General features: G+C 48.3%; 31 protein-coding genes and 2 tRNA genes. 23 read left to right on the plus strand and 10 right to left on the minus strand.

What is annotated here, in order from left to right:
- The 9 genes from IDZ20_RS06665 to IDZ20_RS06705 form a co-directional block, all read left to right on the plus strand.
- On the plus strand, positions 1-3,394 hold a 3,394-nt coding region (locus IDZ20_RS06665; RefSeq protein ID WP_188150651.1), incomplete at its 5' end, for a cadherin-like domain-containing protein.
- Between the two features lie 330 nt (positions 3,395-3,724).
- Positions 3,725-4,603 (plus strand): M23 family metallopeptidase, encoded by an 879-nt coding sequence (locus tag IDZ20_RS06670; RefSeq protein WP_245792167.1) that lies wholly within the window; start codon positions 3,725-3,727, stop codon positions 4,601-4,603.
- Positions 4,604-4,725: 122 nt separating this feature from the next.
- On the plus strand, positions 4,726-4,926 hold the full coding sequence (locus IDZ20_RS06675; RefSeq protein WP_188150652.1) for a Trm112 family protein: 201 nt from the start codon (positions 4,726-4,728) through the stop codon (positions 4,924-4,926).
- Positions 4,927-5,061: 135 nt separating this feature from the next.
- On the plus strand, positions 5,062-5,415 hold the full coding sequence (locus tag IDZ20_RS06680) for a histidine triad nucleotide-binding protein (protein ID WP_188150653.1): 354 nt from the start codon (positions 5,062-5,064) through the stop codon (positions 5,413-5,415).
- A gap of 57 nt (positions 5,416-5,472) precedes the next feature.
- The gene (alaS, locus tag IDZ20_RS06685; protein ID WP_188150654.1) at positions 5,473-8,079 is read left to right on the plus strand and encodes an alanine--tRNA ligase; all 2,607 of its coding nucleotides are present in this window, start codon (positions 5,473-5,475) and stop codon (positions 8,077-8,079) included.
- 130 nt (positions 8,080-8,209) lie between these two features.
- Positions 8,210-9,430, plus strand: coding sequence for an aspartate kinase (locus IDZ20_RS06690; protein ID WP_188150655.1), 1,221 nt, complete (start codon positions 8,210-8,212; stop codon positions 9,428-9,430).
- Positions 9,431-9,685: 255 nt separating this feature from the next.
- The gene (csrA, locus tag IDZ20_RS06695; RefSeq protein WP_188150656.1) at positions 9,686-9,880 is read left to right on the plus strand and encodes a carbon storage regulator CsrA; all 195 of its coding nucleotides are present in this window, start codon (positions 9,686-9,688) and stop codon (positions 9,878-9,880) included.
- A gap of 214 nt (positions 9,881-10,094) precedes the next feature.
- Positions 10,095-10,185: transfer RNA gene (locus tag IDZ20_RS06700), tRNA-Ser, on the plus strand.
- Between the two features lie 288 nt (positions 10,186-10,473).
- Complete coding sequence (locus IDZ20_RS06705) at positions 10,474-11,274, plus strand: helix-turn-helix domain-containing protein (protein WP_245792168.1); 801 nt, start codon at positions 10,474-10,476, stop codon at positions 11,272-11,274.
- Positions 11,275-11,312: 38 nt separating this feature from the next.
- On the opposite strand, the gene IDZ20_RS06710 is transcribed toward IDZ20_RS06705, so the two are convergent.
- The 5 genes from IDZ20_RS06710 to IDZ20_RS06730 all read right to left on the minus strand — a co-directional run bounded on the left by IDZ20_RS06710 (position 11,313) and on the right by IDZ20_RS06730 (position 18,678).
- On the minus strand, positions 11,313-12,461 hold the full coding sequence (locus IDZ20_RS06710; protein ID WP_245792169.1) for a Wadjet anti-phage system protein JetD domain-containing protein: 1,149 nt from the start codon (positions 12,459-12,461) through the stop codon (positions 11,313-11,315).
- A gap of 135 nt (positions 12,462-12,596) precedes the next feature.
- On the minus strand, positions 12,597-16,241 hold the full coding sequence (locus IDZ20_RS06715) for an ATP-binding protein (protein WP_188150658.1): 3,645 nt from the start codon (positions 16,239-16,241) through the stop codon (positions 12,597-12,599).
- Positions 16,241-16,984: a DUF4194 domain-containing protein gene (locus IDZ20_RS06720; RefSeq protein WP_188150659.1), complete on the minus strand. Its 744-nt coding sequence runs from the start codon at positions 16,982-16,984 to the stop codon at positions 16,241-16,243. Before IDZ20_RS06720 ends, IDZ20_RS06715 begins: the two co-directional genes overlap by 1 nt.
- Positions 16,981-18,471, minus strand: coding sequence for a Wadjet anti-phage system protein JetA family protein (locus tag IDZ20_RS06725; protein ID WP_188150660.1), 1,491 nt, complete (start codon positions 18,469-18,471; stop codon positions 16,981-16,983). The genes IDZ20_RS06720 and IDZ20_RS06725 overlap by 4 nt, the downstream gene beginning before the upstream one ends.
- Before the next feature lie 130 nt (positions 18,472-18,601).
- Positions 18,602-18,678 (minus strand) — tRNA-Arg (locus IDZ20_RS06730).
- A 257-nt stretch (positions 18,679-18,935) separates the two neighbouring features.
- Between IDZ20_RS06730 and IDZ20_RS06735 the strand changes: the two genes are divergently transcribed.
- Positions 18,936-19,394: a methylglyoxal synthase gene (locus IDZ20_RS06735; protein WP_188150661.1), complete on the plus strand. Its 459-nt coding sequence runs from the start codon at positions 18,936-18,938 to the stop codon at positions 19,392-19,394.
- Between the two features lie 193 nt (positions 19,395-19,587).
- On the plus strand, positions 19,588-21,387 hold the full coding sequence (ggt, locus tag IDZ20_RS06740; RefSeq protein ID WP_245792170.1) for a gamma-glutamyltransferase: 1,800 nt from the start codon (positions 19,588-19,590) through the stop codon (positions 21,385-21,387).
- Positions 21,388-21,449: 62 nt separating this feature from the next.
- Here ggt and IDZ20_RS06745 read toward each other — a convergent pair whose 3' ends face one another.
- Entirely contained in the window at positions 21,450-22,382 is a 933-nt protein-coding gene (locus tag IDZ20_RS06745) for a tRNA dihydrouridine synthase (protein WP_188150662.1), read from the minus strand.
- Positions 22,383-22,787: 405 nt separating this feature from the next.
- Between IDZ20_RS06745 and IDZ20_RS06750 the strand changes: the two genes are divergently transcribed.
- The 4 genes from IDZ20_RS06750 (at position 22,788) to pyk (ending at position 27,932) form a co-directional block, all read left to right on the plus strand.
- Complete coding sequence (locus IDZ20_RS06750; protein WP_188150663.1) at positions 22,788-23,042, plus strand: OadG family protein; 255 nt, start codon at positions 22,788-22,790, stop codon at positions 23,040-23,042.
- 79 nt (positions 23,043-23,121) lie between these two features.
- The gene (gene oadA / locus IDZ20_RS06755) at positions 23,122-24,900 is read left to right on the plus strand and encodes a sodium-extruding oxaloacetate decarboxylase subunit alpha (protein WP_188150664.1); all 1,779 of its coding nucleotides are present in this window, start codon (positions 23,122-23,124) and stop codon (positions 24,898-24,900) included.
- Positions 24,901-24,915: 15 nt separating this feature from the next.
- Positions 24,916-26,229 carry a sodium ion-translocating decarboxylase subunit beta gene (locus IDZ20_RS06760; RefSeq protein WP_188150665.1) on the plus strand — a complete coding sequence of 438 codons (1,314 nt, stop codon included), beginning with the start codon at positions 24,916-24,918 and terminating at the stop codon, positions 26,227-26,229.
- A 254-nt stretch (positions 26,230-26,483) separates the two neighbouring features.
- A complete protein-coding gene (gene pyk / locus IDZ20_RS06765) occupies positions 26,484-27,932 on the plus strand; it encodes a pyruvate kinase (protein ID WP_188150666.1) in 1,449 nt (482 codons plus the stop codon).
- A gap of 90 nt (positions 27,933-28,022) precedes the next feature.
- On the opposite strand, the gene IDZ20_RS06770 is transcribed toward pyk, so the two are convergent.
- Both IDZ20_RS06770 and IDZ20_RS06775 read right to left on the minus strand, forming a co-directional pair.
- Entirely contained in the window at positions 28,023-28,649 is a 627-nt protein-coding gene (locus tag IDZ20_RS06770; protein ID WP_188150667.1) for a response regulator, read from the minus strand.
- A 206-nt stretch (positions 28,650-28,855) separates the two neighbouring features.
- Complete coding sequence (locus IDZ20_RS06775) at positions 28,856-29,080, minus strand: hypothetical protein (protein ID WP_188150681.1); 225 nt, start codon at positions 29,078-29,080, stop codon at positions 28,856-28,858.
- A gap of 266 nt (positions 29,081-29,346) precedes the next feature.
- On the opposite strand from IDZ20_RS06775, the gene IDZ20_RS06780 reads away from it, so the two are divergent.
- The 4 genes from IDZ20_RS06780 (at position 29,347) to IDZ20_RS06795 (ending at position 35,340) form a co-directional block, all read left to right on the plus strand.
- Positions 29,347-29,664 carry a BolA family protein gene (locus tag IDZ20_RS06780; protein ID WP_188150668.1) on the plus strand — a complete coding sequence of 106 codons (318 nt, stop codon included), beginning with the start codon at positions 29,347-29,349 and terminating at the stop codon, positions 29,662-29,664.
- A gap of 161 nt (positions 29,665-29,825) precedes the next feature.
- Positions 29,826-30,824, plus strand: a complete 999-nt coding sequence (trhO, locus tag IDZ20_RS06785) for an oxygen-dependent tRNA uridine(34) hydroxylase TrhO (protein WP_188150669.1) — start codon at positions 29,826-29,828, stop codon at positions 30,822-30,824.
- A gap of 106 nt (positions 30,825-30,930) precedes the next feature.
- Positions 30,931-32,724, plus strand: coding sequence for a sodium:solute symporter family protein (locus tag IDZ20_RS06790; RefSeq protein WP_188150670.1), 1,794 nt, complete (start codon positions 30,931-30,933; stop codon positions 32,722-32,724).
- Between the two features lie 3 nt (positions 32,725-32,727).
- On the plus strand, positions 32,728-35,340 hold the full coding sequence (locus tag IDZ20_RS06795) for a beta-mannosidase (RefSeq protein WP_188150671.1): 2,613 nt from the start codon (positions 32,728-32,730) through the stop codon (positions 35,338-35,340).
- Positions 35,341-35,437: 97 nt separating this feature from the next.
- Here IDZ20_RS06795 and IDZ20_RS06800 read toward each other — a convergent pair whose 3' ends face one another.
- Positions 35,438-36,838 carry a 3-deoxy-D-manno-octulosonic acid transferase gene (locus tag IDZ20_RS06800; RefSeq protein ID WP_188150672.1) on the minus strand — a complete coding sequence of 467 codons (1,401 nt, stop codon included), beginning with the start codon at positions 36,836-36,838 and terminating at the stop codon, positions 35,438-35,440.
- A gap of 117 nt (positions 36,839-36,955) precedes the next feature.
- On the opposite strand from IDZ20_RS06800, the gene IDZ20_RS06805 reads away from it, so the two are divergent.
- From IDZ20_RS06805 to IDZ20_RS06815, 3 genes are all read left to right on the plus strand, one after another.
- A complete protein-coding gene (locus tag IDZ20_RS06805) occupies positions 36,956-38,041 on the plus strand; it encodes a glycosyltransferase family 9 protein (RefSeq protein WP_245792172.1) in 1,086 nt (361 codons plus the stop codon).
- Positions 38,022-39,128 (plus strand): glycosyltransferase, encoded by a 1,107-nt coding sequence (locus IDZ20_RS06810; RefSeq protein WP_188150673.1) that lies wholly within the window; start codon positions 38,022-38,024, stop codon positions 39,126-39,128. The genes IDZ20_RS06805 and IDZ20_RS06810 overlap by 20 nt, the downstream gene beginning before the upstream one ends.
- Positions 39,129-39,965: 837 nt before the next feature.
- On the plus strand, positions 39,966-42,164 hold the full coding sequence (locus tag IDZ20_RS06815) for a cellulase family glycosylhydrolase (RefSeq protein WP_188150674.1): 2,199 nt from the start codon (positions 39,966-39,968) through the stop codon (positions 42,162-42,164).
- Positions 42,165-42,470: 306 nt separating this feature from the next.
- Here the strand turns inward: IDZ20_RS06815 and IDZ20_RS06820 are convergent, their stop codons facing one another.
- Positions 42,471-44,864, minus strand: coding sequence for a glycoside hydrolase family 94 protein (locus IDZ20_RS06820; RefSeq protein ID WP_188150675.1), 2,394 nt, complete (start codon positions 44,862-44,864; stop codon positions 42,471-42,473).
- 202 nt (positions 44,865-45,066) lie between these two features.
- Here IDZ20_RS06820 and IDZ20_RS06825 point away from each other — a divergent pair.
- On the plus strand, positions 45,067-46,119 hold a 1,053-nt coding region (locus IDZ20_RS06825; protein ID WP_188150676.1), incomplete at its 3' end, for a S1C family serine protease.

Here is a 46,119-nt window from a genome sequence, read left to right on the forward strand (position 1 = left end):
CGCCACCATTAGTTCGACCGCCGATTGGAACGGTTCCGAGACGATTACTTTTACCGCCGAAGACGAAGGTGGTTTAACGGTTGATGCCAGTGCGGACTTTATTGTCGGTGCCGATAATGATGCGCCAACAGTATCGAGTCCAGTGTCGGCTACTGAAAGCGAAGACGGAAGTAGCTTTAGTCTTAACTTATTAGCGAATGCTAGCGACAAAGATGTAGGCGATACACTTCTCGTTACTGGTTTGGTTCTTGTGAGTGGTGATGCGTCTGGTATCACTAGCAGTGCGAACGCGCTGAATGTGGATCCAAGTGCGTATAACGCTCTTGCTTCCGGTGAATCCGAAGTTATTACCTACAGCTATCAAATTTCAGACGGCAATGGTGGGCTTGTTGATCAGACGGCAACGATTACTATTGTTGGTGAAAATGATGGCCCTACAGTATCTGGGGATGTTGTACTCGCGTCGATTAATGAAGATCAATCAATAAGAATTACCGCGGAAGACCTGCTTGCCAATGTAAGTGATGCAGACGGTGACGCTTTGACGGTTACTGATTTATTGGTTAACAGCGGCGACGGGATAATTTTGCAAGATTCCGGAGACTGGATTTTCACACCTGAGGAAAATTGGAGCGGCCAAGTTCAGCTGTCATATTCGGTTAGTGATGGTAATGATGTAGTGAGTACGGCGGCTTCGTTAGCGGTATTACCAGTGCCTGATGGTGTCGTTCTAAATGATATGCAAGTAACGGCTACATCTAACACCTATACCCCAGTTACCTTTAGCGATGAAATTTTGGCTTTGTCTACAGAGCCACTGTTTAGCTTAGTAGCCAGTAATGTTCCTACAGATATTCAGTTTAATCGCGGTACCGACTTAGGCGGTGGTGAGTGGTCTTTTTCCGTTGATGATATTGAAAATTTGTACGTCGTTGCCGATGGAATACCCGTTACGTCCGCGATAGAATTTTCCGCTTCGGCGATGAATAACTATGAAGTTGCAGAAGAATATAACTTTGATGGTTCCACCCAAGGTTTTACTTATTCCGAAAGCCAAACGGCCTCTAGTGATCGTGGCGGCGTGTCGGGTACTCGGGCCGACATAAACGGCGGCAATCAGGGGATTTCGATTCAATTTAATGGTCCGAATGGGAACGGCAATCGCTACGACGACTTAATCGGTGAGTGGAGCAATAGCTTTTATAATTCTGGCGATGGAAATACTGTCGCCATTGCGTTTGATTTTGATGTTAATTCTGCCGGATTAGATTGGGGGGAGAATTTATATGTGTCGGTATCCCTCGGTGACCAGACGCAGTTGATGTATTCCTTCGAGCCTTGGATTGGCACATCTACACAGGATCCTTTCGTTGCTGTATTTGAGAATGTGAGCGGCGGAGCGCAAACGCTTACAATTACGGCAGAGATGACCAGTATTTCCCAGTCGTCTGAGTATGCAAGGGTCTATGTTGATAACCTGAGTGTAGTCGAACTGGGATACACCGTCGTTAATCAATCGGTAGATTTAGGTCCTGCGTACGTCGATGTTGGTTTTACCTACGCGCAAGTTGACACGAGCGAAACGGTCTCCCTTATAACTATTTCTAGTCTCCCAGACGGTTCGATTTTAACTGATGGGGTTAACTCCGTTACGGTTGATAGCAGTGGATTGGTTGATATTACTGGTTGGAATACTGCGTTACTTGAGCTGGCTGTAGCCGCAGGAGTAGATAGTACATTTGATGCAATTATTACAGTTGAATCTTTGGAATCGGATGGCGAGGCAATTGTAAATACCGCAACACTTACTGTAGATGTCGCAACCTTCGCGCCGGAGATTTCAACAACAGACGTTAGCCTAGTCGAAGTGGCTGAATCGGTAACTGTGTTGTTTTCTGGTGAAGAATACTCTGACGCGCAAGGGCAGTCTCCCGACAATGCTAATGGTATAGCCGCTGATAATTTCGTGTTATCAGCGCGTAGTGATGTGACGGTCACCTTCCTGCAGGAGGATGCTGGTTATTTAAATACATTGGGTTATTACGTGGTAGATGCCGATGGCTTTTTGTCTGGCTCGACGATTATTTGGGGCGAGGGCGAAGATGATGGCCCTGGTGCTCCATTGAGTGCCGGTGTGTCTGCAAGCTTTACCGATTTACCTGAAGGTCAGCTAGGGTTTTTCATGGCCCAGAATGCGTATGATTATTTCGCGACCGAAATTGATGCGGCTGCTGCGGGGAACGGCTTTATCCGTTTTGAAAATACAGCTGGTGATCTAGCCCACATCGATGATACTGGTGTTCAGCTTGTTTATTATTCTGCAGGTACTGAGGCTAACCCGAGTGGCGATCGTGTAGTGTTTGTTAATCCAACTGCAGACGCGGGAGGAGCGCTAGTCAATACATTTCATAGCCTAGCAGCAGGGTTAAATACCGACGGTATTTTACATGTTCGCTCTGGTATTGAGCCTGGCGATCCAACCACATTGCGTGTCGGTTTTGAAGACCTAGCTGCGAACGGTTTTTACAACCCCTACGGGCATACCAATCCCGACTGGGATTTCAACGACTTTGAGATTAACGTAAATATTGTTAATCATTATTCTAGTGCGGCGAGTGTAGCGGATGACTTAACCTTGTCCGACAATGGCGACAGCTTGCAGAGTGCGTTAGTGCAATTAGATGTTGGGCGTGCGGGGGATGTTCTTATTCTGGACGACGCCGCTATGTCACTAGCCGATAGCTACGGAATTAGTTATAGCTACGACTCTGCGACCAAAGCGTTAAGTTTTACGGGGGAGGCGTCGGTTACTGAATACCAGACAATTCTTCGCGAGATTAAAATCGCCAACGGCGATGAACTTGGCGATGCACCTCGCAGTGTTGATTTTATGGTCACGGATATCGACGGCCTTATCAGTGATACAGCCCGAGTTAACCTCAACCCTGATTCGACCTATGATTATAGCGGCGATGATTTCCTTGCTGGCGACTCAGGTGACAATATTTTGTTTGGTGGAGAAGGTGCAGACATTTTATTTGGGGCCGCTGGGAATGATCAGCTCGAAGGTGGCGGCGGTAGCGATCGATTCCTGTGGAATTCTGACAGCGTAGGCGATACCGACACGTTGCTCGATTTCGAAATGGGTATTGGCGGAGATATACTAGACCTTGCCGATTTACTTGATGGCGAGTCTGCTGATGCGTCTAGTCTCGACGCCTATTTCGACTTTAGTTCGGATGGCACCGATACCACAATTCGTATTGACTCTAGCGGTACTGGGGATGGCACTGATCTTACTCTTGTATTAACTGGCGTTGACTTAGCGCTACTTGGAGATGATCAAGCGATCTTGCAACAGCTACTCAACAATGGAAATATCTATACGGACTAGTTTCTGTGTGCGGTGATAAGGCGTTGGGTTTTTCGGCCTAGCGCCTTCGTCTCTCTACAAGGGGGAGGGCGACTAGGATTATATTCCGTTGCTAACCTCAAAATTCTCTCGTTGATAAATCACGCTTTTCTGTTGCGCCTCCAAATTTGCTACACTTCTCGCTCTACACAAACTTAAACTTTGTTCGATGTTGATTGTCCGAAATTGATAATCGACTAACGCTTAGTGGAAAGTGGAAAGTGGAAAGTGGAAAGTGGAAAGTGGAAAGTGGAAAGTGGAAAGTGGAAAGTGTTAGCCGAATACTGACTGTTAATAATCGAGAATACCCTTTTGAATTATAAATCGACTTTACAATATTTTGTCTGGCTACTCGTGTGTCTTTCGGGCAACTTTGTCGTTGCAGACGAAACGACTAAAACAAGCAGCCGCAGTCAGCCGCAAGATGAAATCGCCGATGTTAGCATCCAGGGGCGCTGGCTACCGGGGGCGCTACTTCGAGGGCAAACAGTGCCCGGTGCTAGTGTCGTTATGGGCAAGCAGAAAATATCGGTCGACCAGCAGGGTAAGTTTGTCTTTGGTCTTGGCCGCGATGTGACAGGAGTGGTTACTTTAGATATCAGCGCCGAGGGCTCAAAAACACAAAGTTTTAGTTTCCCCATCGAATCACGCCAGTACGATGTACAGCACATTGAAGGTGTTGCGCAAAAATATGTTAGCCCTGCAGAATCTGTTTTATCGCGAATAAAGAATGAAAACAGTCAGGTGTATCTCGCTCGGCAAGTCCACAGCGCACTCGATTACTATCAAGGTGAATTCATTTGGCCAGCTGCGGGCCCAGTTACAGGAGTCTATGGGAGTCAGCGGGTATTTAACGGCGTACCTAAACGGCCACACTATGGGTTAGATATTGGTGCACCTGTAGGTGAGCCCGTCGTTGCTCCGCTCGCCGGAAGGGTGAGCTTAGTTCATGCCGACATGTATTATTCTGGCGGTACATTGATAATTGACCATGGTGCAGGAGTTTCATCTACGTTTATTCACCTGAGTGAAATCCTCGTTAATGAGGGTGAGTTGGTTGAACAAGGGCAGGTGATCGCAAAAATTGGAGCGACTGGTCGTGCCACGGGTCCTCATTTAGATTGGCGAGTGAATTGGTTTCAAACTCGGCTAGACCCGCTACTTCTACTTCCCGCCAGACAGGTCAAATAGCGACCAGCCGTGAGTCAAGCTAGAGACACAATGACTGCTTAAGGTGTAACATTCGCACTTTTATGAAGATCGTATGTCGAGCTCTAAAACGCTCGGCGTCGCAAACCGAGATGTTTACAGTCATGATTGATCAAAAGCTACTTAGTATATTGGTGTGCCCCGTTAGCAAAGCTCCGCTGCAATATCATGAGCAGGGACAGGAATTGATCTGCGTTGCTAGTGCCTTGGCATATCCTATTCGCGACGGCATTCCCGTTATGTTGGAGTCTCAAGCGCGCAGTTTAACGCCAGACGAAAAAGAAGTATTTCGCAGCAAGCACTAGTCTTTAGCTAGATTAATCGGTCGCGAGGCGTGAGAAGGACGTACTTCGACTACTGCGCATTGTGAATATCGACCAACCGTCTAACGCCGTTAGATACAGATTAGTCTTTAGGGTTTTACCTAAAACGGGGGAAATATGCCAGAAGCGACAATTTTCAGTAAAATAATCGATGGCAGTATTCAAGCTGACATTCTCTATCAGGATGACCTCTGTATCTGTATAAAAGATATACAGCCTAAGGCGCCCACACACGTATTAGTTATTCCTCGTAAGCCAATTCCTCGTCTTGTGGATGCGAGCGTAGAAGACCAAGCGTTGCTCGGCCATCTAATGCTAAAAATTGGTGATATAGCGCGGACGCTTGGTATCGACGAAGCTTTTCGCGTTGTAATCAATAACGGCGCTAATGCTGGTCAAACGGTCTTTCATTTGCACCTTCATATATTGGGCAACAAAACCTTTAGCGAAGATGCACTCGGCATGAGCTAATAATCTTATGCGCAGTCCCCTGATTAAAATTTAAACCTAGAGTAAGTACAAATAGATATGAAGAGCGCTGAAATTCGAGAAGCTTTTTTAAAGTATTTCGCTAGCAAGGAGCATGAAATTGTTCCGAGCAGTTCACTCATTCCCGGTAACGATCCAACTCTGCTTTTTACCAATGCGGGTATGGTGCAGTTCAAAGACGTATTCTTGGGCTCCGATAAGCGCAGTTACTCGCGGGCGACAAGCTCCCAGCGCTGTGTGCGTGCCGGCGGTAAACACAACGATTTAGAAAACGTTGGCTATACCGCGAGACACCACACTTTTTTCGAAATGCTCGGGAATTTTAGCTTTGGCGATTATTTCAAACGTGATGCGATTGCATTTGCTTGGCAATTCTTAACTGAAGTTATGGGGTTGCCACCAGAGCGGCTTTGGGTGACGGTACATATTAGTGATGACGAAGCGGCCGATATTTGGTTAAAGGAAGTGGGCGTTAGTGCCGATCGGTTTTCTCGTTTAGATGAAGACAACTTTTGGCAAATGGGTGACACGGGGCCGTGTGGGCCCAGCTCTGAAATATTCTACGATCATGGCGCTGATGTTCCCGGTGGCCCACCCGGCAGCGAGAATGATGATTTAGATCGCTATATCGAAATTTGGAACTTGGTGTTTATGCAGTATGAACGCCAAGTGGACGGTACTCTTGTGCCTCTGCCTAAGCCTTCGGTCGATACCGGTATGGGATTAGAGCGCATCGCTGCGGTAATGCAGGGCGTGCACAGTAATTATGAAATTGATTTGTTCCAGGCGCTACTTGCAGCAGCCGCCAAGGCGACCCGTTGTAATGATCTCGAGCATAAATCGTTACGTGTTATTGCGGATCATATTCGCTCCTGCGCATTTTTAGTTTGTGATGGTGTGCTGCCTTCAAACGAAGGGCGAGGCTATGTATTACGCCGGATTATTCGTCGAGCCATCCGTCATGGACACAAGCTCGGTCAAACTAATAGCTTCTTTCATACGCTTGTTGCAGCATTAGCTGCGCAGATGGGAGACGCTTACCCAGAACTTAGGCAACTCCAGCCGCAAATTGTGAAAGTGTTATTAGCGGAAGAAGAACAGTTTGCAAAAACACTCGACAAAGGTATGTCGGTATTGGAAGAGCAGCTCGCGGGTTTAACGACGCGAGTCATTCCTGCGGAAGTGGTGTTTACCCTTTACGACACCTTCGGTTTTCCCGTTGATCTCACCAACGATATCGCCCGTGAGCGAGAGTTGAGCTTGGACATAGACGGCTACCAAGCGTTAATGGAAAAGCAAAAGCAACGAGCGCGTGCATCTGGCGCCTTTAAAGTGGATTACACCGCGAGCTTAAATCTCGAGGGCGCTACTGAATTCCAAGGTTATCAGTCATTGCTACACAAGGGCATCGTTACCGCGTTAGTAAAAGGGGAGGCGCCGGTTGATGTTCTTTCCGAGGGTGACGAGGGCGTATTAGTTTTGAACTCCACACCTTTTTATGCAGAGTCTGGTGGTCAAGCGGGTGATACTGGTTTTATCACCACTGAAACGGCAAAGTTTGAGGTTCGCGACTGTCAAAAGTCGGGCAATAACCATCTTCACATTGGCGTGATGCTACAGGGCTCAATTCGCCAGAGTGATACTGTGTCGGCACAAGTTGATGCCAGTGTTCGTGGCGCAACTGCACTGAATCACTCGGCTACGCATCTTATGCATGCGGCATTGCGGAAAGTACTTGGTGATCATGTAACCCAGAAAGGGTCATTGGTGGATTCGCACCGGCTGCGTTTTGACTTCTCACATTTTGAAGCTGTTACAGCAGAAGAATTAACTGAAATCGAACGCTTAGTTAATCAGGAAATTCGCCGTAATACCTCTGTGAGCACTGAACTGTGCGATATGGAATCCGCCAAAACGAAAGGCGCGATGATGCTGTTCGGCGAAAAATATGGCGACGAAGTTCGGGTATTGTCGATGGGCGACGGATTTTCCGTCGAACTTTGTGGTGGCACTCACGTCACGCGTACGGGTGATATTGGTTTGATGCGCATCGTTTCAGAATCTGGAGTTGCTGCTGGTGTTCGTCGTATCGAAGCGGTAACGGGTGAGCGAGCATTAGCTTTGATCGCGACCCAAGAGCAGGCTCTGATTGGTGCAGCTCGGTTATTAAAAGCGAGCCCTGACGGCTTAGTCGACAAACTAGAGCAGCTACTCGCGAATAATCGACAGCTGGAAAAAGACCTCGCCGCGCTCAAGTCAAAACTTGCAGCTGCCTCAGCCGGCGACTGGTTGCAAGAAGCCGAAGAAATTGCCGGTATAAAGTTATTGGTTAAGGTTCTTGATGGCGTCGATGCCAAATCATTGCGTGACACACTCGACCAGTTAAAAAATAAGCTCGGCACCTCCGCGATACTTTTAGCGACGGTGAGCGAAGGCAAGATATCGCTCGCGGCTGGGGTGAGTTCCGATGCGACTAAGCGGATTCGTGCCGGTGACATCGTTCAGTTTGTCGCGCCTTTAATCGGCGGCAAGGGTGGTGGGCGACCAGATATGGCTCAAGGTGGTGGCTCTGATGTGGATGCATTACCTGATGCAATGGTGAGTGTTAGTGCTTGGGTGAAAGAAAAGCTTGTAAGCACGAGCTAAAATTATTGAAATGCTAATAATTCCCACTAAAAAGTTATTTACATAGTTAACATTTGGGTTGATTTAGTGTTTAATTGGCGCCCCTAAATTGTGGGGCGTTTTTGCTATTTGCGAGGGTAAATTCAGCCAAATGAGCTTGTTCGTACAAAAATTCGGCGGCACTTCCGTAGGAACCACCGACAGAATCAAAGCAGTTGCCGAAAAGGTCGCTGGCTTTCGAGATAATGGCCACGACATTGTGGTTGTGGTGTCCGCTATGAGTGGCGAAACGAATCGCCTAATCGACTTAGCTAAGTCGATTCAAGATAGCCCAGACCCTAGAGAAATGGATGTCTTAGTCTCGACGGGTGAGCAGGTCACTATTGCCTTGTTGTGTATGGCGTTGAAAGAAAAAGGCTACGATGCGCGTTCGTATACCGGTGGTCAAGTACGAATTTTGACCGACGGCTCGCATATGAAAGCACGAATTCAAGAAATAGATGTCGACAATATGCGTGCAGATTTATCTGCTGGTCGTGTTGTCGTCGTTGCAGGTTTTCAGGGCGTTGATGATACTGGCAATATAACGACGCTAGGTCGTGGCGGCTCTGATACTACCGGTGTTGCTTTGGCCGCAGCCCTAAAAGCCGATGAGTGTCAGATTTACACAGATGTGGATGGTGTATATACCACTGACCCACGTGTTGTAGCAAAAGCAAAACGACTAGAGCGCATTACCTTCGAGGAAATGCTCGAGATGGCTAGCTTAGGATCGAAAGTCCTTCAGATTCGGTCGGTAGAGTTCGCAGGTAAATACAATGTTCCGCTGCGGGTTTTATCCAGCTTTGCTGATGGCCCTGGCACACTCATTACTCTTGACGAGGAAAACCAATCAATGGAACAGCCAGTTGTTTCAGGTATTGCATTTAATCGCGATGAAGCGAAAATTTCTATTCTAGGTGTGCCGGACGCGCCTGGTGTTGCGTCTAAAATATTGGCCCCAATCGGCGATGCAAACGTAGAAATAGATGTAATCGTACAGAATGTTGCGGCCGATAAAACGAATGATTTGACGTTTACCGTAAATCGTTCGGACGTCGCCAAGGCAAGGGCGGTGCTTGAAGTTGTTGCAAAAGAATTAGGCGCGCGCGAAGTTATTACCGACGCTAAGATTGTAAAGGTTTCAATCGTGGGCGTTGGCATGCGATCACATGCTGGCGTGGCTTCAACTATGTTTAAAGCGCTTGCCGCGGAAAATATTAATATCCAAATGATCACAACGTCAGAGATAAAGATATCGGTAATTATTGATGAGAGGTATCTCGAGCTGGCCGTGAGGGCTCTTCACACCGCCTTTGGTCTAGATGCGTAAGCGTTATACATCGAACAGCAAAAAGGGTACAATTGAGGAGTTCGGTGCCAAAGCGTGGGTTCGAGCTCACAAGTGGTAGTCAGTTGTACACAATGTAAAAAGTTGGCTGGTTTAAATCCTACTTCCGTGCTAAAACTGTATTCAGTTAGTATTGGAAGGTAATCTGGATTGGTTAAGATAACCGGCTGCGGAAGGTACCTATAACAGATTAAATTCCGCTGCAGTAAGCAGGATGAATTTAAGGAGATAAGTTAGATGTTGATTTTGACCCGCCGTATTGGTGAGACATTAATGGTTGGTGACGAAGTTACCGTTACCGTTCTTGGTGTTAAGGGGAATCAGGTTCGAATTGGTGTTAATGCGCCAAAAGAGATTGCTGTACACAGAGAAGAGATTTATCAGCGTATTCAACGCGAGAAACAAGAGCAGTCTGAACCAGGCAACAGCTAGCTACTGCGGGCTTCGTCAGCCTCAAAACCAAAGTGATTCGACATACTTTGGTTTTTTTTAATAAATTTTCGCTCTAACCCTTTGATTTTTTTTGATGTATTGCTATTATCGCGTCCCCCGAGCAGAGAGCTGCAAAGGGAGATCAAAGAGCTGGTTGAATAAGTGATTGATCGTTAGGTTGCCAATTGTAGTAACGGTAACTTACAAGTTTTTCGGAGAGGTGGCCGAGTGGCCGAAGGCGCTCCCCTGCTAAGGGAGTATACCCTAAACCGGTATCGAGGGTTCAAATCCCTCCCTCTCCGCCATATTCAAAAAAACCCCGCCTAGAGCGGGGTTTTTTTGTTTCTGCTGTTTTTTCTGTTTAGTATGGATACTCAGCCGATTTCGTCGGATGGGACATATAAAACGGGATATACGCTTAAAGCTACTCTTCCAAAGACGCTAAACTGAATTATCAGCACTTAAACATCTGATTTTAAAAGGATGTCAGGTATTTGTCGGGTGCATGTCTGGTTAATGTCGTAGTAATGACGTGGTTCGTCCAGCAATTTCATCTTCTAATTAGTCGGGAAAGCACAGCAATGGCAAAAAGCATGATAAGGGAACTTAGGTTGGAGCGAGCTTGGTCTCAGGAGCAGTTGGCTGAGGTTGCAGGGGTCAGTATTCGCACCGTTCAGCGTGCAGAAAATGGCACAGTTCCAGGGCTAGAAACCTTAAAAGCTTTAGCTGCAGTGTTTGAAATGGACGTTGAGTCGTTGCGGAAAGTAGCTTTTGCTACAAGCGCGCAAGAGGCCTCAGCTGACAACGACAATCAGCAAGCTGAAACAGAGGAATTCTCTATGAATACGGAACAGGCAGAATCTATATCGAACGGTGCTCTAGATTCAGAATACCTTCGCCCAAACACTCCTGCAGCAAAAGCCGAGTTCTTGCGCTTTAGCGCTCACCTACTCTTGGTGTTGGTAACGCTGGTCATTATCAATTGGGCGTCGACCCCTGATTTTTGGTGGGCTAAGTGGCCTGCATTGGGTATTGCTTTGGCAATCTTGTGGCGTGCGGGCGATGCATTTGGCATAACGCCTAGAGAGCCATCACATGAATACCGAGGAACACGCTCTCCTATAGATACGCTACAGACCATAGGCGATGCTTTTGACGGCAGTTGCTCTGATAAGATTAAAGCGGCTCAGAACGCCGACCAGAGCGCAGAAGATGTGAAGCGTGAGTTCTATAGGTTTGCGATACAGATGGGCTTAACCCTAGTAACCTTGGTCGTGATCAATGTTGCGTCGTCGCCTGAGTATCTGTGGGTGAAATGGCCCGCGATTGGAATTGTTCTTGCTGTGGCCTGGCGCGCTGCTGACACCTTTGGGTTAAATCAACCTCGACGCTAGCTCGACAGCGCGCAGCTAGCGCGCCAATAGTCTGAGCGTTAAAGGATGACGCGCAGTTCAGACATCAAAATCGCTTCCTGATCCAAGAACTGCCGTGAGCGGCGAATTTCGGGGAGCAGCTCTAGGTCGGCGAAATCACAGCCGACCTCGTCTGGATCCTTCTGGCGCTCTTTCCCCGCCGCAGTATAGTTGTGGCCCTTGCCGTCGCGAATCCTGTCTAGCATCGGCAGGTATCCCGCCTTCCAAGCTTCTGTATGAGGGAAGACCTCACGTAAGGCTTTAAGAATACTGAAGCCAGCAAAATCCATATCTCCCCAGAACCGAGGTTTGATGTGGGACTCCAAATCAGGGTTGAACCACCAGTCCTCAAAGGTTTCTAGTGCCTCAGTTTCATGGGAGTCGCTGTGATAGCTAAAGGCTACGTTGCCGGCGTTGCGGATACGGCTCGCGCTGCCTCGAAAGCCGCCGCTGTATACGAGAGTAAGGCCGGGAACATCGCGTTTTATAAGTGCTAAGAAGGTGTCTTGGTTTTCAACAAACAGTACCCGTTCGATTCGATCGGAAAGATGCACTGCCATCAAAATAGGCCGTGGGGCTAGGTTGTAGCTGGAGCTTGGGAATATTGCTCGGACCAGGTCTTCTCGGTGATCGAGAAACTTGGAGTCTCCCCAAAAGCAGCGTGCCGAGAGTTGTCTAAGGCTTATAGGTCGCTGCAGCTCATCGCCAATGCGGGAAAAGCCCTTTACGATAACTTCCGCGCCTATGTCGCCAGCACGAAACAGCGTTTCACTTAAGGTTTGGCCGCCATCTTCAAATTTACTGGCTAATTTGGCTACGGTGTTCTGCCAGACTAGCGCATAGGGGTCGATAGCGGGGCGGTTGAGCCAATCGCGCACCAGATCCTCTTTGTCTGGATTAAAGTAAACTTGGGCGTTTTCGTAGGGTTCTTGGCCGGGTCGGTCGCGAGTGAGGCGAATCGAGATGATGTGGAATTCTTTGTCAAGCGCCTTTACCAGTGCCCAGAGATACTTAACATCTTCGGTTTGAAAATTGAACAGTTCGGGGACAGTCTTCTTGGTTAGCTTCAGGGAAGGCTTGGTGCCATTTTCTGCCTTAGTAATGAACGTATCGAGGAGTTGCATGATCATCGGCTCCTCGTCCAGCCAGCGCGGTCTGGTTTCACTCATTGGGGGTTTCTCCATGCCTCGGGGTGAATTAGCCATTTTGGCCTATGCTACAACCCGAACTCCCTTCCTGTATAGCCAAGGCTAAGACTATTTTTCTATCCCCGAGATGTTTTAAGCCCAATCGCTAAGCGCGCCTCAGGTGTCGATGGCATCCATAAAATCGAGCATGCCTTGGTGTCGTACAAGTTTGCGATGATTCGCCCAGAGCGCTTTTATTTTCTCCTGATTGCATGCTTTTCGATCAACGAGTACCCGAGTTTTCAGCTCGCCAATGGCCGTCGCTGTTGGGCATTTACTGAATACAAACTGATTGCTAATTAAATCCATAAATGGGCCAGACTTACTTGTCGGCATAATGAATACCAATTGCAAACCAAGTGTTTCAGTTAGGTAGTTAATAACTTCGCGGGAACGCGTTTCGTCCATTTTAGAAAAGGCTTCATCGACAAGAACCATGCGTAGGTGTGCGCTGCCCTCGTTAAACCTAAAGGCTGATGTTACCGCGGCCGAGCGAATAATATAGGCGGGCGTCTCTAATTGGCCGCCCGAGCCCGTGCCGTATTGGCTTAGGGCAATCGGGGCTTTGCCTTCGGGCTCTTTATAGATTTCGTAGTGGCGGTAATGACGGTAGTCACTAATGCGGCCGAGTTCGCGCAACGCGACTTGCTCGTCTTTATCAAGCAGCATGGCCAACATTTTATCGCGTACATTGCAGGCGCTGTCGGACAGTTCGGCATCGAATAAGCTTGCTCCGTCACCCAGATTGGGTAAGTCGATAACCTCTTTAAAAAATCGCCAATACTCTCGGTATTCTGGCACCCATTCGTAACCAAAATAAAATCGTTCGCGATCGGCGCCGAAGCGATGACTTTCCAGTTCGCGATTAAGATCGTCGAGGATGCGCTTGCCGTCGCTAATCGCCTGATAAATGGAGTGGCATAAATTGGTTACGAAGGCGGTGTTAAAGCTATCTTTTAGGGCTAATAGTTTGTCGTATTTACTGATCAGAACGTTATTTTTTAAGCGGTTGTGAATTAAATCAGCCTCAGACGTTAATTTAACAATACGCTGAAAAAAGTCTTCGCCGTGGCGCTCACCAAAACCGGTATCGTAGACGATAGCATCGTGTTGATTGCAGTGTTGGTTGTGCGCGAGGATGGTTTGGTAGAGTTCTCGTTCGATTTTTTCTAAGCGGCCGCTGAGGGTTTGTACTTCGTCTTCGAAATTAAAATCGCTGGCATTGGCGGCGCGAGTGTCGGCCGTTTGCAAGGCTTGACTGCTGTCAAAGTCGAGATGGATATTGGCGATATTTTCAATATTGCGCTCTTCGGCTTCCTGACTTTGTTGGAACACCTCCACAGCATCGGCTAGTTCTTTGACTTTGCGGCTGTACTGACGTTCTCGCTCCTGTAAGCGACCTACTTCTTTGCCTAGCTCACGGTTTTGTTCTTCTTGTTCTTTATAGGAAGACTTTAGCTGCTGAAGCTGTTGCTCTAGTTGTTCGAAATCACTTAGGTCAATACGGGCCAGCGCGGATTCTGCCGCTTGAGATTCGCGGTGTAAGCGCAGCATGGCTTGAATAACGTCACTGCATACAACAGGTTTAATCGATTCGATTAGTTCGAATGCGCGAGCGACGTATTGGTAATCTTGTTCGACGTTATTGGCTTCAATAGTGAGCTGTTCGCATTCGCGCTGCTTTGCCTTGAGAGCGCGTTCGCGGGCGTTTTGGCCGAACACAAGTTCACTGTCGTCGAGGTCGCAACGCCACATACTATAGTTGCCAGAGGCTAAGCCTTCGGGGGTTAAACCACGAGCGGTGTTGCGCAATACTTCGGCGCTTTCGACTCGCAACACGCTACCGTAGGATGCACGTAAATAAAACTCGGCGGTTTTGTGGCTGAATTCCATTACGCCGAGGATCGATTCGCGCGCGAGGCTAAGGCGGTCGGAGTCGCGGCTAGCCTTACCGCCTTGAATTACGCGGGCGCGGCTGCGGCGTGCGTCGGGCAGGTTGCGAACAATGCGAATGGCTTCCGCTTCGTACTCGGGCTCGACCATTATGGAAAAGCGTGCACCGCCAATATAGCCTTCGATAGCCATCTGCCAGCGTTCATCGATAACTTCTATATAATCACACAGCACACGCGGGTCGGCTTCGGGGCAGGATTTGTTAATGGCCTGTAGCGCAGTTTCTACATAGGCTGGATAGCTGACTTTGCGGCTTTCTAGCAGGGTAATTTCACGCTGTTTTTGTTGCAGCTTTTGTAGGCCGTCTTGGCGTTTGCGCAAATGGTTGTTTAACTGCTGAGCGACTTGATCTCGAATTGATGCATTACTATTGGTCTGATTTGCTGCGTGAAAAAATTCTGCCCAGCGGCGGTGCTGAATTTCTGAACTCAACACTTGATCAAGATAGTTTTCCAGAGGGGCGATATCGATCCAATCGGTCCCGAGTAATTGTGTTAAATCGATGCCGCCATCGTTAACCGAAGCCGCAACGGTTTTAGCCAGCGTGCGAAACTCTTTTGCGTCTAGCGCTGGAATGCTCGCGCCGAGTGAACACTGCGCTAATACTTTGACTAGCGCTTGGCTGTTTTGTGCATTGCGACTCAGCTGTTGATCCTGCTCTAGTAGTGGCCGAGCTTTCTCGACTAGCTCACGATTGTTTTTGGCAATCAAGCTTTCGAGCTGATCTTTATCTTGTAAGGCTTGAATACCTTGGCGCTGCGCTTCTAGGGCAATGCGTTGTTCGTGAATTTGACTGCGACGTTGCTCACAAATATCAATTCGATTTTCCGTTTCAGCTATCGCTTCTAAGGTCGCTTTTTGCTCCGTTTTGGCCGATATGTAATTTTTTTGGTTCAACTGTACGCGACGTGAAGCTTCCGTGTAGCGCGCCACACTGCGTTCTATCCAAGTATCAATGTAGGTCTGCGAGCCCTCTTTGGCGCGAGCGAGGATGGTAATAGAGTCGCGGATCGCTCGGGTGTCAGATTCCATTTGATGAATAGTTTTCATCAAATCGGAGACGTTGCGAATGGCATCGCCGAGATCTTTTGGCTCCATAATTTCGCGTGCGACGAACTCATTAATACTTTTAACGGGCTTGTACGCCATAAAGTTGGAGAAGGTGCGCGCTGCATGCTTGGCTTCGCGATCGGATACTGCATCGCGGCGACCGCGCAATGCGCCGTAAAGACGCCGTAAGTAAGCGCCTTTTTTATCGTAAACTTCAACGTTTTTTGAACCGAACTCTTTTTTTAATAGTGTGCTAATCGAGTCGAGTGGAACAATATGCTTGCCGTCGGGATAGCTGCGTACAAAGTGAGATAAGCTCAACTGCTCGCCCGGCAAAATAATAAACGTTAATTCATCGAGTCGCGCTTGTTTCTGGTTGCCTGCGGTGTCGACGTGCGCGCGCATGCACATTACCGCCGTAAAAGCCTCTGCGCTTTCGCCTTGGGTTGGATGAAATATACCGGCGACATAACCGTCGCTTGGTTGCGGGCGCGCATAGCTACCATCATCGCAACCAAGTACATAGGAGGCGAGGGTGCGGACTTGTTTTCCGCCTCGACCTTTCTGAGTCGTTTCGTCTTGGCCGGGGTTATAGTTAAATAAATTTTCGTAAGCGGCAGTCATTAAACTTTGAATGGCGTCGGCAGCAGTCGTTTTTCCTGAGCCATTACCGCCGGAAAATAAATTGATTGGGCCGAATTCGAATTCGAGGTGGGGGATATTTCCCCAGTTCACAAATATGCCTTTTTTTAGCAGCATTATTCTTTCCCTCGGTTAAATAAGCTCGCGGCCGAGTCAAGTTGGGATGCGTCCTTATCAAGATCTAAATCGTTGTTGTTATCTTGCAGTGAATCTTCCGCTGCAGAGTGTAATGGCTGGTCACCGAGTAGGGCGTTGAGTACGTCGTCGCTTACGAAGCTGGTGATTGCCGGTTGAATGCTAATCCAGCTTTCTTGGCTGTCGAAATCGTCGTCGATGTTCAGTTGTATGAGGCGCAGTTGTCGCAACCGGCGAAATAAATTTTTGCGCTCTATCTGGCCTTCTGGAAGGCTGCGTTTTAGCAGGTGGTTCATAGCGATGGCTAAGGCTTCTAGGGATAACATCACTCGGCCTTTGTCGTCTACTTGACCTTCGCGCAGTGCTTTTTCGTATTCTGCGCGCAACACCAAAATAACGGCGACTTCCTGTTGGCTGGGGCGAGCGCGAAAGCCGCTATTAAAAGGCGAGTGCTGCTCGTCGATTAATCCGGGCACTGTGGCACCGGGCGGGTAGATTCGCACGAAAGCAAATTGACGGTCGTGTTGTATGCGTACACCAATAACGGAAAGATAGGATTCGATGGCTTCTTGGCAGAGCAAGTAACGGTCGTAGAGGCCCGCTTCAATTTGGCTTTCGTCTCGACTGATTACGCCGTAATCCAAGAGGCGTACCAGTATGTCTGAATACTCGTCACGACTGACCCCGGTAGGCTCTAATATTTTTTCAATAAAACTGTCTATCATTTATCGGCTTCTGTGCTTACAGCAATTGTTTGCGGTACAGGCGTTCCGGTTTGCGGAGCGTCTGAAATAAGTTCAATGGTAAATTCGTCGGGCGAGGTGAAGTAATCTGACGAAAGTTCACGCTCGCTGTACTCAACCTTAAAGTAAAAACCGTCGCGATTAATATTACTGGAGCCAACCTCAATAGCGTGGGCCATGGCGAGCAAATCTTGGGCGCTGTCGATGGGGAGTTGGCTAGTAGAAATTCGTTGGCCGTCGCGTAGCGATTTTACGACGTAGTTGCGCAAGCTTTGATTGTTAATGTTAAACGCTTGGTCGAGGAGTTGTTGGATGATAATTTCACGCTGAGCGCTGCTGTCTAGCGCTTGCGCTTCTTGTACTGCAGTGTTTACGGCTTGTGCGGTTTTTCGCTCTTGCAGGCGAATATGGCCAGGGTCTACCAATTGTAAGCGCATACTTGCCATGATATCGGCTGCCGCGTTTAGCCGTAGCTTGTAGTCTTTGTCATCGAGGTTTTGCAAGTTGTTGCACACTTGCAATAGGTCAGTATTTTTTTGGCTGGTAAGATAACTTAACTGGCGAATAATAATGTCGGCACGTTTAGTAAAGCTATGCAGTGCGCGGCGCAGCGCGGGTAACATAATGTCAGCGGCATTACCCATACGCCGTTCGATGGTATCCAGAATTAACCAAAGTACAGATTGGCCTGGCGTAACAAGCTCGGGAAATCGACGGCGTAAGTCTTGTTCAATCTCGCGTTTACTTTCGGTTTTTTTATGGCGAATTTTAGCAATGGCTTTTTGAATTCTATTGCGATGTTTTTCTACGCTATCGGCGGACAGGCGCACCGAAACATCGGGCTGGAAACGTTTTTCCATGAATTCAAAAAATTGATCGCTAGCCTGTTGTACAAGCTGCTGAGATTCAACTTCGCGCACTAGTTCGCGCTTGCGTTCTTCCAACTCGGCAATGATGTCGGTGAAGTCGGTGATGATGCGCTCGGAACAATCGAAGGCGTCGATCAAATCGTAAGTATCGCCGCGATTAATAAAGGCTTCGAGTGCGTTCAAGGTATTGCGTGTGTTGCGATGGCGGGTTCGAATTTGAGTACTGTCGGATTCCACCAGCGGCTGAGTGAAAAGCCGTCCCATGCGGGTAAACGGATAGGTGGTTTGCAGTGTGGCGCCATCGACTTGTTTTTCGAGCCAGCCATAGTCGAGCAACTGTTTCAGTATCCAGTTGGCTTGCTCACGGTTGTTTTTGAAGCGAGTTTGGTCTTCATCACCGTCTTCCAGCTCTAATACCGGCGCGCGTACTAGCGCCTCTTCCAGTATTTCGATTGCCTGATCACGGGAAAGCGAATGGCCGTAGTCGGCGTTGGAGCTGTAGAGCCGCTCGTATAGGAGGCACAGGCACTGCACCACCTGCTCACGATACTTACTGGTGAGCGGTTTGAAAAAGTGCTGACGTTCGCTGTTGAAGAACATGGCGCTCGGCTGTGGAGGATGGGGGGAGTATGGTAGTGGGTTTGATTAAGAGGGGGAAGGGGAGTTGCCGCGCATTGCGAGCAAATTTTAGATATAAAAAAACCCCGACCTAAGTCGAGGTTTTCTAGTATGGCGCACTCGGGAGGATTCGAACCTCCGACCGCTCGGTTCGTAGCCGAGTACTCTATCCAGCTGAGCTACGAGTGCGAAAAGCCGGCTTAATTGCTGCCGTCTTGAGGGCGCGTATATTATTCAGTTGGACAGGGTGAGTCAAGAGGGAATTTCAGCAATAGGCAGATTATTTTCGATCGCAGGGTATCGAGAACCTTGTCTGTTTAAATTTGAGTTAAACTTATCCTTTGACACGATTTGGATTTGCGGCTTTGTGCGCCCCCACATTCTAGGTGGCGGCAATAGGAGCCTGGACTTAAACATCAAATGTTTACGGAAAATGAGGTAGCAACTTGAAATCAAAAATATTGGAATCGTCACCGCGCAAGAGTATTGCGCTTATTGCTCACGATAATATGAAAGGCGATTTGGGTCGCTGGGCCTCCAAACATAAAGACCGACTAGCTAAGCACAACCTTTATGCCACAGGAACTACGGGCTACAAGTTGGAAACATCGACGGGTTTACCGATCACTAAATGTGCTAGCGGCCCTCTGGGTGGCGATCAGCAGATTGGGGCAAAGATTTCGGAGGGGGAGATCGATATGCTGATCTTCTTCTGGGATCCGTTTGAACCAATGCCCCATGATCCAGACGTTAAGGCGTTATTGCGTATTGCTGCCGTGTGGAATATTCCCGTGGCCTGTAATCAGGCTTCTGCGGACTTTTTGATAACGTCTTCATTTTTCGACACAACCTATTCCCGTCAAGTACCCGATTACGAATCTTATATTCGCGAGCGTACAGTCTAAATAGAAAATACTTGCGGGCTTTGGCCTGCAAGGTTGTCGCGTACCTCTCACCCCTAGTTACTGTAGGTTTGATGATCTAGCTGATTATTTAGCTTTACTGTCGAGTGGGTGGCGGTGGCCGCCTTAATTCCGGCCGCAATAGTTGTTAGACTGCCTCCAATGATTGACTAAATAAATATTGGGGAGTGGGTTTATGGGATGTTTTGGGGTTACTGCCGGTTCGATTCGATTTGCAGCGGCGGCGACACGAATCGCGCTAACCGCTGCTGCGCTGTCTATCAGCACACTGCTTAGTGGCTGCACTGGCCCCTCATCTGAGCCCCCTTCACCCGAAGCTACGTTAGGTGTCTACTCTTCCCCGCCAGTTAATGATCTTGCTAACAATGCCATGCTTACCCCCGACGGTCGTGGGGCTATAGCATCGGTGAATTCCATCGCCACCGAAGCGGGTTTGGCGGCTTTTGCCAAGGGGGGCAACGCCATTGACGCCGCTTTGGCGGTTGCCTTTACGCTAGGCGTTGTGGATGGTTTCAACTCTGGCTTGGGTGGCGGTTGTTTTATTGTAGCGCGTACCGCAGCGGGTGAATTACTTGCTATAGATGGCCGTGAAATGGCGCCTGCGCTCGCTCACGCCAATATGTTTAATCCCTCAGGCGCTACAGACCTTCAGCTAAGTCGAACCGGGGCCTTGGCTATAGGTGTGCCAGGTTCTGTTGCCGCGCTCGAACTATTGCATCAAAAGGGCGGGAAGCTAAATTGGTCCGACAGCCTTTTGCCCGCGGCACGCCTAGCCGAGCAGGGGTTTGTTATCGATGAGCTGTACGCGAAACGTTTGGCGGGAAAGGCGAGTGATTTAGCGCGGTTTGACGCAAGTGCTGAAATATTTCTCGATGACGGTCAGCCATTGCCGCAAGGGTCTGTACTACGGCAGCTAGATCTTGCTAAAACTTATCGAGCACTCGCTCAAGCTGGCAGCGATTATTTTTACCAAGGTGAGTTTGCTGCGGCTATAGATGCTTGGATGAAAGCAAATGGCGGTCTAGTGCGTGCCTCCGATTTCAAGGGTTATAAAGTACTTCTGCGTGAGCCTGTTGTGTCTGAATATAACGGCTTTGAAGTTGTTGGTTTCCCCCCGCCCAGTTCTGGTGGCACAGCCGTTAGTCAGCTGTTAAATGTACTGCAGGCGTTTGACCTTAAGACGATGAGTGAAGTCGATCGCTATCATGTAATCATTGAAGCGATGAAGTTGGTTTTTGCCGATCGCGCTTACTGGATGGGCGACCCAGATTTTGTCGATGTGCCAAAAGGTTTGTTAGACAAACACTACGCGGACTCACTGGCGGCAAAGATCGATCCACAGCAAGCGGCTAAGGATGTTCGTGCCGGTACTCCACCGAACGCGAAAACTGATCTATTTAATCGTCATACAACCCATATTACTGTTGCCGATGCCGAGGGTAATTGGGTGACGATAACGACGACCTTGAATACCCCATTTGGCAGTAAGGTCGCTATCCCGGGGACGGGCGTGGTAATGAATAATCAAATGGATGATTTTAATACGCGTCCTAATACGGGCAATGCATTTGATCTTATCACCTACGATGCGAATCGCGTCGAACCCTTCAAGCGGCCACTTTCTAGCATGAGTCCAACCTTGGTGTTCAAAAAGGGCGAGCCGGTGATGGCGCTTGGCGCTGCCGGAGGGCCAACGATCATTACTCAGGTCGCGCAGGTATTGGTCAACAGTTTGGCGTTGGGTATGGATTTGCCCGCAGCAATGGCGGCGCCGCGCGTGCACCATCAGTGGCGCCCCGATCGAACCTTGATTGACCCTTTTACATCGCCGGATTTGCGCGCGGGTCTAGACAAAAAGGGGCATAACTTAGTTGATTGGCCGCCGTTTGGTGCGACTCAAGCCATCGAAAAAACGGCGACGGGGTTTGTCGCTGTAAGTGAACCACGGCTGGTGTGGCGTATAGAGGCTAACTAGTAGTCATTTCGACCTAAAGGCGCAAGAAACTGAGCCAATATTCGATCTAGAACAAGAAGCGGTTAGGACAATGCCTTTAGTATTTCTTCACGGTCACGCAGTTTTTTGATCTTTTCAAATAGCGCGTCAGCTTCGGGGAAATTGCGCTTTAGGTAAAACAGCCATTGTTTAAGTCGATTGCCCGTGTGCTTCGCGGGGTAACTAAGGCTGGTGCCACTGAAAAACATGCGTACATGTATGAGAAGTTCCGCCCACGGCATGAGTTCATAATTTAGTCCGGCTTCATATTGCTTTATGGCGTAGGCGAGGTCGGGGCGAGCTAGTAGCCCTCGACCAAGCATGATATCGCCGCGCCCGCATTGCTCGATGCAGTTCTGGTAGTCTTCGAGGCTCCAAATTTCGCCATTGGCAACAACTGGAATCGAGAGCTGCTGACGGATTTCTCCAATGTAATGCCAGTGTGCTGGCGGTTTGTAGCCATCTGCTTTTGAGCGCGCGTGGACGACCAGCTCGTTAGCACCGGCGAGCTCTATGGCTTCCGCATTGCGTAGGTAGCTCGCGCGATCGTCGTAGCCAAGTCGAATTTTGGCGGTTACTGGAATTTCAGTTGGAACAGCTTCACGCACAGCCGCAACTATGTCATGGATCAGGGAGGTGTCATCCAGTAGGCAAGCGCCACCTTTGTGATTGTTGACGGTCTTTGATGGGCAGCCAAAGTTTAGGTCGATTGCTGGGGCACCCATGGCGGCGGCTTTGGCGGCATTTTCGGCTAGTGTTTCGGGGACGCTGCCGAGCAGTTGCAGGCGCAGCGGATAATTCGCGTGTTGCTCGAGTTCGGGTGCCGCCTTTAAGAAAACTTTGTTGGGCAATAAATGACTGGTGACGCGAACGAATTCGGTAACGCAAATATCGATGCCGCTTGGTTTTATTGCGGTAAGTGTCTGGCGCATGTGGTGGTCAACGACGCCTTCCATAGGGGCTAAGAATATTCGCATTTAGTCTGTCGGCAGTGGCTAAGGGGAAGTCGCGGCAAGTCTAGCAGAACGCTGTATCTATGACAGTCGAAAAACAAGTGCGCACTTGGTTCTAATTCAGTGTAATTTAGGGCCTTCATCTCTAGTTTGGAGCCCCGTGTCAAGGGTGTTCGTGTTGATGAGTTTGTCTGTTGTTGAGTGCTAAAATAACACTAACTGCTCTTTTTTTGCCCTTTGTGCTCAAACTGCGACCAAAGAGTGGTCGATTTTCGGTGCCAGCACTTGCCCTAGGGGGGCGATTTTCTTTATCTTATGCGGCCGCGCGCGGCCAACACTGAATTTTTGCATCGAAAACATTGGTCTAGGTGCGTGTGTAGGTTGGGTCATAGCAACGAACTTTAGTGATATAGGGGCAGGATAAAAACAATGCAAACACATCTATGGAACGAAGGTTTTGATCTCCTGCTTTATGGCATGGGCACGGTTTTTGTGTTCCTGACGCTTTTGGTGCTAGCCACGACTCTGATGTCAAAGATCGTGACTCGATTCTTTCCTGAAGCGCCTATTGTTCTACCCGAACCGGCGGTAATGAATGCCCACGCAGAATCGGTAGATAGCCGTACTCTGGCGATAATTAAGTCTGCCATACAGGTGCACAGAGCCAAGCAAGGTAAAGCATAGGGTAGGCGGTAAGAAACCGAGCTTTCGCGTCACTATTTCGCGTTAATAATTTAGCAAATCACAACAGAGGCGGTTGTAAATGAGTAACACAAAGAAACCATTGGGTGTCACTGAGGTGGTGCTGCGAGACGCGCATCAGTCTCTGTTTGCAACCCGTATGCGTATCGATGACATGCTACCGATCGCTGAAGATCTCGATAATGTAGGTTATTGGTCTCTTGAAACTTGGGGTGGGGCGACGTTCGACGCCTGTATCCGCTTTCTCGGTGAGGATCCCTGGGATCGTATTCGCGAGCTTAAAAAAGCAATGCCGAAAACGCCGCAACAGATGTTATTTCGAGGCCAAAATATTCTTGGTTATCGGCACTATGCCGATGACGTAGTTATTAAGTTTGTTGAGCGTGCAGCCAAGAATGGCGTTGATGTGTTTCGCGTGTTTGATGCCATGAATGATATGCGTAATATCGCTACGGCTTTAAAAGCGGTTAAAGATGTCGGCAAGCATGCTCAAGGCACCATTTCTTATACCTCTAGCCCAGTCCACACGATCGACAAGTGGGTAGCTCAAGGTAAAGAAATTGAAGATATGGGCGCCGACTCGATCGTTATTAAGGATATGGCCGGACTTCTCAAGCCCTATGAGGGTTTTGAGTTAGTTAGCCGCTTGAAAGCGTCCTGTGATATTCCAATTCATTTCCACTGCCATGCTACTACCGGCCTTGCGCACTCCACTATTATAAAAGTTGCTGAAGCGGGTATCGATAATGTCGACACCGCTATTTCCTCCATGTCGACTACCTATGGTCACAGCCCAACCGAAACCTTAGTGGCCGCACTTGAGGGCACTGAACGCGATACCGGTTTAGATTTGGCTAGGTTGGAAAAAATCGCACTTTACTTCCGTGAAGTTCGAAAAAAATATGCGAAATTCGAGGGCTCCTTGAAGGGAGTGGATGCACGTATTCTTATCGCTCAAGTTCCCGGTGGAATGCTTACCAACATGGAAGGACAGTTGAAAGAGCAGGGCGCTAGCGACCGTATGGACGAGGTGTTAGAAGAAATACCACGCGTGCGCAAAGATTTGGGATATATCCCGCTGGTGACTCCAACATCTCAGATTGTTGGCACTCAAGCGGTGTTGAATGTGTTGAGTGGTGAGCGTTATAAGAATATCTCTAAAGAAACCCGCGGTATTCTGCGCGGTGAATATGGTTTACCGCCAGCTCCTATGAATGCTGAACTGCAGGCTAAAGTGCTAGAAGAAGGCGAAACGCCCATTACTTGTCGCCCTGCTGATTTGATCGAGCCAGAACTGGCTGCGTTGGCCAAAGAGTTAAAAGAAAAGGCGGAAGCGACGTCAGTAGAGCTGCGAGCTGGGGATCAAGAAATTGATGACGTTCTTACTTACGCACTATTCCCGCAAGTCGGCTTGAAGTTTCTGACTAATCGCGGCAACCCTGAAGCGTTCGAGCCAGTTCCAACAGGTAAAGAAACGACCGGTGTTAAGAATGATGCCGGTGATTCCGTATACACCGTTAACGTTGAAGGCAAAGACTACACGGTCACGGTAAATGATGGTGGCGACTTGTCCGGCATTGTAGCAATTGGTACTTCAGCAGAGGTATCTGGTGCCGCGGCTGCTGGAGGAGAGCCTGTAAATGCGCCACTGGCAGGTAATATTTTCCGTGTAATGGTTCGTCCGGGCCAAAATATAGAAGAGGGTGCAACACTGCTTGTACTTGAGGCTATGAAGATGGAAACGCAAATATGCGCGCCGCGCTCGGGAATCATCGGTGTCGTGAACGTTAAAGAAGGTGATGTGGTTGCTGTTGGCGATCCGTTACTGACTATCGCCTAATCATCGAGGTTTTTCATGGGTAATTTGTTACAGCTTTGGCAGGCGACTGGTCTATATCATCTGCAATTGGGGCAATTAGCGATGCTTGCTATTTGTTTGCTGTTGTTGTTTTTAGCCATTAAAAAAGGCTTCGAGCCACTACTGCTAGTGCCCATAGGTTTTGGCGGTATTCTGGCGAACATTCCTTGGGCTGGGATGGCGTTACCTGCGGTTGATAACGCGATTGTTGCCGCAGATCCATCGCTGATGATTGAGTTGGCGCGGATTTTAGGGGTGGCGAGTTGGGATAGTCTAAAAGAGTTGTCGACGGCTTATGGGTCGGCTGCGCCTGTCGTGCAGCATGCCGCTGCAGAGTTGGCACTGACGGCTGGCTACTCCAACGGTATGCTCTATAACTTTTACACAGTCTCGATCGCTAGCGGCGCGGCGCCGCTGATTATCTTTATGGGCGTGGGTGCGATGACGGATTTCGGTCCGTTGCTGGCTAATCCGAAAACCCTATTTCTTGGCGCTGCGGCGCAGTTTGGTATCTTCGCTACCATTATTGGTGCGGTTACACTGTCCTCTTTTGGCATTATTGATTTTAGTATTGCTGACGCTGCCGCTATTGGCATTATTGGTGGTGCCGATGGCCCTACCGCCATTTACGTGGCCAGTAAGCTGGCCCCTGACCTGTTAGGTGCGATTGCCGTTGCTGCCTATTCCTATATGGCATTGGTTCCGTTGATCCAGCCTCCAATTATGCGTTTGCTTACCACCAAGGCTGAGCGTCAGATTGTGATGACCCAACTGCGAACGGTTAGTCGCCGGGAAAAAATTGTCTTTCCTATCGTGCTATTGGTGTTGGTTGCCTTAATTCTTCCCGATGCGGCGCCGTTACTGGGTATGTTCTGTTTTGGTAATCTTATGCGTGAGAGCGGTGTAGTTGACCGTTTGTCCGAGACCACTCAGCACGCCTTAATTAATATCACTACCATCTTCCTCGGTCTTTCGGTGGGTTCCAAGCTGGCTGCAGATAAGTTTCTCGACCCGAAAACCCTCGGTATTCTACTGCTTGGTATGGTTGCCTTTGCTATCGGTACTGCAATGGGTGTGTTGATGGCGAAGTTGATGAATTTGGTGAGCCGACAAAAAATCAATCCTTTGATCGGATCTGCCGGTGTTTCAGCGGTTCCTATGGCGGCACGGGTATCCAATAAGATTGGTCAAGAAGCCAACCCCCACAACTTCTTGTTGATGCACGCGATGGGCCCAAATGTTGCCGGTGTTATTGGGTCCGCTGTTGCTGCTGGTGTTATGATCACCATGGTAACGGCAATGGGCGCATAGTTTGCCCTCACAAGAGACCGCATCGCCAATTTTGCTTAATTAGCTGAGTTGGCGATGCAGTTGTTTTTCCGGTGGCGTAAGTACATCAGATACTTAGCCGAGATAGTGTATCGGGGCGGTTATAATTTGCTCGCTTTGTACTCAAATCATGCTTTACTCAAGTAATTAATTTACATCTATTTCCATATCGCGCCACCTATATAGTAGAATGCGCGCATTTTTTCATGCACTTAAAATTCCTCACGGAGAATTCTATGTATAGACGTACAAAAATTGTCGCCACGCTAGGTCCCGCTACAGATGAACCAGGTATTCTGGAAAAGCTGATAATTGCGGGGGTGAATGTGGTGCGTATGAATTTCTCCCACGGCAGCCCCGAAGACCATCTGGGGCGAGCTAAGCAGGTCCGTGAGATTTCCGCACGCCATAAAACCTACGTTGCGATTTTAGGTGATTTACAAGGCCCCAAGATTCGTGTCGCTCGCTTTGCGGATGGTCCGATTCAGTTGAACATCGGCGACAAATTTGCGTTAGATTCAACGCTTGAGCGCGACGCTGGCAACCAGAAAGAAGTGGGCATCGATTATAAAGAGCTGCCGCGAGACGTTAACCCAGACGACATGCTGTTGTTGGATGATGGTCGTGTAGTGCTAAAAGTTGTGTCAGTTGAAGGCGAGCGTATTCACACAGAAGTGGTTGTAGGTGGAAAACTCTCCAATAACAAGGGTATTAATCGTCAGGGCGGCGGTTTGACTGCTCCGGCGTTGACTGACAAGGATCGCGCTGATATTAAAACAGCTGTTGAAATTGGCGTAGATTACCTCGCTGTTTCCTTCCCGCGTACAGCGGAAGACATGAATTTGGCTCGCCAGCTGTCACGTGATGCGGGCGGTAATATGTATATGGTCGCTAAAATTGAGCGCGCTGAAACAGTTGCTGACGATCAGGTTCTTGACGATATTATTTTAGCGTCTGACGCAGTAATGGTGGCGCGTGGTGATTTGGGTGTTGAAATTGGTGACGCTCAGTTGATCGGTGTTCAGAAACACATTATTGAGCGTGCTCGTGTACTGAATCGCTGTGTTATTACCGCAACGCAGATGATGGAAACTATGATCAGCAGCCCAATGCCGACTCGTGCAGAAGTGTTTGACGTTGCAAACGCTGTACTCGATGGCACTGATGCTGTGATGCTTTCTGCCGAGACTGCTGCTGGTATGTACCCAGTTCAAACGGTTGAAGCAATGGTACGTGTGATTCGCGGCGCGGAGAAAACGCCACAGGCCGAAACAGCTCCAGCTCGACCTAAAGATGGTTATGCCGCCATTGACCAAGCTGTTGCCATGGCGACTATGTACGCGGCACATGAGCTGAATAATGTGCGCTGTATTGCAGCTATGACAGAATCCGGCTCTACCGCTTTGTTAATGTCACGCTTTGGCGCTCGTTTGCCTATTTTTGCTATGTCTCGTAACGAAAAAACCCTACGTCGGGCAGCGCTGTTCCGCGGTGTTGAGCCGGTATTGTTCGATTCTGAAGCAATTCCACATGCGGAAACTAATTCACGCGCTATTGATTTGTTGCGCGAGCACGAAGAAGTTGAAGATGGCGACTTGGTCTTGGTATCTAAGGGTGATTACGCCAACGTTCACGGCGGCACTAACACCATGAAAATTATCAAAGTTGGCGCTGTCATTACCTGATAGCCAGTGATACTTTCACCACGGACCTAAATGTTTGTGGCATAAAAAAGGGCGCTTTTGAGCGCCCTTTTTTACTTCTATCGGTAGCCTTTAATTGCTTAGCTGCAAAGCCGCTTTAATCTTAGCTTCCAATACGTCGATATCGATGGGTTTGATAATGTAGTCATTTACACCCTGAGTGACGGCTTGTTTAATTCGAGCTGCATCGTGTACGGCGGTCACCATCATGAAGTGTGCGCCACGAAGGGTATTGGATGCCTGTGCTTTTTTGTGCACATCAAGTCCAGTGAGTAGCGGCATATCCCAGTCGCATAGAATGACATGAAAAGGTTCTGCGGCAGCTTTTATCTTGTCAAATGCCGCCATGCCGTCGGTCGCGACTTCAACATACTTGGCGCCGGCGTCAGCGAGAACCTCAACCAACAAGCTTGCTGAATCTGGGTCGTCTTCAGCAATCAGGAAGCGTGCCTCTGCAATCGATTTGGGGGGCGCTAAGCTGGTGGCGCTAGTTTTGTCTGCAGGTTTTTGCTGGGTTCGTACTGGGCTTGGGGAGCTGGCGGTCAATTTTTGCGCGGCACTACTAAGTAGTTTTTGTGCGTTGAGGTACTCGCTGCGCTTGCCCTCTTCAAGTTTTTGATCTTCGAGCATTTTTCCTATCCAAGCACTGCGTTTGGTTAGGGTGTCGACGACAAGTTTGGTTTCAGCTGCAGACAACATAGTGGTACACAAATAATAGAATTGATGAGAGCAAACATTTCGCCGAAGCAGGTGACATTGTGTCGGTTTAGATTTGCTTGTATGCAACTAAGTATAGTTAGAATTCTATGGTGCGACAGGTAATTACATGGCGGCGTCGAGGATAATCGCTAACAGCGCTAGAGGCCGCCAATCGAGTTGGAATAGCGGCTTTACGCGACGCCCCGTTAGTTTTTTGTGTTTTCGCTAATAGTGGACTGCAGTTGGTTCGCGGTCTGGTCTAAATAGCTGTAGTAATCGTCACTAAGGGTCTTGCCTGTGTCACGCCGTTCTTTCGATTTGCGGCGCTTACGATGGTACAAGTCCATTGGCATTTTACTGCAGGGGTCGGCGTCTAAACGGCGGTCACGACCTGCTCGGCGGTCTACAAATATAAAAGTGGCGTCATTCATACCTTGGCTCTAACGGCTTTGTTCGCGTGTTATCATAGTGCGCTTTCTGGGAAGCGTTCGTATGGTTTGTATTAGTTTAGTGTAGCCTCAGCTGCGCAATATGTCAGACGTGTTTCCCAATTTATTTAAAAAAATACGGTCTAGTTGGCATATATAACATCTTGTTTTCGACGTCAGTATGGCGTCAGTTTGTCCCACTAATATATTGAAAATGTTTAGATGGTATCTAAACGGTATATGGCTAACACTTAACTGTGGAGTAATCTATGTCGTCTATGCAAGCGAATATTGAGCAAAAATTACAGAGCCTAGCGCCGACTTTTCTCAGCGTAATAAATGAAAGTGGCAATCATAGTGTGCCGCCAAATTCGGAAACGCATTTTAAGGTTACTATGGTTTCCGATCAGTTCGAAGGGCTTGCCGCGGTACGACGTCATCAGCAGGTCTATGCCGTGTTGGCGGAACCGCTGGCCAATGGGGTTCACGCGCTGGCATTGCATACCTATACGCCCCTAGAGTGGGGGCTTAGGCAGGAATCCAGTCCAGCGTCACCAGATTGTCTGGGTGGTAGTAAGCAAGCTTAAACCCATGAGCAAACGATGGGCTTATTTGGCCGATACCCAGCTAAGGGGTAGAATGCCTGCCAGCTTGGCCGCCTAGTGTATTGCTAGGCGCACTTGTTCAACCGTCTAGAAGATTGACCCTCCCCAAGCCCAGAATCTTCTCAAATACAGAAAAACCGAAAATGTCGAATAGCGTAAAAACCCCAACCAGCACAATAACACCTGCGTCCTCAGCGATCGTAATCGCTGCACTGTATAAGTTTGTATCCTTGCCGGATTTCCACGAGCTGCGAGAGCCGCTACTGGCATTCTGTATGCAACAGGGGATAAAAGGTACTTTGCTGCTCGCGCATGAGGGCATAAATGGCACCGTGGCTGGAAGTCGCGATGCGATTGATGCCTTGTTTCGTTACCTTGCTGCCGACGCGCGTGTGGGCGAAATTGAGCATAAAGAATCTTATGAGCAGGAAATGCCTTTTTATAGGATGAAGGTAAAGCTGAAAAAAGAAATTGTTACCATGGGGGTGGAAGATATTGATCCCCAGCAGATTGTTGGTACCTACGTAGAGCCTAAAGATTGGAATGCCCTAATCAGTGATCCAGAGGTAACCCTGATTGATACGCGTAACAATTATGAAGTCGAGATTGGTACCTTTGCCAACGCGGTAAACCCTAGCACCGAAAGTTTCCGTGAGTTACCCGACTATGTAGCAAACAACCTAGACCCCACAAAACACAAAAAAGTGGCGATGTTTTGTACCGGTGGAATTCGCTGCGAAAAATCTACGGCGTTTATGAAGCAGCAGGGGTTTGACGAGGTTTATCATTTGAAGGGCGGCATCTTAAAGTATCTTGAGGATGTGCCGAAGGAGCAAAGCCTGTGGCAGGGTGAGTGTTTTGTCTTCGACAACCGCGTAGCCGTAGATCAAGATCTACAGCGTGGCAGCTATGACTTGTGCCATGGCTGCCGTTTGCCCATTACAGAAGAAGATAAGAAGTCGCCCAAGTTTATTGAAGGCGTTGCCTGTCATCACTGCCACGATAGCCAAACGCCAGACCAGCGTGAACGCTTTATGGAGCGACAAAAGCAAATTGAGTTAGCCAAACAGCGCGGTCAGGAACATATTGGTGCTCCAGCGCCAGCGCGCCAGAAAAAACCTATTCGTCCCGAAGCCAAATAAACACCTTAGGGTTTTACGATACGCCTAGCATGTGATTGCAGAAAACTGTCTCGGTGTGGGCATTCTAATAGCACCTAAAAAATAACAATAATGATGGTATATACCTATGGAACTTCACTGGATCGATATCTCGATTGTAACCGGATACCTCGTGCTCATGATCGTCGCTGGCAGCGTTGTTGCCAAGCGCGCGGGAAAAAATCTCAACAGCTATTTCTTGGGGGATAACAAAATACCCTGGTACGCATTAAGCTTTTCTAATGCGGGTGGTATGTTCGATATTGCCGGTACCATGTGGTTGGTTTACCTAGCCTTTGTGTATGGAATGAAAAGCGCTTTTATTCCTTGGCTTTGGCCTTTTTTCAATCAAGTGTTCATGATGATCTATCTTGCTGTTTGGTTGCGACGCTCAAATGCTATGACCGGTGCAGAATGGATGGCATCGCGTTTTGATCAGCATTCCTCCGGCGGGAAAATGGCACACATGGTGGTGGTTATTTTCTCCACCATCTCCATCGTTGGTTTTCTTTCTTATGGCTTTGTTGGCATTGGCAAGTTCGCCGACGTGTTTTTACCTTGGGGTTGGGACCCGAATATCTACGCCACGATTATTACCTTAGTTACGGCTATATACGTTGTGCAGGGTGGGCTGATCGGAGTTGTAGTAACCGACATCATCCAGTTTTTGTTAATGACTCTGAGTGCCATCATTATTGCGGTAATCGCTATGTCGAAGGTTTCGCCGGAAATGTTGGCGGCGGTTACGCCCGACGGCTGGGATCGGCTGATGTTTGGCTGGAATTTGGGGCTGGATTGGTCGGGAATAATGGAATCGGTCAATAGCAAAATAGAAAAAGACGGCTGGGAGCTATTCACAATATTTATCATGATGGCGTTGTTCAAAGGTCTTTGGGTAAGTATGGCTGGGCCTGTGCCTACCCAGAGTTTACAGCGTATTTTTGCCGCAAAGAATCCACGCGAAGCCGCGCTAATGTCGGGTGCTAGTTCGGTAATTGTCGCGCTGCCACGCTATTTAATGATCGGCGGTTTAACCGTGTTGGCGCTTGCATTTTTCAGCCCCGAGTTAAAAGCCATGGGGCCAAATATCGACTTTGAATTAATTTTGCCGTTTGCGATAAGCAACTATATCCCAGTCGGTCTAATGGGAATCTTGTTAGCAGGTATGTTGGCCGCACATATGTCGACTACCTCGTCGTTTTTAAATGTTACCCCGGCTTATATTGTTAACGACGTCTATAAAAAATATTTTCGTCCAGATGCTTCCGACAAAACCTATGTGCGTATGAGTTATATCATCTCGGCGCTATTGGCGGTTATTAGTATTTTAGTGGGACTGGCGATTGAATCTGTAGACTCGATTACCCGTTGGATTGTATCGGCGTTATGGGGTGGCTATGCCGCCGCCAACGTACTTAAGTGGCACTGGTGGCGGTTTAATGGTCACGGCTATTTTTGGGGTATGGTTGCCGGCTTATTGTTTGCGTTAGCCATGCCGATTGTTGCACCCGATGTAAAAGCCTTGGTGGCCTACCCATTTATACTTGCGCTGTCTTTGGTTGGTTGTGTGTTAGGTACATTGTTGACGCCCGCGGAACCGGATGAGTTACTCAAAGCCTTTTATAAAAATGTTCGCCCCTGGGGATTTTGGCGGCCTATTCAAAAATTGGTGCAAGCCGACGACCCCAGCTTTAAATCGAATACGGATTTTGGCCGAGACATGCTAAACGTATTGGTTGGGATTGTATGGCAGTTGTCGATAATGGCCGCGCCGCTGGCCTTGGTTATCAAAAACTGGACGACCTTGATTGTATTGTTGGTTATTGCCGTGAGCGGCACCTTGTTCTTAAAAGTTAACTGGTACGAAAAACTAGAGAAGTAATCTGTGAAAATTTTAAAAGAGATAAATGCTGGCTGGCAGTTTCGTGAAGCGACCGATGTGGGGGCTGGCGAGGGCACTTGGTTAAATGCAACCGTTCCCGGTTATATTCATCTAGACTTAATGCAGCACAAGATTATTGATGACCCCTATTGGCGTGACAATGAAACCTCACAGCAATGGATAGGTGAGCGCGACTGGGAATATCAAACCAACTTCACCGTGTCTGCGGAAGAATTAGCTGAGTCGAATTGCGATTTGGTATTTGAAGGGCTGGACACCTACGCCGATGTTTATCTGAATGATACCTTGGTGTTAAGTGCCGACAATATGTACTCTGGCTGGCAGGTTGCGGTTGCCGATAGTCTCCGTGTCGGCGATAACCAACTGCGAGTCTATCTACACTCCGTGGTGAAAAAGACCCTGCCACTCTACGAAGAAAATGGCTTTGTATTTCCTGCGAATACCTCGCAACCCGAACCCAAGCTAAGCGTATACTCGCGCAAGCCCGGCTATCACTTTGGTTGGGATTGGGGGCCGCGTTTAGTCACCTCCGGAATTTGGCGACCGGTTCGTCTGCAACTTTGGCGTGCGGCTCGCTTGGGGGATGTGCAGTTTGTTCAGGAATCTCTGACTACTGAGATCGCTAGCTTAAAGCTCAACGTAGAGTTGGAGCATCGCGATTCTAAAGCATTGAGTTTACGGCTTAGCGATAGCGACAACAGTTTTCAGCCCGTAATCGTTTCGCTCGAGCCAAATGTTGGTACGAATGCGCAAGTAGCCTTTAGTATTTTAAATCCAAAACTGTGGTGGACACGCGAGCTTGGCGAGCAATCACTCTATGATTTACGTCTTGAATTATTGGATGGTAACAAGGTAATTGATGATTGGTCTCATCGCATTGGTTTGCGAACGATAGAAGTTATTCACGATGACGATGAGTACGGTAAGAATTTCTATTTCAAACTAAATGGCGAGCCACTGTTTATAAAGGGCTCAAACTGTATTCCAGCCGACTTTTTCGTGCCGCGTTTAACCGAGGCCGACTATCGAAAAATGCTAGGTTATGCGACTGACGCCAACATGAATATGTTGCGCTTGTGGGGCGGTGCGGTTTACGAAGAGAAAATATTTTACGACCTCTGCGACGAGCTGGGGATTTTAGTCTGGCAAGATTTTATGTTCGCCTGCGCGGCTTACCCATGTGACGACATTATGGCGAAGCGCATTCAGTGGGAAGCGGAATACAATATCAAGCGAATCCGCAACCACAGCTGCCTCGCGCTTTGGTGTGGAAATAATGAAATTGCCGAGGGCTGGCATACCTGGGGCTGGCAAAAGCGTTATAACTATTCCGAGGAAACCTGCGAAAAAGTATGGGGCTACTACGAGCGTATTTTTCACGAAATTTTACCCAATGCCGTTGCCGAGTTTGATTCTGATAAAACCTATTGGGCGTCGTCGCCAAAGTATGGTTTTGTCGACGAGCGCGCAAAAGTCGACGGCGATATGCACTACTGGGGTGTTTGGTTTCTGGGGCATGAACGCGAACGTTTTGATGAGTACTTGCCGAGATTTATGAGCGAGTACGGCCTGCAGTCGATGCCTGAGCTCAAGACATTTGAGGCATTTTCATTGCCTGAGGATTGGGATGTAACGTCCACCGTAATGAAAACCCATCAGAAGCAATATGCTAACCCATCCAAAAATCAGTTTTTAGATGGTTACGGCATGATGCTTAAATACCTCGAACGGGAATACTGTATTCCCACGGAGTTTGGTCAAGTTGCTTACATGACGCAATTGCTGCAAGCCGATTACCTTGCCTATGCCATTAAAGCGCACCGACGTAATCGCCACTATTGCATGGGCACAATGTATTGGCAGTTAAACGATATGTGGCCGGTAACCTCTTGGGCTTCGGTCGATTACTTTGGTCGCTGGAAGGCTTCACACTATGCTATTCGAGAAACCTATAAGCCTATTATTGTGGTGTTATCTAAAGGTGACGATAAGGTTAGGCTGCAATTGGTATCCGATTGTTTAAAGGATGTTGACTGTACGCTTGAGTTTGAGGTGTTAGGCTTCGATGGTAGCCAACATTTTCAACAAACATTTTCGGTTGTTGCCAAAGCCAATCAAAGTAGCCTTGTTGCGGAGTTCGACCAGTCGGACCTGCTTCACGGCTTAGATAGCAAGCAAGTTGTCGTAGTTGCGCGTAGCAAGCCAGATAACCAACAGCAAACCGCAGTAGCGACTGGAATAATCGAAGACTCACAAGACCTTTTGTACTTTCATCTTAATAATGCGTTAAGTTTTAGCTCGCCAAATATTCAACTCAGTATCGACGGCAACGACTTGGTTGTTTCTTCCGATGTATTGGTTAAGAATTTATTTTTACCCTTTGATGGCTGCTTGACCGATAACTATTTTGATCTGCTACCGAATCGACCAACGCGTATTGGCTTGCAAGCGGCTGTGGTGGAAGCCGCGAGTGAAAATAGTATTCTTGGAATAAAGCGTCGCGGTGAAAAAGCCAATTTATGGGCAGATGCCGATCTGACAAGTGTCGAACTTATTCATTATTATCTTGCTAGCCAAACAACAACTGAGGGTTAGGCTTAATCTTTGTTCGATTGAACACCGCACTTTTTAACAACAAAAAAGTGCGGTGTATTGTCTGCCGGTTTAGCAGGCATGTTGCATGCAACCTTAGCTAGCCTGTTTTTTTACCTATTGGCGACGTTGAGTGATTCGCTGGTGAAATACATGCCGCAGTCGCAGATGTTGAATTTATCGCTTCAAGCGTTTTTTCGAGCGCGCCTCTATTTTTTTCCATAACGTCCTTTCCCGCTAAACAATGGCTTAAGCGTTGCTTATCATCTGTCAGTAAGGTGTCAATTTTCTTGTACAGTTGATGACTGTCGGCCACTATTGTTAACGCCTTGGCCTGCTCGAGTGTTTCTCGTACGCCAACCAGATTGTCTGTGTTCGGTCCCATAATTACCGGCACTCCGTGTGCGCAGGCCTCTAGTGGATTGTGCCCGCCTTTGTTTGCAAAGCTGCCGCCAACAACAGCGATACTGGCTAGTGAATAGGCCTGTGCGAGTAGCCCAAGGCTGTCGATTATTAAAATATCGGCGGCTCGCTCGGGTGATAAAGTCGAAAGACGTTGTACGCTAAACCCTGCTTTTGTTGCGCGCAGCTGTAAACGCTCGGCGCGTTGAATTTTACGCGGGGCGATAATCAGCATTAGCTCTGGGTAGCGTTTACCTAGTTCTTTAAAAGCGGGGAGCAGTACTTTCTCGTCGGCGCTATGGGTGCTTCCGGCCATCAATACACGCTTTCCTTTCGCTATATCTTCAATTCGTGCTAACGCGTTTGCAATCTCCGATGAGCTTGTGGGCTTTGGGACATCAAATTTCATATTTCCGCACAAGGTTAACTTGTTAGGGTTTAAGCCAAGGGTGAGATAGTTTGTCGCATCGCGCTGACTTTGTGCGCAAACACCGCTTATTTTTTTCATCATAGGTACAAAAAGAGCCGCCAACTTTTTATAGCGTTGCGTCGCTCGATCCGTTAACCGACCGTTAACTTGGTAGACGGGAATATTGTGTTTCCAGCAGGCGTGTACAAGGTTTGGCCACAACTCCACTTCTGCTATGAGTACCTTGCTGGGCTGAATTCGCTTGAGCATACCGTGCATAGCCATATGTAAATCGTATGGCAGATAAAAATGATGTACTGCGTCGCCAAAGGTATCGCGAAGTCGCTTTGATCCAGTAGGGGTAGTGGTGGTGACAGTAAGCGGGAGCTCAGGATTGTTTTTCTGTAACCATTTCAATAAAGGCGTAAGGGCAGTGACTTCGCCCACGGATACGCAGTGCACAAGTAATCCCCCCTGTTGTGGCGGAGCTGGGACAAAGCCGAAGCGCTCAAAGCGCCTTGCGTTATAGTCTTTATGGCGAATTACTGCGCGCAATAGCAGGTTTAAAAAGGCGAAGGGAATTAGCAGTGCTAACAGACTGGAATACCCCCAAAGGCTAAGGGTTTGGCTAATGCTTGGCCGATAGCTAGACGTTACGGTGTTGTGCGTATGACTTGGGGAGGCTGCCACGGTGATTTTTCTCAAAGAATAAAGATGGTCTCTGGAGTTTCACATAGTTGTATTAAATTTATGTTTAAGTGGCGAAAACAATTCTCCAATAGTTTTAAGCATAGGTAAGGGGCGATTTTGTTAGATTTAAAAGCCGGCGATTGGCCACGTCGAGTGTTGATTATTCGTTTGGGCGCGATTGGCGACATAGTAATGGCGTCCGGCCTGTTGTCGTCGCTGCATAAAGCCTACCCAGGGGTGAGGATTAGTTGGCTGGTAGAGCCTGCAGTGGCAGGGCTATTGCAGGAAACCCCCGATATCGAAGACGTTATAGTTTGGCCTAAGGAAAAATGGAAAGAACTATTACGACGAGGTCGCTGCTACGCCTTGCTGCGCGAGGTATTAGCCTTTCGGCAGGCGCTACATACCTGCGGATACGATTGGACGATTGATGTGCAGGGCCTGTTAAAAAGCGCTGTTTTGGCTCGTCTGAGTGGTGCGCGCAAATGCTACGGGTTGGCCTCCAAAGAAAAAGCTGATTGGTTAATGGACGCGGTGGTTGAGCGCCCTGTGAGCAGCATGATGAGTTCGGAATATCGTGCCATGGCTGCATTTTTGGGCTGCGATACGCGGCATTTTCGTTTGAATCTTGTTGCAACAAAACCAACTCAGGCCAAGCTTGAGCAGCGATTGCACGCACTAACCGGCGGCGCGGAATTTATTGTGTTTTGTCCCTATACCACGCGTCCGCAAAAACACTGGTTCGAGTCCCACTGGTTGTCTTTGGCTGAATTGTTGTATCAGCGCTTCGGACTGCAGCTATTGGTGCTGGGCGGGCCTTTAGACGAAGAATCTGGTGAGCGCCTAAGTGAACGTCATCCTGCACTAGTCAACCTAGCTGGACGCACCTCGTTGCTGGAAAGCAGTGAAGTTATCGCGAGAGCAAAGTTAGTGGTGGGCGTTGATACGGGTATAACCCACATGGGGATTGCGCGTTGTGTGCCGACCTTGGCGCTGTTTGGATCCACACGTCCCTATAGTGAAACACCTTTTGCACGGGCGCGAGTTCTGTCCCAAAGGTTGAGCTGTGCCCCCTGCGGACGTAAGCCGACATGTGCAGGACGGTTTGACTGTATGCGTGAACTAACCCCGGAGCAGGTATTTGTCGCTGCAGAATCACTCGTAGGGAAGGATGAGGTACTCCATGAAAATTTTGCATATTGAAGCAGGTCGTCACCTGTATGGCGGAGCTAAGCAGGTAGAGTATTTGCTTACCGCGCTGGCGGATTTGAAGGTCGAGAACATCCTCGTTTGCCCTAGGAACAGCGCAATATCGAAATTCTCGGCTCCTTCATTGACGGTAGAGACCATCGCAATGAGGGGAGAGCTAGATATTTTTATGATGCCGCGGCTACTGCGACTCTTTAAACGCTACCGTCCAGACATCATTCATATTCACAGTCGTCGTGGCGCCGATATTTGGGGCGCTCTGGCGGCAAAGTGGGCTGGCATCCCTTGTATTTGTTCTCGCAGGGTCGACAACCCCGAAGCCGCTCTTGTCGTCAACCTTAAATACCCGCTGTTTGCCGCCGTTATTTGTATTTCGGACGGAATCCGTCGCGTTGTTTGTCGAAGCGGCGTGGATCCAAAAAAAGTCGTTACGGTGCACAGCTCTGTGAAGGGGAGCTTGTTTGAGGAGCGCCGAGATAGAGATTGGTTCGCCGATGAATTTAACTTGCCAAGCGATAGTTTAGTCGTCGCAAATTTCGCACAGATGATTGATCGCAAGGGGCAGATGTTAATTTTGGAAGCGGTCTCGCGGCTAGCGCCCGAGTTTCCGTCGCTTCGTTTATTGCTGTTTGGACAGGGCCCGCGGCAGTCGCACTATCAAGGTGTCGTCAAAGCTAACGATATGGACGCTATTGTTAGCTTTCCAGGCTTTCGTCAAGATGTTCCTAAAATACTGCCCAATGTCGATATTGTTGTTCACCCAGCCTATACAGAGGGACTGGGTGTGGCGCTTTTACAAAGTGCAGCGTCTGGTGTGCCGATTGTTGCAACCACGGCAGGAGGGATTCCAGAGGTTGTTAAACATAACGTGAATGGCAAGCTCGTTCCGGTTGGCGATGTTGACGCGTTAACCTACTCATTGCGCTTATTGCTACTCGACCAAAATTTGCGTCAGGATCTAGGTCGAGCAGGGCGAAAGTTAGTTGAGCAAGAGTTTTCAGTTGAGGCCATGGCTAAAGGCAATCTAGCCATTTATGAAAGCGTCTATGCCGCTAGCGTTTTGGAGTCGGCGGTTCACTAATACAGGTAAAAGTAACTTTTCAATCTTATTGCTCTGTTCTTGCCTAACAATACTTGGTTTTCTTCTCCGCCAACCGTCCATTGGTTTGCGTGATACTTTTCTTCGGCGCTCTTTTTCCTTCCTTTTAATTGCCGTCCCCCTATATCGAGGTCAGCTTGCTGTCGTCGATCATTTCCTAATGGTTTTTTTGCGCTCAGTCTATTTTAACGCCAGATTATATTTCTATTTAAATTCACGATTTCAGATTTCAGTGTGATCGGTTAATTCGAACGCCATAGTTATATTTTTACGTTAACCATCTCCCATTTATTGTCACTTAATCGGTAGATTTATTCTATTAGAAGAGTAGATTTGTAGTCCCTTTGCGGATAAAACGTGCCGATAAATATTTGGCTATATACCAGTATTTTTTTATATTTTTAATAAAAATAATTATTTAAAAAAATAACAAGAGCGTTCCAGCTTATTCTCAAACGGAATCAAAAGTCTAACCGAAAAAATCAATCTTTATCGAAAGTTAATTTCTTATTGGTATATTCCAAAAGCTTTACATAGCTTTTTGTAGGTGTTTTTGTTTAAGCCTACTTAGGTTTTTTGCCATTTTTGTTTTGAATAATAACCGCAAATTAAGGTGTTTTTTTGGCTGTCTTTTATGTTGTTTATCGAAGAAGAATTTTGGGTGTGGAGAGCGTTTGTAACTCTATATTCAGAACAAGGTGCCCTTATTAAGTATTAATGTGGCCAATTTAATAACGATCAGTCGAATACAGCCATTATTTTCAGTGTGAATTTAAAATTGAATAAATGGTTTTCGTCATAATAAATGAGGATTGGACTATGTGTAATTCAAGCAAGCCCACAAGTAGCATTCGCAGCGTTTTAAAACGCGCGAGCTGTATTGTTGGGGTAGGTGTCGCACTTGCGGCATTTTCACAGGGAGCCGCGGCGAGTTGTAGCTACGTGGTAAATAATCAATGGGGTTCGGGGTTTACCGCCAGCATTAATATTACTAACAGTACTTCAAGTACAATTAATGGTTGGAATGTTAGCTGGCAATACAACAACAACCGTGTAACGAATTCTTGGAATGCTAACGTAAGTGGTAGCAATCCTTATACCGCAACTAGCTATGGTTGGAACGGCACTATTCAACCTGGGCAAACTGTTTCATTTGGCTTTCAAGGCAACACTAACGGCGGTAGCGCCGAAACGCCTAGCGTAACAGGTGCGGCATGTTCTGGTGGTAGCTCAAGCTCTAGTAGTTCTAGTTCTTCAAGCTCTAGTAGTTCTAGCTCTTCAAGCTCAAGTAGCAGCTCCAGTTCTTCAAGTAGCTCTAGTTCGTCAAGCAGTTCTAGTTCATCTTCAAGTTCTAGTTCATCTTCAAGTTCTAGTAGTTCAGGCGGTCAGTGTGTCGAGCAGTGTAAGTGGTACCAAGATGCGCCACGTCCTCTGTGTGTTAACCAAACCAGTGGTTGGGGTTGGGAAAACAGTCAGAGCTGTATTGGTCGCACGACGTGTGAAAGCCAGTCTGGTAGCGGTGGCGTAGTTTCGACCTGTAGCAGTTCTTCTAGTAGTAGCTCTTCCTCATCGTCAAGCAGCTCATCTTCGAGCAGCTCGTCCACGAGTAGTTCTAGCAGCTCTAGCAGTTCTAGTAGTTCGTCTAGCACCGGTGGATCGGGAACTTTCCGTGTCGATAGTCAAGGCAACATAACCAAAAACGGTAGCGTGTTCCCAGTACGCTGTGGTTCTTGGTTTGGCTTAGAGGGGCAGCACGAACCTAAAGATGCCGATAATAATGCTGATGGCGCGCCACTAGAGCTTTATGTGGGCAATATGTGGTGGGCGGATACCGGTCGTACTATTCAGCAAACAATGACCGAAATTACTGCGCAAGGTATTAACGTTGTTCGTTTGCCAATTGCGCCGCAAACACTTGATCCAAATGACCCGCAGGGTATTGGCGATATTCAAAACGGTGGCGTGTTGAAGAACCACGAATCCGTTCGTCAAGACAATGCTCGTCAGGCATTAGAGGACTTTATTATTTTGGCTGACCAAAATAATATCGAAGTGATTGTGGATATCCACTCCTGTTCTAACTATGTTGGTTGGCGTGCAGGTCGTTTGGATGCTAACCCTCCATACGCCGACGCTGATCGTGAAGGTTATGAGTTTACTCGCGAAGAGTATTCTTGTGGTGGCGGAGCCGCTAACGACGACCCCTATAACGAAAGTATCTGGTTAGATAACTTGCGAGAAATTGCCGGTTTACCTGCACAGCTTGGTGTCGACAATATCATCGGTATTGATATTTTCAACGAGCCTTGGGATTACACTTGGCAAGAGTGGAAGACGCTATCTGAAAATGCGTACCAAGCGATTAGTTCGGTTAACTCTGACGTGCTAATTTTTGTTGAAGGTATCGGTTCAGTCACCTCCAACGACGTTGAAATTCCTCACGGTGACATGGCTTCGAACCCTAACTGGGGTGAGAACCTTTATGAAGCTGGCGACAACCCACTCAACATTCCAAAAGAGCGTTTAGTTTTGTCTCCACACACCTATGGTCCATCTGTATTTGTACAGCGACAGTTTATGGATCCATCTCAATCTGAGTGTACAGATTTAGAAGGTGATGCTGCCGGTAATGCCGATTGTAACGTGGTAATCAATCCAACCGTACTGCGTGCTGGTTGGGACGAGCACTTCGGTTACTTGCGCGATCAAGGTTACGCCATGGTGATAGGTGAGTTTGGCGGTAACATGGATTGGCCTAACGGCACTCGTGCAGCCGAGCAGGAAATGTGGAGCCACATTACCCCAGGCGTTGATAGGGAATGGCAGGATGCTCTTGTCGACTATATGGTAGAGAAGGATATACAGGGTTGTTACTGGTCGATTAACCCAGAGTCTGGCGATACCGGCGGTTGGTATTCGCATGACTATGTACCTGATACGAATGAATCAGGCTGGGGAACTTGGGGCGGTTTTGACTCTCTTAAAACAGCTCTACTGAAATTGCTATGGGGTATGTAATTCCTTTGGGTTGATATACCGAGGAGCGGCGCTCCTCGGTACTATTTACCTTACTGGATTTTTACCTTACTGAATTTTATTTCAATAGCCGTTGAGTGATCGTTTTTTCATGATCATTTAAATTCTATAGGAACTGCAGTTGGGATAGGGATGGCCCTGTGTTAGCGAAAAGTAGTGAGTTAAAAATTCGCTAATCAAGAAGTAAAAAAGCCAAGTCGCGTTGAGCACGTAACTTGGCTTTTTTATTTTGGGTAGTGCGCAGTTTAATTTGAATTGGTGCGCAGTGTAGTTTCTATTAATGAATAACTAACCCATAACGACAACGATGGTGTTTTCCTGTTCGCAGTTAGCTGGGTTAAGTACATTGCCTTCGTGAACCTTTCCATTAAGCATTACTGACACCACGCCTTTCTCAACGCCGTTCGGATTTTCCACTTTAATATTGTAGGTCTTTCCTTGAAAGACACGGGTTGCGCTAAAGCCGGGCCAGTTTGATGGGATACAGGGATCAATCATTAAGCCGTTGTACTCCGGCCGAATGCCAAGCATGTATTGCGATGTTGCGTGGTATGCCCAAGTAGCGGCGCCGGTTAGCCAAGGTAGGCGCGAAGCACCGTAGCGGGGGCTATATTTACTGTGAGTACTTTGACAAAACACGTAGGGTTCGCTTTCTCGCACTTCGGCTTTATCGTTAAATGCTGCAGGCATAAAGGTGCGCAGGTATTGGTAGGCACGGTTGCCGTTTCCGAGTTTACTTTCCGCCATCACAACCCAGCCTTGGGTGTGACAGAACACCGCGCCGTTTTCTTTCATGCCGGGATTGAATAGGCGTGCACGCATAATTTCGGGGTCGAGCTTGGTAACCGGCGGGTCGAGTACCATTAAACCGGCGTCGGTCGCGAGTCGCTGCTCAACGCTATCCATAGCAAGTTTGGCTTTTTCTGGCGAGGCGTGACCACTTAATACCGACCAGGTTTGTGGGTTCAAAAAGATTGAGGCTTCGTCATTTTGTTTCGAACCAAATACAAAACCGTCGACACGGAAGGCGCGGCGATACCACTCGCCATCCCAGGTGTGTTCGTCGAGATTTTTGTCTAGAGTCGCCAAGTACCCCTGCGCCCAGCTGATTTCTCCGCTCAAGCCTTTCATTTCGCAAATTTCAATGTAGGTTGCCAAGGCAAAACGCAGTTGCATGGCAACAAATACGGTTTCACCGTCGTGACCGAGTACTAGGCAGTCGTTCCAGTCGGCGAGCAAGCCGCAGGGTAGGCCGTGTTTACCGAGGCGGTTTAAGCTAAATTCAATGGCGCGTTTGAGGTGACCGAGAATTGTGTCTTCGCCCTTGTCGCAATAAGGCAGCACCTTGTCGTAAAAACTTAGGTTGCCGGTTTCTTTTACCAGCGCGGGTACGGTGTTGAACAGCCACATGCAGTCATCCGAGCGGTAGTCGGTTTCGGCAGGGCAGGGCTCGCTACCTGGGTTGTGGGCATAGGGCTTCACCACAGGCATGGCGCCACCTGTAGAGGCTTGGCCGGTAATCATCAGCTCTAAGCGTTGTTGCGCTTCTGCAGGAATGGAGTGCAGGGTACCAAGCATATCTTGTACTGTGTCGCGGTAACCCAAACCGTCGCGCTCACCGTTATACACTAGGCTTGCCGCGCGCGACCAAGCAAATGTGATTAAACAGTTGTAGGGGTTCCAAGTGTTAAAGAAGCTGTTAAGTTCTGGGTCTGGTGTTTCGGCGCTGAAATTATTCAAGCGTGAATGCCAGTAGTCTTTTACATCCGCTAGGGCTTTTTCGACATTGGCCATGTCACTAAATTGAGCACGTGCCGCCGCGCCTTCTTCTTCAGCTCGGCCGATACCCATAATCACGCAAAACGATTTACTTTCGCCGGGTTGAAGTTCGATATCAATTTGCACCGTGCCGCAACCATTGTCGGCGACCGCGAGGGACTGACCGCATTCGCCGCGCTCGACTACGAGTGGGTTGTGATAGCTGCGGTAGGGCCCCAAGAATTTTTCACGGTCGGTGTCGTAGCCGGTGACGTCGGCGCCCGCAATGGCTAAAAAGGTGTGACGGCCTTGGTCGCTGTCTTGGAAGTCCTCTGGGTTCGGATCCATGCTCACGTTGGTGCCGTGGTCGATAATGCCATCCTTAACCGACATATTCACAATATAAGCCGAGTACTGCAGGTTTAGCAGGTCGTTGAACAGCTTCCAGTTGTTGGTGTATTCCACGTAGGTGAACAATCGCAATTTACGTGGCTTGTCGCTATTGTTGGTGAGCGTGGTATACCAAAGTTCGTTAATTTGATTGAGTGGCACAAAGTAGGTAGATTTGCTTTCAATACCACTGTATTGCGATGTAATGGTGGTGTAAGCCGTACCATGCCGACATTCGGATTGATACTGATCTAAAGGCTTGCCCACTGGCTGCCATGCGCTAGACCAATAGTCGCCGCTGTCCTGGTCGCGAATATAGATATTACGCCCCGGCTGATCCATAGGCACCGCATTGGAGCGATAGCGGGTAAAACGGCCTTGAGCTGCCGATTTATAGAAACTGTAGCCTCCAGCGTTGTTGGTGATGATCGCACCGTACTCGGTTGAGCCAAGATAATTTGTCCAGGATCGTGGAGTGTCCGGTTGGGTGATTACGTATTCACGTGCTTGATCATCAAAGTAGCCGTATTTCATAGTGCTGCAGTCTCTATTAGGAGGTTCGAAAAGGGCAAGATTATAAGGGAGAACGGCGGTGTTGTCCCGACCAAGATTGGGCTATCATCTGCGGTCTGGCTTGAGTTAAGCCTCCTCAGCCTACTTCGCTATTGGCGGAAGTTGTATATCTAAGGCTGTGGCAATTGGGCTACGGCGCCTATTCCAAAAAAGGAACCTGTTTTTGATTTCGCTAGCTAAGATCCCGCATACGCGGTTAATAATGGACGGTAGAGGTACTAATTGCTGCTCCTTTGATTACTCTCTCGCTTCTTCTTCACTGTTTTATTTTATAGGTTTAGTTTTTTTTGGCCTGCTTTGCGGTGTCAAGGTAAGTGCGGCTACTGGCGGGCAAGCGGAGCAGGCTTTTGCGGTGTTTGGTGAATCAATTAAACAGGTTCAGATAATCAACGCTAAATCCGAAAACAAAAGCGGTTCGGGCAGTGGTTTCTACATTGGTGACGGATCTTTAATGGCGACCAATTATCACGTGGTGTCGGCGGCCGTTATGGAAAAGGAAGAATACCGACTGCAATTAAATATTGAAGGCGATGTAGAGAACCTTACAATCTTGGCCGTCGATGTGGTTAACGACCTCGCGATAGTCGCCGTTGAAAAACCTGGGCGACCGTTAAAGTTTCGAGAAACGCAGCCCGCCAAAGGCGAGAAAATGTTCTCCATTGGCAACCCTCGCAATATTGGTATGACCATTGTCGAAGGGAATTACAATGGCTTGGCCGACGATTATATTTTTGATCGCATTCATTTTGCCGGCGCGATAAATGCCGGTATGAGTGGTGGCCCGACAATTGATGCGGACGGCTTGGTTACCGGTATTAATGTGCAAACTGGCGGCAATCAAATTGGTTTTTTGGTGCCGGTCGATAAGTTGGCACAACTTTATCAGCGCCTCCAAGAGCAGCAAAAAATTACCGATGCAATATCGCCTGATACAAAATCAAATACAGCCATAGCGCTAGAGGTTGAGTCTGCAGACGATATTGTAGAGACCGAAGTGGCTACTGCTGAAAACGAGCCGAGCGCGGTCAACGAAGAGCTAACCAATCTAGACGAGGCTGCTAGCAAGAGTGACGGCGCTTCCAGTCAGGTAGAAGAGCACCGTTACAAGCACTTGCAAGAATCTATCGCCGAACAGGTGTTGTCTGCAACCGGCGGTATTATTGGTGAGCTTTTATCAAACCCTTGGCCAACCGCCGATATGGCTGGGGGGGCTGTG

The sequence above is a fragment of the Teredinibacter waterburyi genome (assembly GCF_001922985.1).
Taxonomy (GTDB): Bacteria; Pseudomonadota; Gammaproteobacteria; order Pseudomonadales; family Cellvibrionaceae; genus Teredinibacter; species Teredinibacter waterburyi.

Coding starts and splice junctions, on each gene's coding strand:
- oadA (WP_188150664.1), top strand. CDS start 23,122: ATGAGTAACACAAAGAAACCATTGGGTGTCACTGAGGTGGTGCTGCGA.
- IDZ20_RS06770 (WP_188150667.1), bottom strand. CDS start 28,649: ATGTTGTCTGCAGCTGAAACCAAACTTGTCGTCGACACCCTAACCAAA.
- IDZ20_RS06720 (WP_188150659.1), bottom strand. CDS start 16,984: ATGATAGACAGTTTTATTGAAAAAATATTAGAGCCTACCGGGGTCAGT.
- IDZ20_RS06710 (WP_245792169.1), bottom strand. CDS start 12,461: ATGAGTGAAACCAGACCGCGCTGGCTGGACGAGGAGCCGATGATCATG.
- IDZ20_RS06815 (WP_188150674.1), top strand. CDS start 39,966: ATGTGTAATTCAAGCAAGCCCACAAGTAGCATTCGCAGCGTTTTAAAA.
- IDZ20_RS06705 (WP_245792168.1), top strand. CDS start 10,474: ATGATAAGGGAACTTAGGTTGGAGCGAGCTTGGTCTCAGGAGCAGTTG.
- IDZ20_RS06775 (WP_188150681.1), bottom strand. CDS start 29,080: ATGAATGACGCCACTTTTATATTTGTAGACCGCCGAGCAGGTCGTGAC.
- IDZ20_RS06810 (WP_188150673.1), top strand. CDS start 38,022: ATGAAAATTTTGCATATTGAAGCAGGTCGTCACCTGTATGGCGGAGCT.
- IDZ20_RS06750 (WP_188150663.1), top strand. CDS start 22,788: ATGCAAACACATCTATGGAACGAAGGTTTTGATCTCCTGCTTTATGGC.
- ggt (WP_245792170.1), top strand. CDS start 19,588: ATGGGATGTTTTGGGGTTACTGCCGGTTCGATTCGATTTGCAGCGGCG.
- IDZ20_RS06790 (WP_188150670.1), top strand. CDS start 30,931: ATGGAACTTCACTGGATCGATATCTCGATTGTAACCGGATACCTCGTG.
- IDZ20_RS06780 (WP_188150668.1), top strand. CDS start 29,347: ATGTCGTCTATGCAAGCGAATATTGAGCAAAAATTACAGAGCCTAGCG.
- alaS (WP_188150654.1), top strand. CDS start 5,473: ATGAAGAGCGCTGAAATTCGAGAAGCTTTTTTAAAGTATTTCGCTAGC.
- trhO (WP_188150669.1), top strand. CDS start 29,826: ATGTCGAATAGCGTAAAAACCCCAACCAGCACAATAACACCTGCGTCC.
- csrA (WP_188150656.1), top strand. CDS start 9,686: ATGTTGATTTTGACCCGCCGTATTGGTGAGACATTAATGGTTGGTGAC.
- IDZ20_RS06680 (WP_188150653.1), top strand. CDS start 5,062: ATGCCAGAAGCGACAATTTTCAGTAAAATAATCGATGGCAGTATTCAA.
- IDZ20_RS06725 (WP_188150660.1), bottom strand. CDS start 18,471: ATGTTCTTCAACAGCGAACGTCAGCACTTTTTCAAACCGCTCACCAGT.
- IDZ20_RS06820 (WP_188150675.1), bottom strand. CDS start 44,864: ATGAAATACGGCTACTTTGATGATCAAGCACGTGAATACGTAATCACC.
- IDZ20_RS06690 (WP_188150655.1), top strand. CDS start 8,210: ATGAGCTTGTTCGTACAAAAATTCGGCGGCACTTCCGTAGGAACCACC.
- IDZ20_RS06745 (WP_188150662.1), bottom strand. CDS start 22,382: ATGCGAATATTCTTAGCCCCTATGGAAGGCGTCGTTGACCACCACATG.
- IDZ20_RS06675 (WP_188150652.1), top strand. CDS start 4,726: ATGATTGATCAAAAGCTACTTAGTATATTGGTGTGCCCCGTTAGCAAA.
- IDZ20_RS06760 (WP_188150665.1), top strand. CDS start 24,916: ATGGGTAATTTGTTACAGCTTTGGCAGGCGACTGGTCTATATCATCTG.
- IDZ20_RS06715 (WP_188150658.1), bottom strand. CDS start 16,241: ATGCTGCTAAAAAAAGGCATATTTGTGAACTGGGGAAATATCCCCCAC.
- pyk (WP_188150666.1), top strand. CDS start 26,484: ATGTATAGACGTACAAAAATTGTCGCCACGCTAGGTCCCGCTACAGAT.